Annotated in this window: 51 protein-coding genes (2 of these 51 only partly in view); 21 read left to right on the top strand and 30 right to left on the bottom strand. The window is 45.5% G+C overall.

The genetic code is table 11. The annotated features are described in order from the left end of the window. The 3 genes from AC6I8U_RS22935 to AC6I8U_RS22925 all read left to right on the top strand — a co-directional run. Positions 1 to 1,038 carry the 3' portion of a patatin-like phospholipase family protein gene (locus AC6I8U_RS22935; protein WP_498018663.1) on the top strand. The gene continues 129 nt to the left of window position 1, outside the view, so 1,038 of the gene's 1,167 nt are visible here — the last part of the coding sequence; its start codon lies off the left edge, out of view; its stop codon occupies positions 1,036 to 1,038. A gap of 34 nt (positions 1,039 to 1,072) precedes the next feature. Further along, the gene (locus tag AC6I8U_RS22930) at positions 1,073 to 3,103 is read left to right on the top strand and encodes an oxidoreductase (protein ID WP_498018662.1); all 2,031 of its coding nucleotides are present in this window, start codon (positions 1,073 to 1,075) and stop codon (positions 3,101 to 3,103) included. Positions 3,104 to 3,507: 404 nt separating this feature from the next. Beyond that, a complete protein-coding gene (locus AC6I8U_RS22925; RefSeq protein ID WP_498018661.1) occupies positions 3,508 to 3,798 on the top strand; it encodes a putative quinol monooxygenase in 291 nt (96 codons plus the stop codon). A gap of 42 nt (positions 3,799 to 3,840) precedes the next feature. On the opposite strand, the gene AC6I8U_RS22920 is transcribed toward AC6I8U_RS22925, so the two are convergent. Next, on the bottom strand, positions 3,841 to 4,776 hold the full coding sequence (locus tag AC6I8U_RS22920) for a LysR family transcriptional regulator (RefSeq protein WP_498018660.1): 936 nt from the start codon (positions 4,774 to 4,776) through the stop codon (positions 3,841 to 3,843). A 400-nt stretch (positions 4,777 to 5,176) separates the two neighbouring features. On the opposite strand from AC6I8U_RS22920, the gene AC6I8U_RS22915 reads away from it, so the two are divergent. Next, positions 5,177 to 6,049, top strand: a complete 873-nt coding sequence (locus AC6I8U_RS22915; RefSeq protein ID WP_498018659.1) for a B12-binding domain-containing radical SAM protein — start codon at positions 5,177 to 5,179, stop codon at positions 6,047 to 6,049. Positions 6,050 to 6,102: 53 nt separating this feature from the next. Here the strand turns inward: AC6I8U_RS22915 and AC6I8U_RS22910 are convergent, their stop codons facing one another. Continuing rightward, complete coding sequence (locus AC6I8U_RS22910) at positions 6,103 to 6,273, bottom strand: hypothetical protein (RefSeq protein ID WP_498018658.1); 171 nt, start codon at positions 6,271 to 6,273, stop codon at positions 6,103 to 6,105. Positions 6,274 to 6,660: 387 nt separating this feature from the next. On the opposite strand from AC6I8U_RS22910, the gene AC6I8U_RS22905 reads away from it, so the two are divergent. The 6 genes from AC6I8U_RS22905 (at position 6,661) to AC6I8U_RS22880 (ending at position 15,515) form a co-directional block, all read left to right on the top strand. Continuing rightward, positions 6,661 to 7,179 (top strand): porin family protein, encoded by a 519-nt coding sequence (locus tag AC6I8U_RS22905; protein ID WP_498018657.1) that lies wholly within the window; start codon positions 6,661 to 6,663, stop codon positions 7,177 to 7,179. Positions 7,180 to 7,386: 207 nt separating this feature from the next. Beyond that, positions 7,387 to 8,418 carry an IS630 family transposase gene (locus AC6I8U_RS22900; RefSeq protein WP_498016718.1) on the top strand — a complete coding sequence of 344 codons (1,032 nt, stop codon included), beginning with the start codon at positions 7,387 to 7,389 and terminating at the stop codon, positions 8,416 to 8,418. A 51-nt stretch (positions 8,419 to 8,469) separates the two neighbouring features. Next, positions 8,470 to 9,342: a LysR family transcriptional regulator gene (locus AC6I8U_RS22895; protein ID WP_498018656.1), complete on the top strand. Its 873-nt coding sequence runs from the start codon at positions 8,470 to 8,472 to the stop codon at positions 9,340 to 9,342. Between the two features lie 184 nt (positions 9,343 to 9,526). Further along, a complete protein-coding gene (locus AC6I8U_RS22890) occupies positions 9,527 to 10,621 on the top strand; it encodes an efflux RND transporter periplasmic adaptor subunit (protein WP_498018655.1) in 1,095 nt (364 codons plus the stop codon). A gap of 9 nt (positions 10,622 to 10,630) precedes the next feature. Continuing rightward, positions 10,631 to 13,708: an efflux RND transporter permease subunit gene (locus tag AC6I8U_RS22885; protein ID WP_498018654.1), complete on the top strand. Its 3,078-nt coding sequence runs from the start codon at positions 10,631 to 10,633 to the stop codon at positions 13,706 to 13,708. Positions 13,709 to 14,036: 328 nt separating this feature from the next. Continuing rightward, positions 14,037 to 15,515 carry a peptide MFS transporter gene (locus AC6I8U_RS22880; RefSeq protein WP_498018653.1) on the top strand — a complete coding sequence of 493 codons (1,479 nt, stop codon included), beginning with the start codon at positions 14,037 to 14,039 and terminating at the stop codon, positions 15,513 to 15,515. Between the two features lie 63 nt (positions 15,516 to 15,578). Here the strand turns inward: AC6I8U_RS22880 and AC6I8U_RS22875 are convergent, their stop codons facing one another. The 6 genes from AC6I8U_RS22875 to yjjG all read right to left on the bottom strand — a co-directional run bounded on the left by AC6I8U_RS22875 (position 15,579) and on the right by yjjG (position 23,247). Further along, positions 15,579 to 17,735: a c-type cytochrome gene (locus AC6I8U_RS22875; protein ID WP_498018652.1), complete on the bottom strand. Its 2,157-nt coding sequence runs from the start codon at positions 17,733 to 17,735 to the stop codon at positions 15,579 to 15,581. Next, complete coding sequence (locus AC6I8U_RS22870) at positions 17,735 to 18,343, bottom strand: cbb3-type cytochrome c oxidase subunit II (protein ID WP_042470888.1); 609 nt, start codon at positions 18,341 to 18,343, stop codon at positions 17,735 to 17,737. Before AC6I8U_RS22870 ends, AC6I8U_RS22875 begins: the two co-directional genes overlap by 1 nt. A gap of 1 nt (position 18,344) precedes the next feature. Next, complete coding sequence (gene ccoN / locus AC6I8U_RS22865) at positions 18,345 to 19,754, bottom strand: cytochrome-c oxidase, cbb3-type subunit I (protein WP_498018651.1); 1,410 nt, start codon at positions 19,752 to 19,754, stop codon at positions 18,345 to 18,347. A 10-nt stretch (positions 19,755 to 19,764) separates the two neighbouring features. Then, on the bottom strand, positions 19,765 to 20,109 hold the full coding sequence (locus AC6I8U_RS22860) for a c-type cytochrome (RefSeq protein WP_498018650.1): 345 nt from the start codon (positions 20,107 to 20,109) through the stop codon (positions 19,765 to 19,767). Positions 20,110 to 20,336: 227 nt separating this feature from the next. Continuing rightward, positions 20,337 to 22,379: a putative bifunctional diguanylate cyclase/phosphodiesterase gene (locus AC6I8U_RS22855; RefSeq protein WP_498018649.1), complete on the bottom strand. Its 2,043-nt coding sequence runs from the start codon at positions 22,377 to 22,379 to the stop codon at positions 20,337 to 20,339. Between the two features lie 193 nt (positions 22,380 to 22,572). Continuing rightward, a complete protein-coding gene (gene yjjG / locus AC6I8U_RS22850) occupies positions 22,573 to 23,247 on the bottom strand; it encodes a pyrimidine 5'-nucleotidase (protein ID WP_446568163.1) in 675 nt (224 codons plus the stop codon). Between the two features lie 184 nt (positions 23,248 to 23,431). Here yjjG and AC6I8U_RS22845 point away from each other — a divergent pair, with 184 nt between their 5' ends. Continuing rightward, on the top strand, positions 23,432 to 23,620 hold the full coding sequence (locus AC6I8U_RS22845; RefSeq protein WP_128649017.1) for a hypothetical protein: 189 nt from the start codon (positions 23,432 to 23,434) through the stop codon (positions 23,618 to 23,620). A 12-nt stretch (positions 23,621 to 23,632) separates the two neighbouring features. Further along, positions 23,633 to 24,841, top strand: a complete 1,209-nt coding sequence (locus AC6I8U_RS22840) for an MFS transporter (RefSeq protein WP_498018648.1) — start codon at positions 23,633 to 23,635, stop codon at positions 24,839 to 24,841. Positions 24,842 to 24,946: 105 nt separating this feature from the next. On the opposite strand, the gene norW is transcribed toward AC6I8U_RS22840, so the two are convergent. The 4 genes from norW to AC6I8U_RS22820 form a co-directional block, all read right to left on the bottom strand. Continuing rightward, complete coding sequence (gene norW, locus AC6I8U_RS22835) at positions 24,947 to 26,086, bottom strand: NADH:flavorubredoxin reductase NorW (protein ID WP_498018647.1); 1,140 nt, start codon at positions 26,084 to 26,086, stop codon at positions 24,947 to 24,949. An 8-nt stretch (positions 26,087 to 26,094) separates the two neighbouring features. Continuing rightward, on the bottom strand, positions 26,095 to 27,591 hold the full coding sequence (gene norV / locus AC6I8U_RS22830; protein ID WP_498018646.1) for an anaerobic nitric oxide reductase flavorubredoxin: 1,497 nt from the start codon (positions 27,589 to 27,591) through the stop codon (positions 26,095 to 26,097). Positions 27,592 to 27,881: 290 nt separating this feature from the next. Then, positions 27,882 to 28,217 carry a TehB family protein gene (locus AC6I8U_RS22825; protein WP_498018645.1) on the bottom strand — a complete coding sequence of 112 codons (336 nt, stop codon included), beginning with the start codon at positions 28,215 to 28,217 and terminating at the stop codon, positions 27,882 to 27,884. After that, positions 28,214 to 28,387: a hypothetical protein gene (locus tag AC6I8U_RS22820; RefSeq protein ID WP_498018644.1), complete on the bottom strand. Its 174-nt coding sequence runs from the start codon at positions 28,385 to 28,387 to the stop codon at positions 28,214 to 28,216. Before AC6I8U_RS22820 ends, AC6I8U_RS22825 begins: the two co-directional genes overlap by 4 nt. Positions 28,388 to 28,638: 251 nt before the next feature. Between AC6I8U_RS22820 and norR the strand changes: the two genes are divergently transcribed. Beyond that, positions 28,639 to 30,183, top strand: a complete 1,545-nt coding sequence (gene norR, locus AC6I8U_RS22815; protein ID WP_498018643.1) for a nitric oxide reductase transcriptional regulator NorR — start codon at positions 28,639 to 28,641, stop codon at positions 30,181 to 30,183. A 167-nt stretch (positions 30,184 to 30,350) separates the two neighbouring features. Continuing rightward, positions 30,351 to 30,656, top strand: a complete 306-nt coding sequence (locus tag AC6I8U_RS22810) for a hypothetical protein (protein WP_498018642.1) — start codon at positions 30,351 to 30,353, stop codon at positions 30,654 to 30,656. 196 nt (positions 30,657 to 30,852) lie between these two features. On the opposite strand, the gene pstB is transcribed toward AC6I8U_RS22810, so the two are convergent. The 5 genes from pstB to AC6I8U_RS22785 all read right to left on the bottom strand — a co-directional run bounded on the left by pstB (position 30,853) and on the right by AC6I8U_RS22785 (position 36,046). Further along, on the bottom strand, positions 30,853 to 31,602 hold the full coding sequence (gene pstB, locus AC6I8U_RS22805; protein ID WP_239670817.1) for a phosphate ABC transporter ATP-binding protein PstB: 750 nt from the start codon (positions 31,600 to 31,602) through the stop codon (positions 30,853 to 30,855). 97 nt (positions 31,603 to 31,699) lie between these two features. Next, positions 31,700 to 32,563: a phosphate ABC transporter permease PstA gene (pstA, locus tag AC6I8U_RS22800; protein WP_498018641.1), complete on the bottom strand. Its 864-nt coding sequence runs from the start codon at positions 32,561 to 32,563 to the stop codon at positions 31,700 to 31,702. 5 nt (positions 32,564 to 32,568) lie between these two features. Then, a complete protein-coding gene (gene pstC / locus AC6I8U_RS22795; RefSeq protein ID WP_498018640.1) occupies positions 32,569 to 33,501 on the bottom strand; it encodes a phosphate ABC transporter permease subunit PstC in 933 nt (310 codons plus the stop codon). Positions 33,502 to 33,598: 97 nt separating this feature from the next. Beyond that, positions 33,599 to 34,420 (bottom strand): phosphate ABC transporter substrate-binding protein, encoded by an 822-nt coding sequence (locus AC6I8U_RS22790; RefSeq protein ID WP_498018639.1) that lies wholly within the window; start codon positions 34,418 to 34,420, stop codon positions 33,599 to 33,601. A gap of 297 nt (positions 34,421 to 34,717) precedes the next feature. Beyond that, entirely contained in the window at positions 34,718 to 36,046 is a 1,329-nt protein-coding gene (locus tag AC6I8U_RS22785) for a DEAD/DEAH box helicase (RefSeq protein WP_042470871.1), read from the bottom strand. Between the two features lie 412 nt (positions 36,047 to 36,458). Here AC6I8U_RS22785 and AC6I8U_RS22780 point away from each other — a divergent pair, with 412 nt between their 5' ends. After that, entirely contained in the window at positions 36,459 to 36,707 is a 249-nt protein-coding gene (locus AC6I8U_RS22780) for an Lpp/OprI family alanine-zipper lipoprotein (RefSeq protein ID WP_498018638.1), read from the top strand. A 68-nt stretch (positions 36,708 to 36,775) separates the two neighbouring features. On the opposite strand, the gene AC6I8U_RS22775 is transcribed toward AC6I8U_RS22780, so the two are convergent. From AC6I8U_RS22775 to AC6I8U_RS22760, 4 genes are read right to left on the bottom strand one after another with little or no spacing between them, the layout of a single operon-like run. Further along, positions 36,776 to 37,687 (bottom strand): L,D-transpeptidase family protein, encoded by a 912-nt coding sequence (locus AC6I8U_RS22775; RefSeq protein WP_498018637.1) that lies wholly within the window; start codon positions 37,685 to 37,687, stop codon positions 36,776 to 36,778. Next, on the bottom strand, positions 37,687 to 39,093 hold the full coding sequence (gene phrB / locus AC6I8U_RS22770; protein WP_498018636.1) for a deoxyribodipyrimidine photo-lyase: 1,407 nt from the start codon (positions 39,091 to 39,093) through the stop codon (positions 37,687 to 37,689). Before phrB ends, AC6I8U_RS22775 begins: the two co-directional genes overlap by 1 nt. Continuing rightward, the gene (locus AC6I8U_RS22765; RefSeq protein WP_498018635.1) at positions 39,090 to 39,896 is read right to left on the bottom strand and encodes a MerR family transcriptional regulator; all 807 of its coding nucleotides are present in this window, start codon (positions 39,894 to 39,896) and stop codon (positions 39,090 to 39,092) included. The genes phrB and AC6I8U_RS22765 overlap by 4 nt, the downstream gene beginning before the upstream one ends. Next, entirely contained in the window at positions 39,886 to 40,836 is a 951-nt protein-coding gene (locus tag AC6I8U_RS22760) for a YbgA family protein (protein ID WP_042471785.1), read from the bottom strand. Before AC6I8U_RS22760 ends, AC6I8U_RS22765 begins: the two co-directional genes overlap by 11 nt. 351 nt (positions 40,837 to 41,187) lie before the next feature. On the opposite strand from AC6I8U_RS22760, the gene deoD reads away from it, so the two are divergent. Both deoD and AC6I8U_RS22750 read left to right on the top strand, forming a co-directional pair. Continuing rightward, positions 41,188 to 41,898 (top strand): purine-nucleoside phosphorylase, encoded by a 711-nt coding sequence (gene deoD / locus AC6I8U_RS22755; RefSeq protein WP_128649023.1) that lies wholly within the window; start codon positions 41,188 to 41,190, stop codon positions 41,896 to 41,898. A 124-nt stretch (positions 41,899 to 42,022) separates the two neighbouring features. Continuing rightward, a complete protein-coding gene (locus AC6I8U_RS22750; protein ID WP_498018634.1) occupies positions 42,023 to 43,510 on the top strand; it encodes a transposase in 1,488 nt (495 codons plus the stop codon). 13 nt (positions 43,511 to 43,523) lie between these two features. Here AC6I8U_RS22750 and AC6I8U_RS22745 read toward each other — a convergent pair whose 3' ends face one another. Then, entirely contained in the window at positions 43,524 to 44,414 is an 891-nt protein-coding gene (locus AC6I8U_RS22745; RefSeq protein WP_498018633.1) for a DMT family transporter, read from the bottom strand. 113 nt (positions 44,415 to 44,527) lie between these two features. Here AC6I8U_RS22745 and AC6I8U_RS22740 point away from each other — a divergent pair, with 113 nt between their 5' ends. Beyond that, positions 44,528 to 44,920: a DUF3302 domain-containing protein gene (locus tag AC6I8U_RS22740; protein ID WP_234497255.1), complete on the top strand. Its 393-nt coding sequence runs from the start codon at positions 44,528 to 44,530 to the stop codon at positions 44,918 to 44,920. A 3-nt stretch (positions 44,921 to 44,923) separates the two neighbouring features. After that, the gene (locus AC6I8U_RS22735) at positions 44,924 to 46,054 is read left to right on the top strand and encodes an HlyD family secretion protein (protein ID WP_498018632.1); all 1,131 of its coding nucleotides are present in this window, start codon (positions 44,924 to 44,926) and stop codon (positions 46,052 to 46,054) included. A 74-nt stretch (positions 46,055 to 46,128) separates the two neighbouring features. On the opposite strand, the gene AC6I8U_RS22730 is transcribed toward AC6I8U_RS22735, so the two are convergent. From AC6I8U_RS22730 to AC6I8U_RS22700, 7 genes are all read right to left on the bottom strand, one after another. After that, positions 46,129 to 47,022, bottom strand: a complete 894-nt coding sequence (locus AC6I8U_RS22730; protein ID WP_498018631.1) for a LysR family transcriptional regulator — start codon at positions 47,020 to 47,022, stop codon at positions 46,129 to 46,131. 76 nt (positions 47,023 to 47,098) lie between these two features. Beyond that, a complete protein-coding gene (locus AC6I8U_RS22725; RefSeq protein ID WP_128649026.1) occupies positions 47,099 to 47,647 on the bottom strand; it encodes a glutathione peroxidase in 549 nt (182 codons plus the stop codon). 163 nt (positions 47,648 to 47,810) lie between these two features. Beyond that, a complete protein-coding gene (locus AC6I8U_RS22720; RefSeq protein WP_498018630.1) occupies positions 47,811 to 48,728 on the bottom strand; it encodes a DnaJ C-terminal domain-containing protein in 918 nt (305 codons plus the stop codon). 143 nt (positions 48,729 to 48,871) lie between these two features. Further along, the gene (gene dnaK / locus AC6I8U_RS22715; protein WP_252016507.1) at positions 48,872 to 50,767 is read right to left on the bottom strand and encodes a molecular chaperone DnaK; all 1,896 of its coding nucleotides are present in this window, start codon (positions 50,765 to 50,767) and stop codon (positions 48,872 to 48,874) included. A 209-nt stretch (positions 50,768 to 50,976) separates the two neighbouring features. Then, positions 50,977 to 51,396, bottom strand: a complete 420-nt coding sequence (locus tag AC6I8U_RS22710; protein WP_498018629.1) for an Hsp20 family protein — start codon at positions 51,394 to 51,396, stop codon at positions 50,977 to 50,979. A gap of 286 nt (positions 51,397 to 51,682) precedes the next feature. Further along, positions 51,683 to 53,020 carry a M16 family metallopeptidase gene (locus tag AC6I8U_RS22705; protein ID WP_498018628.1) on the bottom strand — a complete coding sequence of 446 codons (1,338 nt, stop codon included), beginning with the start codon at positions 53,018 to 53,020 and terminating at the stop codon, positions 51,683 to 51,685. A 108-nt stretch (positions 53,021 to 53,128) separates the two neighbouring features. Beyond that, complete coding sequence (locus tag AC6I8U_RS22700; RefSeq protein WP_498018627.1) at positions 53,129 to 54,550, bottom strand: M16 family metallopeptidase; 1,422 nt, start codon at positions 54,548 to 54,550, stop codon at positions 53,129 to 53,131. A 348-nt stretch (positions 54,551 to 54,898) separates the two neighbouring features. On the opposite strand from AC6I8U_RS22700, the gene glgC reads away from it, so the two are divergent. Beyond that, on the top strand, positions 54,899 to 56,203 hold the full coding sequence (glgC, locus tag AC6I8U_RS22695; RefSeq protein ID WP_498018626.1) for a glucose-1-phosphate adenylyltransferase: 1,305 nt from the start codon (positions 54,899 to 54,901) through the stop codon (positions 56,201 to 56,203). A gap of 65 nt (positions 56,204 to 56,268) precedes the next feature. On the opposite strand, the gene AC6I8U_RS22690 is transcribed toward glgC, so the two are convergent. Further along, on the bottom strand, positions 56,269 to 56,730 hold the full coding sequence (locus AC6I8U_RS22690; protein WP_234497263.1) for a winged helix DNA-binding protein: 462 nt from the start codon (positions 56,728 to 56,730) through the stop codon (positions 56,269 to 56,271). A 500-nt stretch (positions 56,731 to 57,230) separates the two neighbouring features. Between AC6I8U_RS22690 and yghU the strand changes: the two genes are divergently transcribed. Next, positions 57,231 to 57,671, top strand: partial view of a glutathione-dependent disulfide-bond oxidoreductase gene (gene yghU / locus AC6I8U_RS22685; protein WP_498018625.1) — the 5' portion only. Its footprint extends 420 nt past the window's final position; only the first 441 of its 861 coding nucleotides appear in the window; the start codon lies at positions 57,231 to 57,233; its stop codon lies off the right edge, out of view.

The raw sequence follows: 57,671 nt of genomic DNA, 5'->3' as shown, positions 1-57,671 counted from the left end.
GCAAGTCAGTTAAGACTGTGGGATGAACATCACGGTATAGCTTACGATATTGAAGGCGAAATTAATGCAATGCTCAGCTATAAAAAGGCTGACGATGAGATCAATCATCTCGCACTATCAGGTGGAGGAGTTAATGGTGCTTATGCGGCAGGACTTCTAAACGCATGGTCACAAAAAGGAGAGCGCCCTGAGTTTGATATAGTTACCGGAGTCTCTACGGGAGCTATTGTGGCTATATTTGCCTACCTTGGAGGCAATTACGACACTGATCTAGCTCAATACTATAATGACTTACCTATAGAGTCCTTATTTAAGAAAAACTCTCTAATCACAGCATTATCATCTGGCGCACTTGTAAACATCGAGGGATTTGAGAAGCAAGTTCAGAAATCCATCAATACAGAGTTGGTGGCTAATCTCGCTAAAGTAAGAGAGACAGGGCGAATTTTACTTATTGGGACGACTAACCTAGACAATGAAAAGCTCGCTATTTGGGACATAGGGAAAATAGCACAGCTAGGTACCCCTGAATCTGTATCACTAATACAAGACATAATAGTAGCAAGCACAGCGATTCCTGGAGCGTTTCCTGCAAAAGAGATAAAAATAAAGACTAAAGAGCACGAATTCTCTGAGCTTCACGTTGATGGTGGCGTATCAAGACAAGTATTCCTTGTTCCTTCTTCTATAAGAAACAACATGACGCAGTCGAAGTTAAAACATAACATTTATATTATACGTAACGGAAAAATGGAACCTGAGTATAAAGTAACGAATAATTCTCTTTCTAGTATATCATCACGCTCACTCTCTATTATTCTACGTCATCAAGGTATAGGTGATATAGAGCATATTTATCATTATGCAAAAGAAAATAATATAAAATTCCATCTGTCATTCATTGATAGTAGCTTTGAATGGAGTGATAGAAACATCTACTCTCAATCATACATGAATACTCTATATGAATTTGGCTACAGAAAATCCATATCGAATCGGGAATGGGTGAAATCCCCTCCCAGTCTAAGTTTAGAATAAATAAAACCAAGTATAAAAATAGAACGAGGCTTATATGTTAAACAACGAACATCGCATATTATTTGAATCCATGAGAATAGGAAATTTGGAATTAAAGAACCGTTACTCTATGGCGCCAATGGGCACGCTGGGGCTCGTCGATGATAACGGGGCTTACAACAAGCGGGGAATCGACTATTACGTTGCCAGAGCAAAGGGAGGCGTAGGTCTGATCATTACTGGGATTCATATGGCAGAGAACGAGCTAGAACCGCTGCCGATGCCATCACTTCCCTGCCCAACTCTAAACCCAACAGCTTACATAAGAAGTGCTAGAGAACTGACCGAACGCGTTCACAGTTATGGAACAAAGATAATTGGTCAGATAACTGCTGGATGGGGTAGATCTATGATTCCAGGCTTCGTTCCAGAAGACAAAGCGGTAGCGCCTTCAGAGGCAGCAAATCGCTTTAATCCTTCTGTCACCCATAGAGAGTTAACAACTGCTGAAGTCAAGTACTACATCAGTCAGTTCATTAAAACTGCTGTCATTATGCAAAAAGCCGGCTTCGATGGTATCGAGGTCCACGCTGTACATGAAGGCTACCTGCTTGACCAATTCGCTCTTGAATACTTCAACAAAAGAACTGATGAATATGGTGGTAGTTTTGAAAATCGATATCGCTTCGCCGTTGAGATCATTCAAGGTATCAGGCAGGCATGTGGTGCAAACTTCGCCATCACCCTTAGATTCTCTGTAAAGAGTAATATGAAAGGGTTCGGGCAAGGCATCTTGCCTGACGAAACAGCGGAAGAAGCGGGACGCGATTTAGAAGAAGGGCTAAGAGCGGCCCAGTACTTAGAGCAGGCTGGATGTGATGCCTTAAACGTCGATGCTGGTACCTACGATTCATGGTATTGGAATCACCCACCTAACTATTTCAAACCTGGGATGTACCAACCATATTGCCAGGCTGTAAGTGAAGTGGTTAGCATACCCGTCATTATGGCGGGCAGAATGGATAACCCAGATCTCGCCTCTCGTGCTGTCACGGCAGGGATTGCTGACAATATCTCCCTAGGCAGGCCACTTCTAGCTGATCCTGACATAGTTAAAAAAATCCAATGCGGTAAGGCTGACCAGGTTCGTCCTTGCTTGTCATGTCATCAAGGCTGTTTGGGCAGAATGGCTGGCGTTGGTAATGTCTCATGTACGGTCAACCCGCAGTGCGGAAGAGAAGAGGAATATAACCTGTTACCAGCGCTCAAGCCTAAAAAGGTTGTAGTCGTCGGTGGTGGTGTTGGAGGAATGGAAGCGGCTAGAATTGCCTCTATACGTGGTCACAATGTCGTTTTGTTTGAACAAAGCAATGAGCTTGGTGGCAATGTGATACCCGGTAGTCAACCTCCTTTTAAGCATGACGACAAGCTTCTTCTCGATTGGTATCGAGGTGAGATGGTAAGGTCATCGGTTGACGTGAGGCTAAATACAAAGGCGACAAAACAGCTTATCGAGAGCCTTCTGCCAGACAGTGTCATATTTGCTACGGGATCAAAACCTTTCATACCTTCTAATATCGAAGGCGCTGACTCCCCTAATACTCTGAGTGCAGAACAGGTTCTCATGAACCCTAATTTAATAACGGAGCAAAGCGTTGCTATTATTGGAGGGGGCTTGGTTGGCTCAGAAGTGGCTCTATGGTTATCTCAATTAGGAAAGACCGTGACACTTATTGAAGCCGAAGGCGATATCGTTGGTGGTCCACATGGCCAATGCTTCGCCAACTACCTGATGCTTAGGGAAATGTTAGAAGCTGAACAAGTTAAGGTTTTAACTTCGACCTACCTAAAAGCCGTGACCAATAACGGGGTGATTGTTGAGGATTCCAGCTCGGGAAATGAGCCACACTATATCGAAGCCGAACATGTTGTTCTTGCCATGGGTTATAAGGCTCAGCCGGATTTGTTCTTTCAACTGAAAGACCAACTGGGCGTGGAAGACATCTACAATATAGGAGATAGTAAGCAGGCTAGGACGATACTAGCGGCGATTTGGGAAGGCTATGAGATCGCAAGAGCTCTTTAGAGCTTGTCTGTTTTTAAAAGCCACTATGAGTCGGAGCAGCTTAGTCTTTAAATATGTCGAGGCTAAGCTGCTGCAGTTCACTACTATAACAAACGAAATATGTGCTTTCCCTATCTCATGTATACTTTTTTTTCTCAACGCTTTTGGTCTCTCAACGCAGGTTGCTCACATTCTCAAATAATTTTTGAGACAGAATCCAAATTCCAGCTAAGCAGTAAACCCCATTCACCTCTATGGTTAGTAAAGGCATACACGAATTGCATCCAACCTAATCAATGACTATCAAATAATTTTTGATAATATTTCAATCAGTATGCTGTTTTTGGTGATAAAAACTTGTCCTAAGATACACACATCGACACAGAACAGGGCGCAATTAAGCGCAATATAGAGAGGAAAACTCCATGGCTAAGCTAACTATCGTTGCAAACATCATCGCTAAACAAGACAAAGTAGAACTAGTAAAACAGGAATTACTCAAGCTGATTGATATCACCAGAGCAGAAGAAGGTTGCGTTAACTACGACCTTCACCAAGACAACGAGAACCCAGCTCACTTTGTGTTTTATGAGAACTGGGAATCACGCGAGTTATGGCAAGCTCACATGGGTAATCAACACCTTGCCGATTATCTCGCAGCGACAGAAGGTGCTGTTGACACCTTTACTGTTAACGAAATGACTCACATTGGCTAACAACACCTAACTATTATTGAAAAGGGGCACATCGCCCCTTTTTTAGTTTAAATTCGCCTTATCAACAAACCCTCGATCAACCAAATTCTCCAAAATAGCACGCGTCTTACTTCTGAATAGATCTCGAAGTAATCTAACGGTCGGAGTGATCGACTGGCGACTTGGGCATATCAACCACAATTCTGTAGGCATAGGCTTATATTGTCGTAACACGCTAACGACATTACCCGCCAACAAATCCTCTGACATATCTAAGCATGACTTGATTGCCAGCCCCTGCCCTGCCACGCACCAACGACGCACAATATCTCCGTCGTTAGAGGCTCGATTCCCTTTTAGTCGCAACTTATGGTCTTCTTGTCCTTCATTGAACACCCAATTATCCTGCAGTACATCATGCAGTTGATAGAAAAGGCCATTGTGTTTCGTGAGGTCCGAGAGTGTTTTAGGGGTACCGTTTTGCTTTAGATATCCTGGGCTAGCGCACATGACTCTGGGTACGTTGCATATCTTAAACCCATACATAGAAGAGTCGGTCGGCGCGCCATAGCGAAGTGCCATGTCTACGGAGTCTCGATAGAAATCGACATTGCTGTCAGATATATTGCTGCGCAGAGTAATATTTGGGTACTCTTCCATAAACTCATCAAGCCAGTTAATGACGATGTTTCGACCAAGATCCGATGAAAGCGCGATCCTCACTTCACCATCAATCACATCTAGGTCATCTTTGATATTCATTTTCGCCTGTGCCAGCATCGCTAACGCTTGCTCACATTGTGGAAGGTAACGTTCGCCCGCCGCTGAGAGGCGCAGATGACGTGTGGTACGCACAAACAACTCAACACCAAGAAAGCTTTCCACTCGTTTAACCGCCGCACTTGCCGTCGCAGTTCGCATGTCGAGGTTGGTTGCTGCTGCAGTAATACTTCGAAACTCTGCTACTTTTAGTATCACTTGCAAATCTTCAAGAAGCATATTATCAATCCAATTTTGATAGTCATGCTTTGATTATAAACCCAGAGAGACAAAACCGACGTTACTTAAACAACAAGGCTTTGATCACCAATACTGCCCAGATTTGCAGGGCCAAGTATTCGATTTTTATCCAAAATTCCATATGTTAGTACCTTATCCTTAGGTACTAACAAAACTATCAAGCTGAGCTGAGAATAAAAGTGAAAGATTCTCACCTGATATCTCGCTAGATTAATGCTAGTCATGATGCTCCATTCACGATTATCAACAAAATCTTAAAACTGATTATTTATTTCTCTCAATTATCAACATTAGAACCTACTGATAGACTACCCACCATTAGGAACCTACACCTGAGTTCCTTTACTACTGGAAAGTCGCAAGACTGGAGAGAAATAGAATGAATTTTGAAGGTAAAGTCTATCGTCCATGGATTGAAGCCAACAGTGTCTTGATTCAAGTCACATTGGGTTGCAGCATGAACCACTGCACCTTCTGTAACATGTTTCGCGATAAACGCTTTAAGGTTCGTGATATTGACGATGTGTTCGCTGATATCGAAGAGACCCGTCGTTACTATCCACATGTTGAATCCGTTTTTCTGTGCGATGGTAACGTAATGGCAGCGCGTACTGATTACTTACTAAAAGTCATCAAGAAGGTTCGCGAAACCTTCCCTGAGTGCAAAAAACTATCACTTTATAGCGCTCTCAATGATTTCAGACGTAAATCTGTTGAAGACCTCAAAGCACTAAAAGCAGCGGGGCTCGATATGGCTTACGTAGGTCTAGAGTCTGGTGATGCTGTTGTGCTTGAGCGCGTCAAAAAGAACATGACGCCTGAGCAAGCGTTAGAGGGTATGGCTATGGCTAAAGAAGCGGGTATCGAAGTTCTGCTGTCGTTTATCTTTGGGCTGGGCGGACGAGAACGCTCTCGTGAGCACATCGAAGAAACTACTCGCTTGCTTAACTTGCTGCAGCCAGAGCAAATCGCACCTATGGCACTAGCTATTCAACCTGGTACGGAGCTAGAGCAAGAAGTGAAGGATGATACTTTCAAAATGCCAACCCAACTTCAATTGCTCGAAGAAGAGAAATACTTACTTGAGAATATGACCTTTGAGACCGTCTACTGGGGTGACCACGGTAATAATATGATCCAGATGCGCGGCATGTTCCCGCAGTCTAAAGAGTTCTTCCTCGGTCATGTCAATGACGCCATTCGCAACAACCCAATGGCGAAAGACAACATTATTCAAACCTACTCTTGGTAACAAAATGAACAACACCCAAGCATTCTCAATGCTTGGGTGTTTTCGTATCTGGATTACTGCTTTTCAAAAGTGCCCGTGCTTTTGATCATGACATCAAGAAAATCCGATGAACTGGTTTTGTCTGAACTTGATGATTTCATTTGAGACTGCGCCCCTTTTAGTCTCGCCATCAACTCCTGGCGCTGCTTTTCAACATCACTGATTGGCTCTTTTTTGTCAGTCATTGTCCCACTCCAACATATCAATTACCTGGCCTAAGTTAGAGCTCTCGCCTTTATCAAGCAAACCCATTTGTATATCAATCTCAGATAGTTACCCACACCTTCTAACAGCATGTCTAATAGAACAATTTATTCTTTAAAAATCAGAAAATTAAATCCCTTAGGGTGATGACCTAACCTATTCACAATTGCGATATGAATCTGCGCTGAGACGGGAACTTTCGCTGTTTGGCTTGATAAGTAATTCTTATGAGCTTGCTAATTAAAGGTGATTAGTCGCAACAAGCCTCGCTCTTTAGAATGCCGCACATCCCGCAAGGAGCTGGGCATAGAACAAAGGACTCCGTCACTCTCCATGAAAAAAGAAAACTCAAAAAAAGAGCAAATCAAATGAAAAAAGTTATTCTAGCCGTCGCTATTTCTTCTCTCTCTTTCGGCGCTATTGCTAACAGCAATTACACTGGGCACCGTGTTGGTGCGGGTCTATCTGGTCTGACACTGAGTGAAAGCGGCTTCGACTTGAAGATGGATACAGGATTCAAACTTGAATACGGTTACGACATCAACAATATCTTCGGTGTAAACACCTCTTATGCCATGAACAGCAAAGGTGCGTATGGCGTAGATTATGATTTTAACACTTTCAAAATTGATACCGACATTGGTTATACCTTTGATCTTGGTGAGTTATGGCTAAAGCCATACGGTGCTATTGGTCTCGCATATGGTAATGAGAAAATTTCTGACCATTCAGGAAGTCTATCTGCAAGCGACTCTAGTCTGTTCTTGGGCATGGGTGTAAGAGCACAAAGCAAAATGGGTGTTTATGCTGACTTACGTTATGACATGAGCAGCTACGATGGTTTCGATGCAGACTCACTCTCGTTCACTGTTGGCTATCGCTTCTAATTCGTCGCATTTTGTTACCAACTATTGTTAGAGCCAGCAATTTCTTGTTGGCTCTTTGACATTCACTCCACTTGGCATGCTAGCATTACTGGGGAAGCAGTTATGAGAGTTAGTACCTTGGCAAAGAATCGATTCACCAACCTTGATTTATACCCGTGATCATTGAAGACGCTTGATTTTTCTGAATAGAGGATCATGCTAGCAACTATGAAAATTACTCTGACCAATGAACAAAAGCAGGAACTAAAAATCCAGCACAGCACAACGCGTGACGGACGAGTTCGTGACCGTATAAAAGCGGTTATTCATGCGAGTAATGGTTGGTGCCCCGAAGAAATTGCAGACGCACTTCTTATTCATGAATCCACTGTTCGACAACATATCAAAGATTACCTAGAGTCGAACAAGCTCAAGCCTGAAAATGGCGGTTCACAAAGCTATCTATCGGCTCGGCAAACCCAAGAGTTGGTTCAGCATCTAACTGAAAATACATACCACCATTCGTCCGAGATTATTGCGTACGTGTTTGAAAGGTTTCAGATTCACTATAGTGTTCCTGGCATGAACAAATGGCTTCATCACAATGGTTTCAGCTACAAGCAGCCGAAAGGCGTTCCACATAAGTTCGATGAGGAAAAACAGCAAGCGTTCATAGAGGCTTATGAAGCACTGAAAGCAAGCTGTGGCGAGGATGAATCGATAGTGTTTATCGATGCCGTTCACCCCACACTGTCAACCAAACTCTCCCATGGTTGGATACGTACAGGTCAAAGTAAAGTTCTGGACACAACAGGTAATCGTAGCCGATTGAACATTGTTGGTGCTCTGAACCTATCAGATATTGGAGCGACCATTGTTAGCGAATACGACAGCATTAACAGTGAAAACATGGTTCGATTTTTCTGCAAACTCAGAGAGAGCTACCCGCTAAATCACAAGCTCCATGTCATCTTAGATGGAGCTGGATATCACCGCAGTGATTTAGTCAGAGATGCGGCATTTGTCCTTAATATTGAACTGCATTATCTCCCACCTTACAGCCCGAATCTTAACCCAATAGAGCGGCTTTGGAAGGTTATGAACGAGAAGTCAAGGAATAACGTTTACTTCAAAAGTAAACGGGATTTCAAGGAAGCCATTACCCAATTCTTTACGGTGACTCTTCCAGAGATTGCAGGCTCGCTGACGTCTCGAATCAATGATAATTTTCAGGTGTTCAAGCCTGCATCTTCAAGTTGATTGGGTATAAACTTATTACGAGTATTTAAGGTGCTATTCGAAGAGCGCAACATGCGTAAAGCAGCAGAGCGCTTATTTGTTTCTCAACCTGCCGTGAGTCAATCACTACAAAAGCTGCGACACAACTTTGATGACCAACTGTTTGTTAAGGTTAAAACAGGATTGGCCCCTACCCCATTTGCGGAGACACTTTGCCAAGAGCTCCTGCCCCTACTTCATCAAATCGAAAGCATTGTTAACGCGAGTAGTGAGTTTAAGCCAGAAGATCTAGAGGGCGAGATCACTATTGCGCTGTCGCCCTTGTTCGTATTCTCGGTGTCTGGCGAAATCTATCGCTACTTCAAAGCTCATGCGCCCAAGCTAAAAGTTCACATTATCTCTTGGAATGAGCATACGATGGAAGATATTGAAAAAGGTAAGGTTCTCATCGGTATCAATGCCCCCATTATCGACAACCCTCCTTTTCTCACTGAAGTCGAGCTTTCGATGCTAGAAGCAAGCGTCATGGTCAGGAGAGATCATCCTTTGGTAGGGCAAGCAATAATTCCTGAAAACTTAGTCAAATATCCTTTAGCACGTTCGCTGGTTAGTGATTACAGTATGCTAAACAGTCCAACCGTTGAGGTGTTTAACAGACTAGGTTTCGAGCTCGAAGTTGGTTTTGCGTCTGAATTCCCAGTGGTATTAATAGATGTACTTCGCCACTCAGATATGTTCATGGGCATTAGTAACTGTTTTCCAATTCAGGACTACCCCGATCTCATCATGTTAAAACCCGATATGAATGTACCGGAAGCTGAATATCCAGCGAATGCCTATTTTCATAGTCGTCATGCCAACAGCGAAATGATGAACTGGTTTACCTCATCGATCTCTGACGTTTTTGAAAACAGCAAGCAACACAACACGATAACAAGCAAATAATCGTTCTCTAGGTACCGTCAGTCATACGCTAACTGAAAAATCAGGCGTTACTATCTGTTGTTTGCGAGCCTCATTTCACGATCAACTTCACACCCCGACCATCAAATCGATGAATAACCTTTCATTAACATGACCGAGCTAGACAGTGTCGTTTTAGATTGATTACCCTATAAATTGCAGTTGGTTGTATAGGATAATAATGATGCGCTCTCAAAGTTTATTAATAAAAGCATCAATTTTTAGTGCCATAACCCTATTAGCAGGTTGTGGTACTGAAGAAGAATCAAGCGTCGCCGAAGTTGAAGCTTTAACCGTTTCAACAACAAATGTTGCTCTTAGCCCTTCTTACCAAGTAAGACGAGAATATGTAGGTACGGTTAGAGCTGGTCAGCAAGCAAATTTAGGCTTTGAGCTTGCAGGAAAAGTTGAGACGATCCAAGTTGATGTCGGTGACACTGTCACTATAAATACGCCACTGATCCAACTTAATACCGACCTTTTACATACAGAGCTTGGGCAGCTTAATGCACAAGATAAAGAAGTACGAGCGCAGCTCAATCTAGTCAATGCTAACCTAAAACGACAGCAATCTCTAAAAGCGAAAGGCTTCAGCGCCGATGCTGAAATCGATGCATTGACCAGTGAAAAAGGCGTATTGCAAGCCAACCTAGTTCGATTAAAAGCCGCCATCAGCGCGACGAAGCTCAGAATCGAAAAATCAACTATCCTCGCACCTTATAACGGTACGATCGCTCAGCGGCATGTCTCTCTGGGCGATGTGGTCAATGTTGGAACACCAACATTGGTGTTACTGGCCACGGAAGGCAAGGAAGCTTTCATAGGGATCCCAGCCGCTCAGTTATCACGAGTATCTGACCTCTCCTCTCCCACTATTCGTGTAGATACTCAAGAATATGACGTAGAACTTCTGAATCCCGGAGCGAGGGTCGATACCCAGTCTCGTAGTGTGGGACTTCGTTATCAGTTACCTGAAGGGGCTGACGTACTTGAAGGTCAGCTTGCTTACCTAGCATTTGATGAGACCGTCCAAGACCAAGGCTATTGGGTGCCATTGACTGCGCTCATTGACGGATTACGCGGAGTCTGGAACGTCTATGTGGTCGGTGAAAATAGTCAGGTAGAACGCAGGACCGTTAACGTACTTTATGCTAACAGCGAGCAGGCCTTTATTTCAGGCGCTGTCGCAGATGGAGAAGCGATCATTGCAAGCGGTCTGCACCGAGTCGTACCCGGTCAGCCAGTTAAGGTAGCGGAGTAAACTGTCACAATGAAGGTTATTCACGCCATAACGAATACTCGGCTTCTGATTCTCATCACTGCACTGCTCATTGTGAGTGGCTTTGCGGCTTTCTCCTCTTTGCCGCGTGCCGAAGACCCCATCATCAGTAACCGATTTGCCAATGTCACCACCAGCTTTCCCGGTGCTAGTGCAGAGCGAGTAGAAACACTCGTTACTGAAGTCGTTGAGAACAAGCTACGTGAACTGAGCGAAGTTAAACTGCTCACCTCTACCTCCAGACCTGGTGTCTCTATTGTCACCATCGAGCTCAAGGATGAAATTACAGAGCCAGAGCCTGTGTGGTCAAAGGCCAGAGACAAGCTCTCCGATGTCGAGCCGTTCCTGCCTTCAGGAACGGCCCCTCCCGATCTTGATAGTGACCACACCTATGCCTTCACCGTTATCACTGCATTAACGTGGGCAGGCCCAGGTGACGTCGATGTTTTAACTTTGGGGCGCTACGCCAAAGAGTTAGCGAAAAGGCTTCGAACCCTCTCAGGTACGGAGTTCGTTGATGAGTACGCGATGCCTGAAGAAGAGATTCAGGTTAACTTAAGGACCGCAGACACCGCTGCATTTGGATCTTCAAGTATCCAAATAGGTGATAGCTTAAGTGGTGCAGATGCGAAAAACTCCGCGGGACAGCTCGTCAGTCACTTTTCTCGATTTGGACTAGAGATAGAGTCTGAACTTGACTCTATAGAGCGTATCAAGCAAGTACCATTGGTTGTCGCTAAAAACGGCCATATCATTCGAGTTGAGGACATTGCAACGGTCACTCGAAGCCAGAAAACACCAGAAAGTGAAGTTGCCATTATCGATGGTGAGCCTGGCGTGATCGTTGCTGCGAGAATGGAGCCAACACTTCGAGTTGATCAATGGACAGCGCGCGCTAAAGCCACCATTGAGAGTTTTGAACGAGATCTTCCAAGCAACGTAAACGTCACCATCTTATTTGACCAGCAAGGCTACACCACGACTCGCCTCGTCGACTTGGGTGAAAGCCTACTTATCGGCTTTACGCTGATCCTCATCGTGCTCTTTATCACTCTTGGTGTCCGAGCCGCAATACTTGTCGCCATCGCTCTCCCCCTCACCAGCATGCTTACGCTGTCATTAATGAAAATGACCGCGATCCCAATCAATCAGATGTCAGTGACAGGGTTGATCGTTGCACTGGGTATTATGGTCGACAACGCCGTGGTTATGGTCGATACCATCCAAAGTTATCGACTCAAGGGACAGGCTAGGCTAGAGGCGACAATGAATGCCATCTCGCATTTATGGGTTCCGCTGTTAGGCTCAACGCTCACCACCATTCTCGCCTTTGCACCAATCTTCCTGATGCCCGGCGCCACAGGTGAGTTTGTTGGCGCCATTGCGATTACGGTGTCATTCTCACTCGTTGGTTCCTATATTTTATCTCACACGGTAATCGCGGGATTTGCGACAATGCTATTACCTAGTCACGCATCCGGTGACCATTGGTATAACACTGGATTGCGTATACCTGCCTTGACTAAGTGGTTTAGTGAGTCCGTTCGACTGGCGATTAAGCACCCTGCGATATCATTATTATTAGTCTTAACGGTTCCTATTACAGGCTATTGGAGCATATCTCAGCTTACCGAACAGTTCTTCCCGCCATCGGATAGAGACATGTTTGAGGTTCAGGTGTATTTGCCACCTCAAGCAAGTTTGTATGCCACGCAGGCTATAACCGAGGACGTAGATGCCATTATTCGCTCTTATGACGGCGTTGAACGTGTCGATTGGTTGGTAGGTGCTAACTTTCCGTCTTTCTACTATAACCTGCAAGCAACGCAAAACAACGCGCCCTATTTCTCGCAGGCGATGGTGAAAATGGATAACTTCCAACTCGCCAATGAACTGATTCCTGAGCTGCAGACAAGACTCAATAGAGAGTTGCCTGCGGCACAAATTCTGGTTCGTAAGCTAGAGCAAGGACCTCCGTTTAGAGCACCTATTGAGCTACGTGTGTATGGTGAAAACCTAGATGTACTTAAATCCATTGGTGAAGATGTTCGCCTCATACTCGCTAATACTCCTCATGTCACTCACACAAGGGAAACACTGCAGCCTGGAACACCTAAGGTTTGGCTAAAAGTTGACGAGGATACCGCCAAACTCAATGGCATTTCACTTAATCAATTCGCCAACATGCTACAAGCCACTCTTGTGGGCAGAGAAACGGGCTCAGTCACTGAGGGCTCTGAGTCGATTCCAATCAGGGTACGAGTCGCAAATGAAGAGCGTGAAAATCTCTCTCACCTTGGTAATCTGCGTTTACCTATCTCTTCAGAGGTATACACGACCGGCGTCAGTGTGTCGACGCTCGCTGACCTTGAGTTAACCACCAGCCGTGGCGCTATCACGAGACGAAATGGCGAACGCGTTAATACAATAGAAGGTTATATTCAGGCAGGTGTGCTTCCACAAACTGTACTTAATGAGTTTCAGAGTCGACTCGAGTCTTATGACCTACCCGCTGGCTATCGCATCGATTTTGGTGGAGAGTCCGCAGAACGTGATCGCTCCGTCGCCTTACTGATCTCAAACATCTCAGTGGTTGTGGTCTTGATGATCTTAGTGGTTGTGATGTCGTTTAACTCATTCAGGCTAAGCTCGATCATCTTTATGGTTGCCGGTTTAGCGGGCGGTTTAGGTCTGCTCTCTGTTTGGCTGTTTGGCTATCCATTTGGCTTCACCGTCATTATTGCCATGCTCGGTATCATGGGTCTCGCGATCAATGCCGCGATTGTCATTTTGGCAGAGCTAAGATTAGATAAAGACGCGTCCAAGGGTGATATTGATGCATCGGTCGATGCGGTTATGTCATGCACTAGGCACATTACCTCAACGACCATTACGACCGTGGGCGGATTTATGCCATTAATCATTGCAGGCGGTGGTTTCTGGCCCCCATTTGCAGTGGCGATCGCAGGTGGTACGGTATTAACCACCTTACTGTCGTTCTACTTTGTCCCTGTCATGTACCGATTGATGGTAAAAAAGCGCAAGCCTCAAATCGTCTCTAGCGCCTAAAACCAATCAACTAACAAACATTTACTTCATGGAAAAACGCCTCAGTCGAGGCGTTTTTTATGCTCCTGAATCATATAGCCACCAGAGGGCGCCTCAGATAAGCAAACAAAAAAGAGAAGAATTATTCACATAGCAAGAGCTCTTCCAACATAAACAAAACATACCGACCAGTATTTCTTCACTATTAGTTCTGCTCACCTTTTCGATTAGAAAATCTCGTGCTCGTAGCCCACATTCTCATACAACGAGAAAACATGTAACAAATCTTGTCTGATAAAATAATAATGGATGTATAAACCACTTAATAGAAATTATTAAGGATAAAATCATGTGGAATAAACTCAATAAATCCATGATGTTCTGTCAGATGATGTTTGGTCTGTCGTTCTATGGCGTTATGGTCATTCTTACTCGCTTCTTTCTAGAAAATCTAGATTACAGCGAAGCCGATACAATGATGGTTGTCGGTGCCTTCTCCTCGATCGGGCCACTGTTTGCTATTGCTGGCGGCTTTATTGCAGATAAATTCTTAGGCGCTTACCGCTCTCTCACTATCGCTTATTTGGGCTTTACCTGCGGCTATGTACTGCTTGTACTCGGTGCTTCGACCGTAAACATTCCAATGAGTCTTGCCGGTATCGCATTAGCCAGCTACGGACGTGGCTTGATGTCCCCTTCTTACCCAAGCCTTTACAAGCGCACGTTTAAAAGCCAAGAAGACTTTGAGAATGGCTATCCAGTAAACTACTCCGTGAACAATGTCGGCGCATTGCTGGGTCAATATCTGTTCCCTATGTTTGTGCTTGTAATCGGGTTCTATGGAAGCTTTGCACTGTCGGGTGTTTTAGCCTTTGCCGCTCTATTTATGCTATTTACCTTTAGAAAGCAGCTGCAAGGCGTCGGCGCCGACATCGACAAAGCGTCTGTATCGACCGCTAACTGGATCAAATTTGGTATGACTTCCGTGGCAATGATTGGCATGGTGTTTTTCATGTTCTCAAACATGGATATTGGTAAGAACATCGTTTACGCCATCGGCCTGGCCGCTATCGGTTACTTTATTTCATTGATGTTCAAAGCTGAGAGAGCAGACGCCTTGCGCATGGGCACCATTATCATCGTGACCGTGCTAACTACAGCCTTCTTTGTCTACTACGGTCAGATGATGACCTCTATGACCATGGTCACCATCAACACAATGCGCGGTGATCTATTCGGTCTTATCCCTATTGCACCAGAAGCCTCGATGTCGATGAACCCACTATGGTGTATTGTCGCTGGTCCAGTGATCGCAGCGACCTTCTCAGGTCTTGAAAAGCGTAATATTCACTTTACTACCGCGACCAAGATCGGCTTCTCATTCATTCTGACGGCAATTGCGTTTGGTATCCTCGCGTTTGCAGTTAAAAACGTCGGTGAAGACGTAATTATTCGTCCAGAAATCTTCCTAGTAATCCACTTCTTCCAAGCATTTGCTGAAGTGATTGTGGGCTCTCTAGTCGTTGCCTTTATCCTGTCTGTTGCGCCTAAGCATATCGAGAACTTCTCTGTTAGTCTGTTCTCGGTGGCGATTGCACTATCAGGTATTGTTGGCGCCGTGTTCTCGACATCGATCGCGGCAGAGAAAGGACAGGAGATCACCCAGGAGTTTGTACAAACCGTCTATGGTGACTACTTCGGAATGCTCACAATGCTCGCTGTTGTGATGGTTCTGGTAGCCTTGGTCTCTTCCATTGCTATTCGTAAGATGCTCGCCGCCGCAGACAAGCATCAGCCGGAAGTGGAGCTTACGGAAGCAGAAGGCTAGATAACAAAAAGGCTCGCTACACATAAGTCGGCGAGCCTTTTTGATTTGAACAAGCAGTCACTATCAATTCACATTGATGCGTGTATCTCTCTGGTCATACATCTCCGGAGTGACGTGCAAGCCTCCCGAATAACCCGCTTTTTCTAGCATTTCTCGGACCTCTCTTACATCGCTCTCAGTGACCGGCTCTTCTCTTGCCCCTAAGTGCAGTCGCACGAAGGTGATGAGATCTGCCAGCTTTTTATCTGAGAGCACATCTTCGAAGCTCGCCATTGGCATGAAGTTACGATCCTTATCGAGATAGGTTGGCTGAAGCCCTCTAATTGTCACCGCTATTGTATTGAACGGATCACTGTGCATGATTATCCCGTTGTTTAGCAATGTCGGAGCAATCGGGTCTCGCCCTTTGCCATCCGCACCGTGGCAAGCACCGCAGGTTTGGTTGTACGTAGCGTAGATTTCCTCTGCATACGCGGCGTCATCAAACCCTTTTGGCTGCAAAACAACAGCCGTGTCGCTAATCATGTTGTTGGTATCGCCAGCCAGCAAATAATACGACATAGACTCAATGTCTTCTCGGGTCATCAAGCTAAGGCTATTTTTAATGACATCCGCCATGCCCGCAAAGGCCGTTCCTTTATCTGAATGTCCGGTATGCAGGAAGTCAGTTAATGACTTGAGATCCCAGCCATCAACATAGAGTTCCTCTGCCGTAATGTCGGGCGCATTCCATCCGTCGATGAGATTACCCTGAAAGATGCGATCATTATCTAGCGCCTGCGCAATGTTGCGCGGCGTGTGACATTCTGAACAATGTCCAAGCCCTGCGACCCAATATTTGCCCCTTTGCCACTTATCAACATCCTCCACCTTGCCTTGCAGTTCTATCGGCAGGTCGTAGTTCATTGGCGTTCTATCAGCAAACACAATATCCCAAGCGAGCAAGCCCAGACGTATGTTGGCGGGGAACATCATTTCATTGGCATCGTTACGGCGAGCAACTGCTGCGATAGATTGCATGTACTCCCACATATCCCTCATATCTTGTTCCGTTACGTATTGATATGAGGTAAACGGCATTGCTGGATATAGGTATCCATGTTTGCCCTTCCCATCAACCAACGCTGCGCGAAAATCCTCATAATCGTAACTGCCTATCCCTTCAGTCACATGCGGGGTAATGTTGGTCGAGTAGATGGTGCCAAATGGCGTGACAAAAGGTAGCCCTCCTGCAAATGGCTCTCCTCCCTCTGCGCTGTGACAGGCTACGCAGTCACCGGCGTGGGCGAGATACTCCCCTCTCGTGACCGCTTCTGCATCTAGAGAGGCAAGTCGTTGGTCACTTTGAAGCCGCGCGTAGGTGATGTAAGCGCCGAGCGCTAAGATTTCGTTTTGTGAAAGCTGCCCACCAAAGGCCGGCATCACGTTATTGAGCCCTGCTCTGATCGTATGTTGTATCTCCTCAATACTGCCTCCGTGTAGCCAGATGTTGTCAGAGAGGTCAGGTACGCCCGTTTCGGTATTAACCAACCTTCCGTCACCGTGACAAGATGAGCAGGTTTTTATGAACAGCTCTTTACCCAACTCGACTTTCACCTCAGGGACATCAGTATGGCGTTGATTCAAAGATGCTAAGTAATAAGAGATCTTTGATATTTCATCAGGTCGAAGTACATCTATCCAGCCGGGCATCGCACCGTTTCGGCCTAACTCAATGGAGTGAATAATCGCCTCATCTGATCCACCGTACATCCATTCATTATCAATAAGGTTTGGGAAATGCTTAGCACCCTGGGCATTGTCTCTATGGCAAGCGGCACAGTGAGTTTGAAACAACATACGTCCAGACGACACAATCTCGTTGTTGCTAGCAAGCGATACTAGCGAGGTGTCTTGTACACTTTCAAATTGCTCATCAAGAGAAGTCGATGGACGACTGAGTTTATCTTCCGACTGGTCATAATTCATCAGACCAGACCAACTACCAATCCCCGGATAAAGAATGAGATAACCAAACGATATCGCAAACGCAGCAAAATAAGAGACAAACAAAATCTTAGGTGGTGGTGCGTCGTTCTCATCGATACCATCAAAGGTATCTAACACCTTGTCTTTGTCTGCCAAATGATTACTGCGCCAATACTTAACAATGACGCCGACCATCAGAATAAAGAAAATAATGGTGCAGATAGCTGCCCACCAGCTCCAGAAGCTACTCATTACAGTCCCTCCTCTGCAGTATCAACACCAAGACTTTGAAGATAGCGGATCAACGCCTCGCCTTTGGTCTTGCCTCTTACTTGCAGTCGGGCATTCGCGATTTCATCTTCGGTGTAAGGCACACCTAATGCACGGAGCGTTTCCATTTTGCCAGTAATGTCATCGCCTGAAAGCACTTGCTGAAACAGCCACGGGTACGCTGGCATTATCGAGGTTGGGATAACTCTACGTGGGTCGATAAGGTGAATTTCGTGCCATTGGTCGGAATATTTGCGACCTAAGTTCGTGAGATCAGGACCAGTTCGTTTTGAGCCCCACAGATTTGGAAATTCATAGATGTCGTCAGACTCCTGGTTTGCTCTGCCGTTGCGCTTGGTCTCCGGCTCCAAAGGGCGCACCATCTGAGTGTGGCACACATGGCACCCTTCACTGATGTAAATATCTCGCCCTGCCACTTCGATTGCGGTCAGTGGTTTAGCTTGGCTCTCAGCGACTAACTCAGGCGTTCTCAGCAAGTTGGGTAACACCCAAACCAAAATAGAGAAAGAGGCAACGACCGCTGTCGATACAATCAATATGACGAGTGATTTTGTAAAATCCGCATTCATATCACGCCTCCTTAGTTACAAGAGCGGCAGGTGCTCGCACTGTTTTGTAGAGATTTAGCGCCATCAAGAACAAGCCAAGCACGAATAACGCCCCGCCAAAGAAGCGCAGGAATAGCCAAGGTGCTTTAAAGTTCATCGCTTCAACGAAGCTATATTGCAACTCACCATTTTCACCTTGCGCTAGCCACATAACGCCTTCACCAATACCCGCGACCCAGAGCGCAATCGCGTACAAGGCAACGCCTGCGTGAGCTAACCAAAAATGCCACTTAATGAGTCGCGGTGACCATAGCTCTGTCTTGCCCCACAAACGTGGTATGAAGTAGTAAAAAACCGCTATCCCCGACATGCCTACCCAACCCAAGGCGCCGGAATGAACATGCCCAATCACCCACTCACTGTTATGAGCAATCATGTTGAACCAGCGGATGGCAAGAAGTGGCCCTTCAAAGGTCGCTAAGCAGTAATAGAGAATCGCAGAGAAGAAAAACAGCATGATGTAATCCGTTTTGAGCTTCTGCTTATTTTGTAGCAAGGTCATCGCACTGTTGAACGCCCCTGCCCATGAGGGAAGCCAGAGGATCAGCGACATCACGATACCTATGTTTTGGACCCAGACCGGTACCGAAGAATAGATGAGATGATGCGTGCCCGCCCAAGTGTAGAAGCCGACCAAACCCCAGAAGTGAATGATGGACAGTCTATATGAGTAGATGGGTCTGTCTGCGACCTTTGGAATGAAGTAGTAATTCATCCCTATGACACCTGCGGTGAGGAGAAAGCCTACTGCATTGTGACCCCACCACCATTGAACAATGGCGTCTTGCGCCCCCGCAAACACAGAATAGGACTTCATCAATGACGCTGGCATCGCAAGGTTGTTCACGATAAAGATCATCGCGATGACGATTATGAACGCTGCGAAGAACCAGTTAGCGACGAAGATGTGCTGAACTTTGCGTTTGGCGATCGTACCGAAAAACAAAACACCGTACAGCACCCAAACCAGCACGATCAAGAGATCAATCGGCCATTCTAGTTCGGCATACTCTTTAGACGTAGTATAGCCGAGAGGCAAGGATATCAGTGCAAGAAGCAGAACGAGTTGCCAACCCCAAAACACCATCCAAGATAAGCTTTTATTGAACAGGACGCACTGACAGGTTCGCTGAACGATATAGAGCGATGTCCCCATCAAAATGTTGACGACAAAACCGTAAATGACGCCGGAGGTGTGCAAGGGCCTAAGCCGCCCAAACTGGAAATACTGAGAGTCGAAGTTTAAAACTGGCCAATACAACTGCGCCGCAAGAATGACGCCAATAACCATACCGGCAATAGCCCAGACGAACGAGGCCAGAATGAAATAACGAACTACTTTCGTGTCGTATTGAGTCGCCGTGATGTCCATAGTGGCTCCTTCACTGCTTATCGGCTTCTGTGCCAAGTTTTGAGTAGTAATAAGCAATATCGCTGATGTCTTGATCACTGAGCGCGTCAGCTTGTTGCTGCATTAACACTGCCAAGCCTCCGCTTCGTTCTCTGGTTTGATAAGCCTTTAACGATGTAATGAGGTAAGCCATCTTTTGCCCGCGAAGATTCGGGTAAGACTCTATGCTGGAAATACCATTGTCGCCATGGCAAGTCATGCAGGTTTTGGATTTCTGTTCACCTATCTTAAACCGCTCATCTGCAGCGACCAATGGTGATAACACCAGCGAACCCAACGCTAGTGGAAGAGACAGGAATGTGGCGGGTTTGATCATAATACGCGTCCTTGTTTGGTCAGGATTATGACTGCATAGTTGTCAAAGCATAGGTAGTGGAGACCCGATCAGTCAAAGCGCGCGCGTTCGTTGGTTTAACACTTGATAGCTTGTTAGCTCTGTGTTCAGTACTTCACGAGGCGCACAGAGTGCTTACGCACCTGTACGTCAAACAGTGCAAATATTGAGCTATTTACTTGAGAAGAGAGAAGAAATAAGAACTATTTCTAATTACAAATGAGCCCTACAAACTCTATCGGATCGAGTGGCTTCGAAAATACATATCCTTGTCCAAACTGACAGCCATGTTCCATTAAAAATTCGACCTGCTGGTGATCTTCAACCCCTTCCGCAACCACAACCAAATCTAACGCCTTCGCCATCGCAATAATCGCTTGAACTATCGCATTGCTGTCGGCCTGGCTAGGGACATCGTTGATAAAAGAGCGATCAATTTTGAGTTTGTTGATCGGAAGTCCTTTCAAGTAAGAGAGTGATGAATACCCGGTCCCAAAATCATCGAGCGAGATATCTATCCCCAGTTCCCGCAATTGACCTAGGGTTGCGAATGCGTGTTGCTGGTTTCTAAGTAAGAAGCTTTCGGTAATTTCTATTTCTAGTTGCGATGTCGGAAAACCAGTTTGTTGTGTAATCTCCACCAGTTGACTCACGAAGTCGGAGCGCTGCAACTGTAATGCCGAAGCATTAACGGCGATTTTTCCAAAACTAACGCCAGAATCAAGCCATCGCTTGCCTTGCTCACAAGCCGCACGGAGCACCCAGGCACCGATACTTTGAATCAGGCCCGTTTTCTCAGCAATGGGAATAAACACACTTGGCGGTATCCAGCCGAGATCGGGGTGCTCCCAACGCAGTAATGCCTCGCCCCCAATTAGAGAACGGTCTGAAAAACGGTACTGAGGTTGATACGCTAGGGATAACTGTTGGCGGTCTACCGCTTCGTGTAAAGCGGACTGAATACGCACATGTTGTACCGACCTATCCGTCAGATCCGGGGAATAGAATGCATAGCCATTGCGTCCATTCTTCTTGGCAAGGTACATTGCCGTGTCGGCGTTTTTCAGTAAGGTTTCGCTGTCACTTCCGTCATCAGGATATAGCGCAATACCAATGCTTCCAGACACGCAAATGTGGTCGTCTTGCTCTATTTCAAATGGCGCATTAAAAACACTTAAGGTCTGATCGACAATATTGAGAAGCTCCGCCTCAGAGCGGTACCCCGTCAAAATCATCACAAACTCATCACCACCAATTCGACCCACAGCTCCGTTACCATTTTGGTGCGAAGAGAGGCGCTTCGCGACACTGGCGAGCAGCTTATCGCCATAATGGTGCCCTTTGCTATCATTGATGTGCTTGAAATGATCGAGGTCGAGAAACAGGGTTGCGAAGGGTTGACGCTCTTGTTTACCCACCTCGATGTGCTGCTCCAATAGTCGGGTTAGGTGAGCTCGATTCGGGAGATTGGTCAGTGGATCAAAAAAAGCCATGCGGCGCAGCTTTTCTTCATTGGTTTTACGTAGAGAGATATCTTCAAACACGCAGATATAATGAAGCAAGTCGCCGTGATCACCTGTAATAGCGCTTATCGTCGCCATTTGCGGATACACCGTCCCATCCTTCTTACGGTTAATGAACTCTCCTTTCCATTGACCGTTTTCTTTTAGTTGATCCCACATGCTGGTATAGAATGTCCGGCTATGATGGCCTGACTGCAAGAAACGCGGGTTCTCACCAATGACTTCCGATTCTTGATATCCAGTCAGTACCGTGAAAGCGCGATTCACATCCATGATTCTGGCATTGTGATCTGTGATCATCATGCCTTCTTGGAAGTTATTAAAAATCTCGCTGGTGATCGATAGCCTGGCCTCTACTTGCTTGCGACGAGTCGCATTTCGGGTCATGCCTATAATGCCCACGAACTCCCCACTCTCATTATGAATAGGCGATTTAACCGTTTCTAGCCAAACTTCATTTCCGCGCTTATCAAGCGCGGCACACTCCTCAACGGTATGCTGAGAACCATGAGAAATGATTTGATCATCAACTTGTTTGAAGTGCCTTGCCCTCTCAGCATCAAACAGATCGTCATCGGTTTTGCCGTAAATATCGTTTCGATGGCGCTGCCAAGCTATTTCGCTGGCTTCATTGACCGCAATATATTCACCGTCAGCATCCTTGACCCAGATATGGTCATCAAGTGCATCGATAAATTGCTGTAAGGTAGGGAGGTTCTTGCTGGACATGGTACTGAAACTCGGGACTGTCGTTTACTACTCGGCCAGGCCGAAGTTTCAGTATATCGTACTAAATGAAAGTACAAATTTATACAGAACAACTGTTTGAATCTGCAATTTATAAGTACCTAATATGGGGGAAAGTGCACATCAGAGTTTACAAAATCAAACAAACTGTTACTGACGTTAGGGCATTTATACTTTAAGCGATCAATACATTTTTCAACTGTGTCAGAGAGTTAACTTCATAATTAGGCGTAATCCCCTCAGGGGCCGCAGCACCTTGTGTGTTAAGCCAACAAGTTTCAACGCCAAAGTTAATCCCACCCAAAACATCAGAGTGCGGGTTGTCCCCCACCATCAGCACTTTCGATTTACAAGGCAACCCCATAAGTTGGTGCGCATGATCGAAAATTCCCAAGTCTGGCTTTGCTATGCCGACCTGCTCTGAAATAACCACATGCTCGAAATAATCTGTTAAGCCAGTACGCTCGAGACGAATAGCCTGTAGCTCGGTAAAACCATTAGTGATAATGCCCAGCTTAGCTCTACCTGAGATCGCATCAAGCAGCTCTTTGGCACCCGGAAGCAAAGTGCAGATATCAGCCATAGCTTCCAAAAACGCAGAGTTCATCTCTAACGGGGTGATGCCAAGCTTAGCCGCCCAACCTTCAAAGCGAATCTGCTTTAGTTGATCCGCAGTGATTTTGCCATCTTGGTAATCGACCCAAAGTGGCTTGTTGACCAACTGATAGGCGTCGTAGTCTTCACGTGTAAAGTCAACGCCAAAACGCTCGAACATAAGTCTCATTCCACCGAATGAATCGAAGTGGAATAACGTCTCGTCGGCATCAAATAAGATCCAGTCATACTTCATTATTGTTATACCTTTATTAACTATCGGGGCGATTATATACGCTCTAAAAAGCAAACTGTACCCACATAATTTAGCGCTATCCAAAACATGCATAAAATGCATAGATGGATTCACTAAATGTCATTTGAGTCATACCCCGTTGATCATTACACTGCGCGCTCTTTTTATTTCACTTTTGGGCGTTATGTTTTCACAATCCATTTTTGCTCAGCTAATGAGGATGTCGCTTTTACTGGCAGTGACTCTGTTGGCGGTACATCACTCACCAAAATTATTAGACTTGCTGGCACAGCAAGCGATTAACAGTGGGTGTCACCAACAGAACCCATCTGATCCCATGGATCATTCTCATCATCAACACCACCATCATTAGAGCGTCATTACAATGAGTATTTTCCGCTTTCCAGCCCTTGTATGGCTGGGCATTGGTATCCTGATCGTTAGTCTGGGTATTCGTCAGTCTTTTGGTATTTTCATGATGCCAATCTCTGATCACTTTCAAACGGGACGTGAGTTCTTCAGTTTTGCGATTGCGCTGCAAAACTTACTGTTCGGTTTATTCCAGCCGTTCGTGGGCATGGCTGCAGACAAATGGGGCTCAAAACGCATTATTCTGCTCGGCGCCATCGCCTATGCAGTAGGACTCTATCTGACGTCGATTACAACGGAAGCCTCAGTTCTTTACTTCTCACTGGGCGCATTGGTTGGCTTAGGTCTCAGTGCAACTAGCTACGTTATTGTGCTTGGCGCCGTCGCCAAAGTAGTACCAGCAGAGCACGCAGCGAAAGCATTCGGCTTAACCACCGCAGCTGGGTCTTTTGGTATGTTCGCAATGATTCCTGGCGCGCAGCTAATGCTAGAAGACATGGGTTGGCAGGGTGCCCTACAGGGCTTTGCTGTGCTTTGTACCTTAATGATCGCATTTTCGTTATTCATGAAGTCGTCACGCCAAGGAAAAACAGCTTCTACTCAAGTAGAAGCAAACGAGTTAACACTGAAAGAAGCGTTAAAAGAAGCGTTTAATCACAAAGGCTACTGGCTGATCCATGCCGGCTTTTTCGTGTGTGGTTTCCATGTCATGTTTATCGCTACGCACTTACCGAGTTATCTAGCGGATAAGAACCTTCCAGCAAGCAGCGCTGCACTAGCACTGGCTTATGTGGGTATCTTTAATATCTTTGGCTCTTATTTCTGGGGTTTGATGGGTGACAAATTCAGCAAGCGCCATGTGATGTCGATGTTGTATCTGTTTAGAACGGTGGTGATCGCAGCATTTGTGACTATGCCGGTTACCGAGCATACCGCCGCTCTTTTTGGTGGAGCCATTGGCTTCTGCTGGTTGGGTACGGTGCCATTAACTTCGGGCCTTGTTCGTCAGATCTTTGGTGCGCGCTATCTATCGACTCTGTATGGCTTGGTCTTCTTTACCCATCAAGTCGGCAGCTTCTTGGGCGCTTGGGCTGGCGGTCGTATTTATGACTACTACGGCTCTTACGAACCAATTTGGTGGTCAACGGTGGTTCTCGCATTTGTGGCAGCCTTGATCCATTTACCAATTAATGACAAACCATTGAGAGTACCAGCAGCAGCTTAATTTTCCTGAAAATACAGTAAAAAAGAGGTCAACGAATCTGATTCGTTGACCTCTGTTTTGATTATATGCTTTGAACGCTTCCCAAGTAATCCAAAGCTCTACATATCAAAGTTCTCTGAGCAGCGGGAATGACTCTTGGATCCTTTGCTCCGTCGTAACAAACCCAATCAGCTTGTCATCAGCATTATAGGATTTCGCTACAATGCCCGATCGAGTTACGTCGTAAGACCAGCGTGTCACATCCTCGCCCGTTAATACGCCAGATAACTGTATTGGGTAAGCTGGCGTTTTTACTTTGGTCAGCATGTTAGGGAGTAGTACTTTGGTGGGCGAAGACGTTAGCGTTTTCGCAAGTGCCGTAGCGCTAACAACAATGGGCTGTAAGTAGGCTCGAACCATTCCATATATCTCCGCACAATCTCCCAATGCATAAATGTCTGGCTGAGAGGTTGCTAAGTACTCATCAACAATGATGCCTCTGTTCACAGACAGTTGAGCTTTCGTTGCCAATTGAACATTTGGACGTAGACCTGCGCATACGGTCACTTCATCGACTTTTAACGTTTCGCCATTACTGAGCTTGACCAGCTTCTCTGTTGATCGGTGTGACACTTCATCCATACACAAACCTGTGTAGATGTTGATTGACTTAGCCTCCATTGCATTGCGTAGTTTTGCCTCCACAAACTCGGGCAATTGTGCAGTCATTAAGCGATTTGCAGGTTCAACTAGAGTTACCTCTTTTCCCGAATCAGCTAAATCCATTGCTAACTCTACCCCTATTAACCCACCGCCAAGAACCAACACACTTTGTGCATCATTCCAGCGAGTTTGTTTCTGCTGGTATTCATTCAGAGAATTATGGGTAATGACATCTGTTTCGGCATTCCCTGTGAAAGGAGGAATAAACGGTGAGGCACCGGTCGCCAATACCAACTTATGGTACTGAATCTTCTCCACAGCCGTTTTAACAACACGGTCATAGACATCGATATCTTCCACTTTACTTTGCGCAAACAGAGTAACGTTGAATTCCGAAGCAAACTCGCCTGCTGTTTTCACCACCAGATCTGATGCCGTTTGCTGCTTTGAAAAAACATGACTCAGGTCCGGTTTATTGTATTCATGCCCTTCGTCTTGGGTAATCACAGCGATGGTTTGGTCTTGGTCCAGACGACGCACCGATTTTATTAGCTGGTATGCGGCAAAGCCACTGCCAATAATGACAATATCAAATAGTTTCATACTGCAGCCTACAGGTTGTGAGGAACGAAAACGTCTTTTCCAAGGTTACATTCCGGACACAAGAAGTAATCCGGCACATCTGCCCACGCTGTACCTGGCTCTACGCCTTGGTTGGGTTCGCCAAGTTCCGGATCGTAAACCCAATTGCAAACACTACAAATCATGCATTGGCAATTTGCACCATGCTCAGAAGCGTTCACAGGTTCAGGTAACACTTCTGAGCCTATTGGTCCTTGCTCATTGGCCTGAGTGCTCACCGGCTCTTGATATTGAAGTGGCGCCTGTTCCAGTGGACGCAAGTTTGTTTGTCCAACAGACCACGCTTTAGCTATCTCTTGTCCATACGTTTTGCATTCGCGCATCGCTTTGCCGTCTGGTCGCCATTTTACCTTCATGCTTGCGGTCGTCTCGAAACCCGCGTCAGTCAACCTAGTGTGGATTCGATCTACGGCTCCACCATTCCAACCGTAGCTACCGAATGCAGCCGCTCGCTTATCCTTAAATCTCAGCCCAGTGATCTCTTCCAGCATGCCTGCAATTTTAGGCATCATCACATTATTCATGGTTGATGAACCGACAAGTACTCCCTTAGATCGGAATACATTGGCAAGGATTTCGTTTTTATCCTGACGGGAAACGTTAAACACCTTCACGGCCACACTCGGATCGACGTCATGAATACCTTGCGCAATCGCATCGGCCATCATTCGAGTGTTGTTAGACATAGTGTCGTAAAAGATCGTAATGCGATTCTCTTTATAGTTATCTGCCCACTCGAGATATTTCTCGATGATCTGAACTGGATTCTCACGCCACACAATACCGTGAGAGGTTGCGATCATATCGACTGGCAAGTTAAAGCTCAGGACTTCTTTAATTTTCGCGATGACTAAATTACTGAACGGCGTCAATATATTTGAGTAGTATCGCAAGCATTGTTCATACAATTCAGCTTGATCGACTTCATCGTTGAATAGTCTTTCATCGCAATAGTGCTGACCAAATGCGTCGTTACTGAATAGGACGGCATCCCCCGTCAAGTAGGTCATCATACTATCGGGCCAGTGAAGCATTGGCGCTTCTACAAAAACAAGTTGCTTCCCATTACCAATATCAAGGGAATCACCCGTTTTCACAGTTTTAAAGTTCCATTCTGGATGGTGATGGTGACCAACGATTGAATCGATCGCAGCCTCTGTACAGTAGATTGGTGTTCCGGGAATACGCTCCATCAGCGCAGCGAGCGCGCCAGAGTGATCCTCTTCTGCGTGATTCACGATAATATAATCGATAGAGCTAAGGTCGATCTCTAGCTCTAGGTTCTGTAGAAACTGCTGGCTGAACCTGTGATCGACGGTATCAATCAAGACAGTCTTTTCTTCACGAATGAGGTAGCTGTTGTAGCTTGTACCTTTTGTCATTTTGTATTCTGTTCCGTGAAAATCTTGCACTTCCCAGTCACGTTGACCTACCCAATGAATGTTGTTTTTTACGTGAATAGTCATACTACTACCTATGTCTGTGTTTTGTATTCTAGTGAGTTGTCCTTCCTTTTGCATTGTGCATGCCAACTTTGAAAATATTTTTAACCTATTGTTTTTAATATATAAAACTCAATACACACTGTTAACTTTGTCTTATGAACAACATACTTCAATTGTTCATAAGACAATGAATTGTCATTATGACAAACAACAAAGCAAAAAAAGGCTCCAACTTGTGGAGCCTAACTGCGAATGCGGGTCGTAATAGTGATTCTCAAAAACCAGTCAACATCCACAAAGCACGATGGCTTCTAGCGACTATGAAACATAGCTTGATCTGATTTGTCTTTATCAGACCAGAAGTTGATATTGAATTGCGCATCGTCCGACATTTCGATTCGATGCCAGTATTGTGGAGGGCTTGTAGCAAATTGCCCCGCCTCGATCACGACTTTAACTTCAGGCACTTCTGACTGCGAATCTGCAAATCCGAAATAGGTAACCGTCCCTTCCATTACGCACAGCTGCCCAAATACGCCCTCTGCAGTGTTGTGATGAGATAACAGTGCCTGAGGGACATTTTCTTTAGTAAAGAAAGGGGTAGAGCGCTGGATTGTCCAGTTTGCAGGAATACGTTGATGACTCATAGCAATGACCTCTTTAATACTTTATGAAAGAAACTCGTCACTAAACGGCGCACGATATTCACAATGAACTGATGCGGCGCAGAGCTTTCGTGTACCTCGCCTTTACTGACGATCGCAAATAGCTCAGCATTCGCCTCATTGAGTACATTCTCTAAATGAAGTTGATTCATATCATGGTTTCCTCTTTTACAGTGACATACAAATGATATTCATTACTATTTTTTGCATCTACTGTGCCAATTTATGCTCAACATGACGGTTCCCGCTAAAGTTAACTTAACCATCTGAATTTAAGACAGTTATCTATATTTCAATCGTATATCATGCACACATTGATTGCAGTTCTTATCAAAATGACAAAAGCGTCGTATTATCATTGAGATAAAACAATTGTATTTATGACAATAATTAGAGGTTTTCTATGGGACAGTTTAGGTCTGCCTGGCTACAAATAGCGCTTGATATTACGTCCGGTATTTCACAACAAGATAGGTTTGACCGCTTGCTAGAAACCATTCGCAGCGTGTTGAAAAGTGATGCTGCAGCTTTGCTTAAGTTTGACGGTAAATCATTTGTACCATTAGCCATTGATGGCCTGAGTGCTGATGTTCTAGGACGACGCTTTGCAATTGATAAGCACCCACGTTTTGAGGCCATCGCACGCGCTGGTGATATTGTTCGGTTTCCTTCAGATAGTGACTTGGTGGACCCATACGACGGTCTTATCCCTAATCACGAAGGAAACCTAGAGGTGCACTCATGCGTGGGGTTGCCACTTTTGCTCCAAGACAACCTTATAGGTGCTATCACAATTGACGCATTCAACCCTGAGCAGTTTGATGCAACATCAGACAAAGATTTGCGAATACTAAGTGCTTTGGCGGCTAACAGTCTTCATACCGCACTTCTGGTTGATAAACTGGAACGCTCCGGTGGAATCAGCTCTAGTAGCCCTTCGGTAAGCCCGATAAAAGAGCCCAACGACATCATCGGCAACTCTGCCCCAATGCTCTCCCTTAAAAGCCAAATTGAAGCCGTTGCTGCCACCGACTTATCTGTACTGATTGTTGGAGAAACGGGTACAGGTAAAGAGCTAGTGGCGCACTCTATTTTCTCTCAGTCCGAACGAGCAGATAAACCCTTTGTCTACCTAAACTGTGCTGCGCTTCCTGAATCTGTCGCGGAAAGTGAACTCTTTGGACATATAAAAGGTTCGTTTACAGGTGCAATCAGCAATCGTAAAGGTAAGTTCGAACTCGCCAATGGTGGTACCCTTTTCTTAGATGAAATTGGTGAACTTTCTATGGCTCTTCAAGCAAAACTGCTTCGGGCGCTACAATATGGTGATATTCAGCGTGTCGGTGATGATCGCAATATCAAGGTTGATGTTCGGATCGTGGCTGCCACCAATAGAGTCATGCACGAAGAAGTCAAAGCAGGGCGTTTTCGAGCAGATTTGTATCACCGCCTGAGTGTCTTCCCTATCTTCGTACCTACGGTGAAAGAGCGCGGTAATGACGTTGTATTACTTGCTGGTTTTTTCGCAGAGCGCTGTCAGTACAAACTCAAAGTTTCAAGTATCAGCTTAGAGCCCAACGCACTCTCTGTGCTCAAAGGTTACTCATGGCCGGGTAATGTTCGAGAACTTGAACACGCTATTAATCGTGCGGCGGTTATTGCTAGAGCTCAAAGCCGGTCATCGCATGTTGCAATTGGCAGTCGCCACCTTACCCTAGATCACGAGACTTCCACGTCACCAGCAGAACCAAACATTGAAGGTGAAACAACACTTCAAGCACATACAATCAAAGCAAAGAGTTTGAAAGAAGCGATCGATCACTTTCAAATCGAGTATATACAGTCAGCGTATTTGGATAATGACAGGAACCTCAGCGCGACAGCTCGCCAGCTTGACGTGAACCCTGGTAACCTTCACCGATTGATGAAACGCTTAAGCCTAAAATAGGTGTTGTAGAAAAAGTATTACCCCATAGTTTGAGGACTTTCTTTGTAATTGCCGGGACATCAATGTGACTTCAATCGCTAAGTTCGATAGATGCGACTTTTCTCCTATAGCAAGTATGACAAAAGTTTCCTAGCATTAGAGCATTCACTCATTTTCGGATTAACGCTGTGGAAATTGAATATCAGAGTACCGTAGAAGACTCGCAACTTATCAAATGGCTAACGACTAAACTCAGTCACCTTTCTGAGGAAGCACTCGCGAAAAGTGAAGACGCCGATACGTTAGATCGTAGCGATGTTTTTCAGCTCAGTACCTTAATCTCAGACTACTTCTCGCAAGAAAATATTGCTCATAATGAGAAAAACTACTCCATCGTTTATGGCTTAATTACCGGCCATAAAGCCGACCAATCACTATCCAGAGAAGACATGCTGGAGTACTTGGAGAGCTGCGTTTTTCTATTTCAGAACTAATCTAACCGCTGATTAACCCTACCAATAGTTTCCGCTCCCGCAGACAAAAAAAGCCCCTCACTAGGAGGGGCAATAGTACCATCGCTTATAATTATAGTGATATGCCAGTAAATTCTGTCACTCGCTAACTCTCTGATTCAAAATGAATCGTGCGATAATTGGAATTGTGTTCAAACGCTTGCTATCAAAACCGACATTAACCGAAGTCACCGTTTACATAACCTTGGGTACGGTCATCGCTTGGGTTTGAGAAGATAACCTGAGTGTCGTTATGCTCTACTAGCTCTCCCATTAGGAAGAATGCAGTGCGGTCTGAAATACGACGAGCTTGCTGCATTGAGTGCGTTACAATAACGATGGTGTAGTCTTTTTTAAGCTCTTCCATCAGCTCTTCGATTTTGTGTGTCGCAATTGGGTCAAGTGCAGACGTTGGTTCATCCATCAGGATAACGTCAGGCTGCATTGCAATCGTACGAGCGATACATAGACGCTGCTGCTGACCACCAGACAAACCAAATGCGTGTGACTTCAAACGATCTTTAACTTCGTCCCAAAGTGCTGCACCGCGAAGCGAGCTCTCTACTACTTCGTCAATGTGCTTCTTGTCTTTGATGCCTTGTGCACGAAGACCGTAAGCCACGTTCTCGTAGATGCTCATTGGGAATGGGTTTGGCTTCTGGAATACCATACCTACTTTGATACGTAGGTCTGCAACGTCGATGTTGCCGTAGATATCCGTACCATCCATTTCTAGCAAACCGGTAATTTTAACGCCTTCGATAAGATCGTTCATGCGGTTCAAACAGCGAAGAAGTGTTGACTTACCACAACCTGATGGACCGATTAGCGCGGTTACTTGACGCGTTGGAATCGGTAGGTTTATTGATTTAAGTGCTTGGTTGTCGCCGTAAAATAGGTCTAGATTTTCGATGTTAAACTTGTTCATTTTCTTAATCTCTAAATTCTTTGTCGTGTCATCTTGTCGTTGTTCTTGATCTCAGCTCTTTATGCTCTGGCCGAGTCTGGGACAAGATTGTTCTCAATTAGTACGTTGCTGTGTTGAAGCGGCTAGCGATAAGCTTAGTTACCATGTTGATCAGTAGTACTACTACAATCAATACCGTCGCTGTGCCGTAAGCTTGGTTCCACTCTTCAATCGTGAACAGTTCCGTTGTGAGTTTATATAGGTGAACCGTTAGCGTACGACCTGAATCCATTAGCGAGTCTGGAATACGAGCTACCATACCTGCGGTTAGGAATACCGGCGCCGACTCACCGATTACACGACCAATACTAAGAATGACCGAAGTTAAGATACCTGGCATTGCGCTCGGCAAGATAAGACGCCAGATTGTGTAGATTTTAGATGCGCCCAGACCGTAAGAACCTTCACGGTAAGTTTGCGGTACTGCCATCAATGCTTCTTCTGTCGTACGGATAATTACCGGTAGGATCAGAATACTTAGCGTTAGTGCACCTGACAGAATCGAGAAGCCAAAACCAAGGATGACCACGAAGAACGTCATACCAAACAAACCGAAGATAATCGACGGAATACCCGCCAAAGATTCAGTACAGAATCGGATGATTTTAACCAGCTTACTGCCTACTTTCGCGTACTCAGTAAGATAGATGGCCGTCATGATACCCAGTGGCGCTGCCACTGCGATAGAGGCAATAACCATATAGATTGTCGAAACAATCATTGGGAAGATACCTTGCGAATCACCGGTACGAGTATAGTTACCAGTGATAAAGCTCCAGTTTACATGCTGTAGACCGTTAGAAAGAATGTACCAGATAATCCAGAACAGGAAGCCTACCGTCAGCGCTGCCGCTGCCCAAACAAATGCATTTAATACTGCGTCTTTGTTTTGACGAGCTTGTTTTAGTTTTACTTTATCCATAATAATTACTTCGCTTTCTCACGGTTCAAGTAGAGTAGTACTGCATTTAGCATCATGATAAACACTAGAAGTACCACACCTGTCGCATACAGTGCGTTAGCGTGAACACCACTCGCATAAGACATTTCAATCGCGATGTTAGCCGTTAGTGTACGTGCTGAGTCTAGGATACTTCCTGGCATCGCCGGGGCGTTACCCATCACCATGATGATTGCCATGGTTTCACCCAGTGCACGGCCGATACCTAGAATCACACCTGTCATGATGCCCGAACGAGCAGCGGGAACGAGTAGCTTAAAGATGGTGTAGATTTTAGATGCGCCTAGTGCAAGAGAGCCTTCTTTATAAGTACGTGGTACCGCACGAATCGAAGTCTCAGATACCGTGATAACGGTTGGTAGAATCATCACACCCAGAACAATAATACCGGCAAGAATCGTGTTACCCGCTGGTACATTGAAAACCTGCTGGATCAGCGGAACGATAATAACCAGACCAAAGAAGCCGTAAACTACTGATGGAATACCTGCAAGTAGCTCAACTGCTGGACGAATAATGTCAGCAAGACGTTTAGGTGCGATTTCTGCGATAAAGATAGCGGTCATAACGCCGATTGGAACACCAACCACTACCGCGCCAAGTGTCGATACGACAGAGGCAACAATCATGGTGGCAACACCGTACAATGCCGGTGGGATCCAGTTAGTACCCAGAACGATACCAGTAACACCAGCTTCTCTAAATGCCGGGATACTTTCTTTAAAGATAAAGTAAGCAATTACTGCAAGCGAAACGATGCCGATAATTGCACTTGTTAAGAAAAGTCCATGGAAAATACGTTCTTTCCAATCAACTCGTTTTTGCGTTTTAAGGCTGCGAGTTACAGACTGAGTCGCTTCGTTACTCATAAGCTTCTCACTATTTGTTGCGATGGTCATAATAAGTTTCTACACGTCGAATAATCGAGTTAGACATACAAAAGGCTCAGCCCGAAAGGGTGGGCTGAGCAACAAATTCAATATTTACTGGTTGAGATTAGTTAATCGAGATGTAACCTTTGCTCTCAACGATTGCTTGAGCCTCGTCAGTAAGCATCCAGTCTAGGAACTTCTGACCTTCAGCAGATGGCTTACCTTCTGTGTAAAGCACTAGGAAAGGACGAGCTACTTTGTAAGAGTCGTTCTTAACATTGTCTACTGTTGCTGGAGTACCATCGATTTCTAGAGCGTGTACAGATTCATCTACTGTACCTAGAGAGATGTAACCAATAGCGTATGGGTTGCTAGCAACCATAGTTTTTAGTGCACCGTTACCGTTAGCAACTTGAGCGCGCTGAGAGATAGCTGTAACGCTTTTACCAGAGATTTTTTGCTTAAGACTCATGATGTCTTCGAATGCGCCACGAGTACCAGATGCAGTATCACGAGTGATAGCTACGATAGGCTTGTCAGCACCACCAACTTCTTTCCAGTTGTTGACTTCACCTTTGTAGATAGCTGTAACTTGTTCAGAAGTTAAGCCTTTAAGTTCGTTTGCTGGGTTAACAACAACCGCGATACCGTCGCGAGCAACAACTTCTTCAACTAGAGTTGCTTCTTTTTCTTCTGGCTTAAGAGCACGAGAAGACATACCCATGTCTGCGCTGCCGTCTTTCGCTGCACGAACACCCGCTGAAGAACCTGGTCCCTGTACTTCAATGAATACGTTTGAGTTCGATTTCATGTATGTTTCAGAGAAAACTTCCATCAGTGGAGTTACACTGCTAGAACCTACCGCAGAGATAGTTTCTTTAGCTGAAGCTGGAGTCACTGCTAGTGCGCCTAGTAGAGCGATTGCACCGATAACTGTCTTTTTCATCACAATTTCCTTTAATGGCTTGATTGCCTTGTTTCGTTTGAACGCTGACAAGATTAGTAGGGAAATATGACAGTTGTGTTTCAGTTACTTGAAAGGTCTATGACAAATGAGAATTTTAAAAATGAGGGGTAATGGGAGAAGATCACTATAATTCAGAGGTTTACTAGGCTTATTTGAGTCTAAACTCAAATAAGACAGTGAAAAATCGTACGATTATGACTGTCATAAACGAGCTCGTTTGATGAGTTTTTCGCCTCTTTAAAGATGCAAAAAGGGCCTCGATGAGGCCCTTTTTAGTTATTCACTGTCTGTTGGCTTAGGTTTTTTCTTCGGAATGAATACCGAATCCCCCACGGCAACATTGTTGAAAAACGTTTTGTCGCGCTTGGCTGGCTTCTTAGGCGTCGCTTTCTTCTGCTGAGCTTTGCCTTTAGCTGCTTGCGCTTTCTTCTTGAAAGCCGGCTTCTTAGGACGGAATCCTTTGAACTTGCCTTTCAGGCCTTCTAGTTCAGAGAAACTAATATCTTGTTGAAGGAACGCCTCAACGCGTTTAAAGCTATCCCAGTCTTTAGGGCCAACTAATGAAATCGCATCACCTTTGTTGCCAGCACGTCCTGTACGACCAACACGGTGAACGTATTCTTCAGTATGTTTTGGCATATCAAAGTTAATCACGTGCGTGACAGTCGCGATATCCAGACCACGAGAGGCAACATCGGTCGTCACTAGGATCTTAAACACATGACGCTCGAACTGACTCATGATGGTGTTTCGTTGAGTCTGGTTTAGATTACCGCTTAACGCGATAGCCTTAAGCTGCTTTTCATTGAGCCATTTAGTCAAACGATCAGTATCAACACGAGTAGCGGTAAAGATGATTACCTGCTTGTACTCAGCTTCTTCTAGAATACGCTCTAGTAAAGCTTCTTTATGATCTAGATGATCACATAGGTAGAACTTCTGCGTGATGTCTTTGTGTTCTTCATTTGATACGCCAATCGAGATACGCTTTGGCGCATCCAGCATCTCTGCTGCGATATCATTCACTTCAGCGTGATCAAGCGTCGCTGAAAACATCAGCGTTTGACGGCGGCGGTGTTTCGCTGCGTTGTGGATACGGCGAAGCTCTGGAGCAAAACCCAAATCCAACATACGGTCAGCTTCATCAAGAACCAATGTTTCCAAACCGTCTAAAAACAGTGAACGGTGCTCTAAGTGGTCAGCTAGGCGTCCCGGCGTCGCAACAATGAACTTTGGAAAACGGCGCAGTGCTTTAACTTGATCGTTGAAGTTCTCACCACCTAAGATAAGTGTTGCCTCGTAAGACAAGCCACCCAACATGGATTTAAGCTCACCATATACCTGCTTCGCTAGTTCACGCGTTGGTGCCAAAATCACACCACGTGGATCCTTTGCGGAAAATGCTTTGTTCTTAAGAGATTTATGCAGCATCGGCAATACAAATGCCAAAGTCTTGCCTGAACCCGTTTTTGAAGACGCCAGCAAATCCTTACCAGCGATGGCTACTGGAATAGCCTGCTTCTGGATATCGGTCGCTTTTTTAAAGTCATAGTGACTTAAGTTCTTCAATAGTCGGTTATCTAGGCCAAGTTCTTTAAATTGCAATGCAAGTTCTCCTCAGACGGTTGCAGGCTAAAAATGAGCGCGCATGATACCCGATAATTCCTCATGCCACCAGCCGATAAATATAGTATCTAACTAACGTATATACCGCCTATGTAGGATAACTCTGAACACAATTCGGTTGTTTTTTCATCAAAATGAAATAAAATCAGCCTATACAGAGACTTATCACGGCAACATGAATTCAATGTGATTCAGATCACATTAATCTCGCCAGTGTTAATCTCATAATTAAGACAAAGGAAGTTTAACCTCAAAATCGCGTAATTTTTTGGTTTTTCTGACTTTTAAATAATTTGCGTTCTTAAAATTAGGCACTAAACTCAAAAATAGCCTTATTGCTAACAATCAAGTTGCAGGGCTGTTTTAAATACTAATCCTGAAGGAGCATATAATGAAGAAAGTTTTAATTGCAGCTGCAGCATCGTCAGTTCTACTACTAGCAGGTTGTGCATCTGGTCCAGATGAGGCGACTACGGCAAAAATGGATGACCTAAGCAACCAAGTAAGCCAACTAAGTGCAGACGTTCAAGCACTTAAGAGTGAAGTACAAATGAGCAACAAAAACGCGATGGCTGCTCAAGAAGAAGCTGCGCGTGCTAACGAGCGTATCGACAACATCGCTCAGTCTTACACTAAGTAAGCATTAATTAGACACTACGAAAAACGCCCACGATAACGTGGGCGTTTTTTTATATCTGTTAAAACGCTCTATTCAAGGTCATCCATCGCTGGAACTACTTCTACTGGCACCCCATTTTGAGCGAGCACAGCGGCACGTGCGATTTGATCACGGATGCCATACTCTTCCAACCACCAGGTCAGCTCTTGAGGGATCGTCATGTCTTTCTTACTGCCATCGCTGCGCGTAAGCGGTTCGTGTGCCTCGATAAATACACTTCGATCAGGTTCTAGAGCTACTTTAATCGGTTCATCAATAATGCGCACTTGCATTCCGACGTTTGCTTGATGGAACAGCCAGTCAATATCTTTAGGGTCCATTCGAATACAACCCGCACTCACCCTCAGACCGATACCAAAGTCTTTGTTCGTTCCATGGATAAGATAAGAGCCCGTACCATAAGCCAATCGCATGGCGTAGTCGCCTAGAGGGTTATCAGGCCCAGCAGGGACAACATCGGGCAGTTCAACCCCTTTTGCTAAGTAATCCTTGCGAATAGACGCTGGCGGCGTCCAAGTCGGATTTTCCCTTAACTGACTTATTTTGGTAGTCATCTCTGGCGTATCTTGTCCAATACGACCGATGCCCACTGGGAAAATGTGTACTAGGTTTTTCTCTGGCTCAAAGTAATACAAACGAAGCTCTGCAAGGTTAATAACGATTCCCTTGTACTCAACCTCTGGCAGAATTGCTTGGCTCGGGATGGTCAAGACATACCCTTCTTTTGGTAAGAATGGGTCAACACCTTTGTTGGCTGCCATCAGCGACAAAAAACCAACATCATATTGCTTGGCAATGTCTGACATTGTTTCGCCTGCTTCAACACTATGGTACTGGAGTGTGCCTACCATATTACTTCCATCAGTAGGAAGCTCAAATGTCGCGGCACTCACCCATTGAGAGAGTCCTAAGCATGCTGCTAACAAGGTCTTACGTAACATCAAAATTGGTCCTTCGCTTCTTTGTATAGTGCTAAGGTTATCTCTCTTTGCGTCTTATGATCAACTATTGGCTCTGGATAGGCTAAAGAAGCAAACTCTGGCCAAGTCCATGGCTTGTGGATAAATTTGTTAGGAACATCACGTAACTCGGGGAGCCATGTGCGAATGAACTCGCCTTGGGAGTCAAACCGCTCACCCTGAGTAATCGGGTTGAAGATTCGAAAATAAGGCTGACCATCGCACCCTGTTGATGCGCACCACTGCCACCCGCCGTTGTTAGCCGCAAAGTCGCCATCGACAAGCTTGCTCATAAAATATCTTTCTCCGCGACGCCAGTCGATGTTGAGGTCTTTGGTCAAAAAACTCGCCACAATCATTCTTAACCTATTGTGCATCCAACCAGTTTGGTTCAGTTGCTGCATGGCGGCATCAACGATAGGGTATCCCGTCTTTCCTTCGCACCAACGCTCAAACCACGAATCCTCCCCCGGCCACCTCAATGCCCTTTCCCAATCCAAGTATCCATGATGTTTGCTTAACTTAGGTTCAAAATGGGTTAGGTGTTGGTAAAACTCACGCCAAATGAGTTCGCTCAACCACACTTGAGCACCTTCGGATAGCGGTTCGTTGCCCGCATCATAATAGAGCCGCGCGATACACTGTCTGACAGATAACGCCCCGATAGCTAAATAGGGACTGAGTTGACTTGTACCGTCTATCGAGGGAATGTCACGCTCGGTATTGTAGTATCGAGCCGATTCATCAGAAAACTGCCTTAATCGTGCCAATATGTCCTTAGTCGATACCAACCATTGGCTGCTGTCTTGGCGCGGGTAATCAAACACGTCATCTAATGAGGCACCCCCTTCTTGAGGCAATGACACCTCGGCGGATACCTTCGGTTTTCTTACCTCGGCGTGAGAGAATTGGTTCTGCCAAGCTTTTCGAAAAGGCGTAAAGACTTTGAAGTAGCCACCCTGCTTATTCAGTACTGTTCCAGGCGCCAGCATACATTTGTCTGAAAAGGTGTGGACTGAAATATTATGAGTCGATGCTGCCTGGGATAAAGAGGTTGCACGCTGAACTTCATTAAACTCGTAATCGCTGTTCAAATATATATCGGTAATGCCTAGTTTGAGACAGTAGCTTATCAACCAATCATTCCCAGAGCTGAAGTTATCACTGCGCCCGTAAATAAGTGGGATATTGATATCGCTGAGCTCGGATTCTAATTCACCGAGTCTTCGGTAGATGAGATCTGCTTGCATTGGAGACTGATCATGTAGCTCCCATTGTTTGGGGGTAACAATATAACAGCCAATAACAGGCGTGGTTCCATCTATCGCTTCAATGAGGGCAGTGTTATCAATCGCCCTTAGGTCACGGTTAAACAACACCAATCTCATGTTTCAATACTCTCTTTATCTTCTAATAGATGCTCTATTACAGGAGACAGTTTCCATAGTACTTCTCCCTTTTCTCTTTGAATGCGTATCGACTCAAGCTGTTTTTCAGATAAGGATTTTTCTGCGAACAACTGAACCGAAACAAAGCTAGAGGGCTCGGTCTGAAGTACCGATAGATCTTCAACGCCATCTAGAAACGTTACACTGACACCCTGTTCTGCAAGCTTGGCGTAATTGAGCCATGCAAAAGGGTTCCCTGCTACGTCCATACTGACAAACAGGACGGACTCGCTCTTCTTGCGTGTAGAATCTAGAGCCGACATCACTGCGAGCTTCTGAACAAGAGAAGTTCTGAACAAAGACAACTGTATCGCTTTAGGACCTACTTTCAAAAACTCTGCAGCGTTAAGTACTGGAACCACGAATTTGCTTTCTACTATTTCGAGAGGGTACTCTTTCAGTACGACAGTCAAAATCTTGTCTACCTTGCTTCCATTCAAGTGGCTGAGCGCATCTAGCATCTCAGACACTTCTTCTAGCTGCTCAGTCTCAATATTCGCTTGAAAGATTGTGTCAGAGTCGAGTAACGACTTGACCTTGCCTATAGAAACACCCTTGCTGAGCCAACCTTGTATAGTATTGATACGCTCAACATCCCCTGGAGTGTAGAGCCTATGTCCCTTGTCAGTGCGCTGGGGCTGAATCAAGTTGTATCGGCGCTGCCACGCTCGCAAGGTGACGGGCTTTACGCCCGTTAAATCGGCGACTTCACGGATCGCATATAAAGTTTCATTACAAGCCATACCTTAGACGCATCTCCTCTGGGTGTGGTTGCAAAAACTGCTGCTGCGCCAAGTATTCATCTGGATACGCATTGAGATAGTGTTTCAAGAGCGTGAGTGGCGCAAGAACAGGAAGTATGCCCGTGCGATAGTCGTCTATTACCGTCGCAAGCTCTGCTTTTTCAGCTTTGGTGAGCGAGCGTTTGAAGTACCCTTGAATGTGCATAAGGACGTTGGTAACGTTTTTGCGGCTTGCACGATTCTTCAGCCCCTCCATCAGTCCGAGGCGGTAAGCTTGATAAAATTCTTCAGGGCTATAATCGGCTTGATTGGCCACCAATCTACCTAACTCCTTGTACGAGGCAGGGTCATGCGCCATAAGTGTCAGCTTGTATCGTGAGTGAAACGCGACGATTTTACCCGCAGTTGGCTCCCCCTCCATTGATTTGTAGAAGTCATTCAGGCCGTATACGCGCGATATAAAGTTTTCTTTCAATATAGGGTCATTGAGCCTGCCGTCTTCTTCAACTGGCAGCCAAGGCATAGTCTCCATCAAGTGTTTTGTATACAAGCCCACGCCATCGGTTGATGCGTGACCATTTGAATAGACCTTCACACGCTCCATACCGCAGCTTGGCGATTTCGCGCACACGATGTAGCCGCACATCTCGGTGTCTTTGAGTTCATCGACCTTACCTCGGGTGAATTGCATCATGCCATCGGTGTAGTCTTTCGAAGCGTCTTTTGTTTCAACTAGAATAATGCGCTCTTCGTCACTCATTAATCGAATCGTAGGACGTGGAACAGACAGTCCCATTCCCACCTCCGGGCACACGGATACGAAGTCAAAATAGTCACGAAGTTCTTTGTTTACGTACGTGCTTTGCTTATGACCTGAATCAAATCGAACCTTTTCACCTAGAAGACAGGAACTGATACCCACTTTAATTTTGTCACCCATTGCCATCTCCCTATTCTTATCGCTCTTGCTAACGTTGTACAAAAAATATCTATGTATAAGTATTAGACTACTTTGGAATGTGATACAAAAAATTGTTTTGTACAATTATATGGAGAGGGGGAGCGATTGGTTCACATCGAGATAAGAAATAACTCGACATCGCTGTTAGTTGCAGAAAAATCGATTGCTCTACCGCTTTCAACACATTTAGTTATCATCATGTCATTATCTTCTCCTTACAGATAAAACTGTGACTAAACTCTCATAGAACCCTTACACCAAGCGCTAGAATCACCCACAACAACGAACGACACGTTCAACAATATTAGTTAAAACTTTAGGAGTGACTCCATGGCAACCCCACATATCAATGCAAAACCAGGTGATTTCGCAGAAACTGTCCTAATGCCAGGCGACCCACTTCGTGCTCAATACATCGCTGAAACCTTCCTAGAAGACGTTGAGAAAGTGTGCGATGTTCGTAACATGTTCGGTTACACCGGTACTTATAAAGGTCAACGCGTGTCCGTTATGGGTCACGGTATGGGTATCCCGTCATGCTGCATTTACGTTCATGAGTTGATTAAAGACTACGGTGTAAAAAACGTTATTCGCGTGGGTAGTTGTGGCGCTGTGCGTGACGATGTAAACCTAATGGACGTTGTAATCGGTATGGGTGCATCTACTGATTCTAAAGTGAACCGCATTCGCTTCAACGATCACGATTTCGCAGCCATCGCAGACTTTGGCTTACTAGAAGAAGCGGTTAAGCAAGCTCGCCTTCAAGAAGTACCAGTAAAAGTGGGCAACATTTTCTCTGCAGACCTGTTCTACACTCCAGAAGCTGATATCTTCGACAAAATGAAGCATCTAGGTATTCTTGGTGTTGATATGGAAGCCGCAGGCATCTACGGCGTTGCTGCTGACCTAGGTGCAAAAGCACTGACCGTACTTACTGTTTCTGACCACATCATTCGTGGTGAAAAACTAAGCTCTGAAGATCGTCAAAAATCATTCAACGATATGATGGTCGTCGCGCTAGAAACAGCGATTAACCTGTAATCACAAAAAGCCAGCTCTTAGCCTGAAATGAGCTGGCTTTTTTCTAACTGGATAACGATTAAGCGTACTGCGAGATAATCACTGCGTTGAATCCGCGGTACGAAACAAACCATAGGGGGTGAACGTGTCAGAAGGCAGACTGCCGATGGCCGCAGAAGGGTTACAGCTCAATTTTTGTAAAACATTGGCGTGTGACAATTTTGGACTAAGTGATGCAAACCTCTATATCCTGCAGCACAGTAACCCTAAACGGCCAGCGATGGTATGCCGCGAGTGTGGCGCGTTTCCCCCCCTACTTAACAACCGAGAAGTTCTCAATGAGCTTAAGCGGTTGAAACTTCATCATCATGAAGGACTCCCTTCATGCAAAGATCCTCAATGCGAACATTTTGGGCTCTCTGTTCATACCCACAAAGATCGTTACCACTCGTTTGGTTTTAGTGGTGATCGTCAACGCTACCGCTGCAAAGCTTGTCAGGGTACCTTTGTTGATAAATGGTCTGGAAGTAACAAGAAACTGAGCTTTCAAGAGTCGCTTTTAGGGCTGCTTTTCACCGGATATTCCGTTCGTGAGATTTGTCGTAAGTTAGGTATTAATCCGAAGACTTTCTACGATCATATCGATCAAATCGCGAGTCGTTGCCGACGTAAACTCGCGGATATTGATGGTCGCTGGATAAAACATGCCGATACTTTTGAACTCGCATCGCATTACCGTGCACTGCAACCACAAAGTAACAATGGTGTTTTTTGGTTTGCTACCTGTGATGCTAAATCGGGGTATGTGCTTTGCCAGCACACGAACTATTCTGCAAGTGATGCCACAGACGCGTTAGAAGATCATGACGCATACGCTGTAAATGCTCAGATTGTTCCGAAAAGCTATAGCGCAGAAACCAACCATGAGATTTCAGCATCAGCGTCCGATTTAAAGGCGCGCATTGACCTCACCTATCAAAACATTCTGGCAAGAAGCAATGTTGAGGACCCTTTGGGGAATTACGCACGTTTTTCCTACCCTGCAGTGGGGTCGCTCATTCGCGCACCTTATACTTCCTATGCACACTATTTGCTGATTCTCGAATCTCTGTTCGAGGAAAACTCAGACGGCAATAAACGTATTACTCTCTACATGCCCCAAGATCCTGTACTTCGTTCTGCCGCACTTAGCGTTTTCTTAAAACAGATTCAAAGTAACCATGTCGAACTCATGTATGTAGAACAAGACGACCAATGGCAAGATGGTGAAACTTCCGAGCTTGTGGATGTAGTGTTAATGGGGTGGTGGAGAGATCGCTGGGCAGTCACTCATCAGAGCACAGGAGCAAGCAAAGGCGTTTGCTACCTTGCTGGCAACAACCCCAATGTCTCATACTGGTTACAAACCGCGAACACCAAGCAAGTCAGTTTCTATCAAGATAGATTCCAACTATTATTTGAGAGCTTCGTTAATGAGCCCAGAAGAAAGCTAAGACCCGCCGGAATACATCCCCTTCTGGATATCTTCCGAGCTTGGCACAACTTATGTTATCAAGATAAGCAAGGATTGACGGCCGCTCAGAGACTTGGCGTCACCGACGCTCCGATGACGCTTCGCTGTCTACTTGATTAGCTAGTTTGTCGCTTTACAAAAAGAACAAAGAAATTCCCAGTAGCGCACACAAAGTACCGACAACACTACGACGAGAAATTTGCTCTCCTCGCACTGCGTAGATAATCAAAATGAACAATGGACTGGTTGCAATAAGGGTCTGCGCTACTGCCGGATTCGCATGCTTAAGCGCAATTTGTTGCAGCCACAACGCAAGGAAAGTTCCAACAAAGATAGCGGCGATTAGCCAATACCAACTCACCGCTTTCATAGTGCGCCCTTGCTGAACCATAGAGCGGTAGGGCTTTTTCTCGAGCAGTGGAACAAGACAAGCAACAACGGCCACACCAATAGTCAGACGTATAAAGGCCCCAAGAAGCGGTGGCAAGTCCCCTTGGACTAGCGCAAAGTGAGAGATAACCACCCCCGTCGCTTGGCAAACGCTCGCCACCAACCCAAACCCGATCCCAGAAAGACTGGTCTTTTCGTTTCCATTACCATTTGGCTGGAACACAACCGCGGTCACCGCGACGGTTGTTATAACGACACCTAACCAACTTTGAAAACCTAGAGCTGTTCCTAAAAACATCAATGCCAGGACACCAGACAGTGGCGGTGCAAGGGATTCCAGTAGCAATGTTTTCCCTGCGCCGATGCGTTTTAGAGACGCAAAGTAGGCACTGTCCCCGATGGCAATCCCGATCACGCCAGATATACCGAGAATCAAAACGTAACTTGATTTCAACTCTACTGTTGGCATCGGTATAAAGGGCATCACTAACAGCATCATGGTCGACGCTAATACACCTTTGATGATATTGAGCTGGATTGCAGAAAACTGATGGCTGAACTGACTGTAGATCCATGTCGCGACGGCCCATACGACCGCTGCACCTATCGCGGCGAACTCCCCAAGAAATGTCACTAAAACCTCGAATATTTATCAGATTGCTATTGCACAATACATAATTATAACAAATACTTAACCAGCGTCGATTCGTTGCGCTTTTTGTAAATGTTGTTGAGCAAGGATGCATTATGTTTCTGGACTATTTTGCTTTAGGGCTACTCGTGTTTGTTGCCCTGGTACTGTTTTATGGAATTATCGTTATCCACGATATTCCCTATGAGATCGCTAAAGAGCGCGACCACCCTCATCAGGATGCCATACATGTCGCAGGTTGGGTAAGCTTATTTACGCTCCATGCCATCTGGCCGTTTCTGTGGATTTGGGCCACGTTATGGCGCAATGAAAGAGGTTGGGGCTTTCATAAGCTCGAAGAAGAACAACACGACCTTCACCACCGCCTAGAAAAACTGATTGATCAAGTTAGCTCACTCGAGCAAGAGGTGGGCTACCTCAAAGGCAAGCAAGCACAAGAAAAAGCCGCCGCACAAACTCAATCACAGCCTCAGGCCGAGGAGAAGTAAGCCATGGATTTATTACTTGTTTTAACCTACGCCGCGCTTTGTATAGCCATTTTTAAGATCTTTAAGATCCCTCTGAATAAATGGACCGTTCCAACTGCTGTACTTGGTGGCGTGGTACTTGTCGGCACGCTAATCCTGCTGATGAATTACAATCATCCATTTAGCCAAATAGGCGGGCAGTTCTACACTACCACCCCTATCGTATCGAGCGTTCGAGGCAAAGTAGTTTCGGTTGATGTAGAGGCAAACCAACAGCTGCGCAAAGGTGATGTCCTATTCAAAATTGATCCTATTCCGTTTGAAGCAGAAGTCATTCGTGCAAAAGCTGCACTCGCTGATGCAGAGCAGGATGTTCTAGAATTAGAAAGTGCTTATAAAGCAGCTCAGTCTCAAACCATCAAGGCGCAAGCTGAGCGTGATAAGGCGGAACGTGAGTATAATCGTTACCAACAAGGCTTTAAAAAAGGCGCTTTTACCGAGCAACAAGTCGACACTCGCTTACAAACCTTTAAGGCAAATCAAGCCGCTTTAGAGGCAGCACAAGCGCAAGAAGAGAGTTCTCGACTCGCTTTCGAGTCAGAGATATTTGGCGAGAATACGATGGTCGCTCAGCTAAAAGCACAGCTGATTCAGGCCGAGTTTAATCTAAGAGAAACGGTTGTAGTTGCACCAACAGATGGCTACGTTACCCAGCTTGCGTTAAGACCCGGTATGATGGCAGTGCCTCTTCCACTCGCACCACTGATGACCTTTGTCCACACCGAGCAAGACTTTTATGTCGGTGCATTTAGACAAAACTCACTACAGCGCCTCAAGTCAGGTTTCGAAGCGGAATTCTTGTTCCGAGCACTGCCTGGTAAAGTATTCAAAGGAAAAGTCGTTGAAGTGTTGCCGACGATTCCAGAAGGGCAAATCAGTGCTAGCGGCACACTGCGTACTACGCAAACCTTCAATACCTCTGGTAGAGCTATGGTGAAGCTGGTTATTGAGGATGACATGAGTGAATACGTACTGCCTACGGGTTCCAATGCCGAAATTGCCGTCTACTCAGATAGCTTCACGCACGTATCAATCATGCGCAAAGTTTTGATTAGAATGAAGAGTTGGCAAAACTACTTATATCTAGATCACTAATATTTGGCACAGTTATTAACGAGAAAGGCAACTCAAACGAGTTGCCTTTGCTTTTTTACCATTCCCAAATCGTTCTACCATTCCCAATACGGCGGGCTGCCGTAAAACTCAGTGAAGTAATCGATAAATGCTCTTACCTTAGGTGCAAGTAATCGTGAGCTTGGATAAACCACCCAAATCGCTACATCTGAGTCCAAGGGGTAATCCTCTAGTACCTGGACTAATGTGCCCTCTTTAAGCTGTTTATACACACTCCATGTCGAGTTGATAGCAAGACCTAATCCATCGATACAAGCATCTCTCATGGCGTCACCATTGTCTGTTCGCAACACACCTTTGGTTTTAATTGTCTCTTTCCCCTGAGAAGTCACAAAGGTCCAGCTCTCTAAACCCACTAATTGCACACATTGGTGATTTGATAGCTCGCAGGGAGTCTCTGGCACTCCAAACTTTGATAAATACTCAGGTGAAGCGCATACGATGCGCCTATCTGTCGCCAGTTTTCGAGCGATCAAGGTTGAATCTTTGAGCTCGGCATCGCGTATCGCCACATCGAAGCCTCCCTCAACCAAATCGACAATATTGTCGCTAAAGCGAAAATCGATAGTTAGCTCGGGATATTGTGTCAAGAAGCCCTTCAAAGCAGGAACAATATGCAAACGCCCAAAGGACGCTGGCGCCGTCACTCTCAAGGTACCAGAAGGCGTTGTACTGCCCACGCCGACTGAGGCCCTTGCGGTTTCCACCGTCGAAAGCACTTCTTCAGCATGAGGAAGGAAAGCTACGCCCTCTTCGGTCAACGACACCTTTCTCGTCGTTCGATGTACTAAACGCACGCCGAGCGCCTGCTCAAGCTTACTAATATGAGCACTCGACACAGCAGGAGAAAGCCCCAACTCCTGCCCTGCAAGACTGATGTTGTTGGTGGCAGCAAGCCGGACAAACAGTTTAAGGTGTTCGATATTCATGGCTGGAAGTTAAAATATGAAGTGATAGCAATACTTTAGCTAACGCCAGAACTGGGGTCAATCGAGTCGCCTTGGCTTATAACTGACCTTTGATCATTGACGTAATCTTAGCGTCTGTTGGCGAGGTTCCTGTCGAGAAAACACCGACGACGTTACCGTCACGGCCGACAAGATACTTATAAAAATTCCACTTCGGCGTCACGCCACTCTGCTTTGCCATCTCAGCAAAAACTGGGTTAGCATTGTCTCCCTTGATTGAGCTACGCGCCATCATAGGAAAGGTGACGCCGTAATCTAGGTAACACACTTTTGCCGTGTTTTCTTCGCTTCCCCTGTCTTGATTAAAATCGTTTGAAGGAAAGCCAACCACACTGAAGCCTTGGTCTTTAAACTCGTTGTGAAGCGCTTCAAGCTCCTTAAACTGACCAGTGAATCCACATTGGCTAGCAGTATTGACGACAAGTAACACTTTTCCCTGATAGGCGTCGCACAGACTTACGGAATCGTTAGAGTTGAGTTTGCGTTGGGTAGAATCCAACAAGGAGGGACAATTGCTTGCGAGGGCTTCTTTGGCGAATAAACCAAACAATAAACCGAGTATCAATGCTTTGAAAACCATGCTCATTTCTGCCTCCTTTTAGTGAGATTGTTCTTACGGGTAAAAGTAAGAATAGTTCATCAGCAAAAATGTACACATTACCTAACTTCACTAGTGCACCAGCGATACTTGATTAAAACGACAAGCAGCCACACTAGGTGGCTGCTGATAGTATGTAATGCTGGCGTGTCTAGCCAATCGTCAATTTGAACTGCTCAAGCAAGTCTCTTTGTCTGTCAGTCAGGTTAGTCGGAGTTTCCACTTGAATCTTAACAAGCAAATCACCCGTTTGCCCCTTACGGTCTGTCACACCCTTCCCAGTCATTTTAAATTTTCGACCAGATTGTGTGCCCGCTGGAATCTTTAGCTTAAAGCGGCTATCGAGCACATTCACTTCAGCCTCGCCGCCCAGCGCAGCTGTCACCATATCTACTTTGGTGTTGCAGATTAGATCGTTACCATCACGCTCTAAAAAAGCATGACTGCGCGTCGCAATAGACAGGAGAAGGTCGCCCGCTGGACCACCATTAATGCCCGCACCGCCTTTGCCCGAGAAGCGAATTTTCTCGCCATCTTTAATCCCTGCAGGGATCTTCACATTGATCTTTTTGCTCTCGCCGTTAATCGGCAGTTCAACCACTTTTTCAGCGCCTTGAATCGCATCAACAAAGTCGACCGTTAGAGTAAACTCTTGATCTCTGCCTTTCTGAGCTCTTGCTCGGCCATGACCACCACGCGCTTGGGAGAAGATATCCTCAAAACCTCCAAAACCACCACCGAAGCCGCCGCCACCAAAGCCACCACCACGCTGGCGGAATGCGTCGCCAAAGATATCCTCGAATCCACCGCCACCATGGCCGCCGTGGCCGCCAAAACCGCCACCTTCAAATGCAGCATGGCCAAACTGATCATACTGACGTCTTTTTTCAGTATCAGTGAGTACCTCGTAGGCCTCTTTAACTTCCTTAAAGTTTGCTTCTGCTGCGGTGTCACCTGGGTTTTTGTCTGGGTGATATTTCATCGCCAACTTTTTGTAGGCTTTCTTAATATCCTTTTCTGAGGCTCCCTTGGAGACACCTAGCACGCTGTAATAATCTCTTTTTGACATGCTAAAACCTCACTCAATCTCTTACTCAAACGGAAAAAAGGGCGTATGAGTTTCCCTCTTACGCCCTGAATACCGATAAGTTTATGTATTTATGAACATAACTCAACTGTTTATTACACCGTTTTCACGGCTTACCAGAGGCGTTATTTCACTTCTTCAAAATCTGCTTCGACGACATCGTCATCAGCGCCTGATTTAGATTGAGCGTTGTTGCTTTGGGCTTGCGCTTTTTGCTGAGCAATCTCCATTAGCTTCTGCGCTGCGGTTACCAGAGCCTGAATCTTGTCATCAATCGCAACCTTATCCTCGCCCTTGCGTGCATCTTCTAGCTCAGATATGGCCGTTTCGATCTCATTTTTCACGTCTGCTGGGAGCTCATCACCTGCTTCCTCCACCTGCTTGCGCGTGGAGTGAATCATCTGATCCGCTTGATTCCTAGCTGTCGCTAACTCTTCAAACTTTTTATCCGCTTCCTTGTTTGCTTCTGCTTCTTGAACCATTTTTTCGATGTCAGCATCACTCAAACCGCCTGATGCTTGGATCGTGATCTTTTGCTCTTTACCAGTAGACTTATCTTTCGCAGATACGTTGAGGATACCGTTCGCATCAATATCGAATGTCACTTCAATCTGTGGCATTCCGCGTGGTGCTGGTTGAATACCTTCAAGGTTGAACTGACCGAGTGACTTGTTGTACATCGCTTGCTTACGCTCACCTTGTACAACATGAATCGTTACTGCGCTCTGGTTGTCCTCTGCAGTAGAGAATACCTGATTCGCTTTAGTTGGAATCGTGGTGTTCTTCTCGACAAGCTTAGTCATCACGCCACCCATGGTTTCAATACCCAGTGATAGCGGGGTTACATCAAGCAGAAGGACATCTTTCACGTCACCCGCGAGAACGCCCCCTTGAACCGCAGCCCCCATAGCGACAGCTTCATCTGGGTTGACATCACGGCGTGCTTCTTTACCAAAGAACTCTGCTACTTTCGCTTGGACCATTGGCATACGCGTTTGACCACCGACAAGAATGACGTCTGTGATATCACTTGCTGACAGTTCAGCATCGTTAAGCGCGGTCTTAAGCGGTTCAATCGAACGAAGTACAAGATCTTCAACCAAGGATTCGAGTTTAGCTCTGGTCACTTTCACGTTTAGGTGCTTAGGTCCCGTTGCATCGGCTGTCACGTACGGCAAGTTAACATCGGTTTGAGAAGTAGAAGAGAGTTCAATCTTCGCTTTCTCTGCCGCCTCTTTAACACGCTGCATCGCTAGAGCATCCTTCTTAAGGTCGATGCCTTGCTCTTTTTTGAACTCTTCCACTAAGTAATTAATCAAGCGGTTATCGAAGTCTTCACCACCTAGGTGTGTATCACCATTGGTTGCTAATACCTCAAAGGTCTGTTCGCCTTCGACTTCATCTATCTCGATAATAGAGATATCGAAAGTACCACCACCTAAGTCGTAAACAGCAATGGTGCGGTCGCCGCCTTTTTTGTCTAAACCGTAAGCAAGGGCCGCAGCCGTTGGTTCGTTAATGATTCGCTTAACTTCTAAACCCGCGATGCGACCTGCGTCTTTTGTGGCTTGTCGCTGTGCGTCGTTGAAGTAAGCTGGCACCGTAATGACTGCACCGGTAACTTCTTCACCAAGGAAATCTTCCGCTGTTTTCTTCATTTTCTTCAGTACTTCAGCCGAAACCTGTGGCGCGGCCATTTTTTGGCCTTTGGCCTCTACCCAAGCGTCACCGTTGTCTGCCTTGACGATGTTGTAAGGCATGATTTCGATATCACGTTGAACTTCTTCGTCTTCAAAGCGACGGCCGATCAAACGCTTGATAGCGAACAGTGTATTCTCTGGATTAGTCACTGCCTGGCGTTTCGCCGGTTGACCGACCAAAGTCTCACCATCGGTGTAAGCAATAACGGATGCCGTGGTACGTTCACCTTCTGCGTTCTCAATCACACGCGGTTTGTCGCCATCTAGAACCGCGACGCATGAGTTTGTTGTACCTAAGTCAATACCAATAATTTTTCCCATAATATTACCTCTCCGCTTCGCATTATTTATTCTAATGCAAAGTCTTAATTCTATAGTTTACTTCTGCGCACCAAAGGAGCAGCTTAGGCGCGCAGTTTACGTTGATTGCACATTCAATCAGGCACTGTTATCTCGTTGAGGATTATCACTAGCAAATTAAATGGTTTGCCAGTTTTCGACTCTAACGACTGTGCCTCTCAACAGACTTATTATTTGCTGATCGAAATCTTACGTGGCTGCATTGCTTCTGGCACTTCACGGACTAAATCGACGTGTAGTAAACCATTTTCCATACTTGCTGCTTTCACTGTGACATAATCTGCAAGCTGGAATTTGCGCTCGAAATTGCGCTCGGCGATGCCTTGATAGACGTAGTTTGGCTTATGTTCCGAAGGTTTAACCTCACCAGACACAATCAGCATGTTCTCGTTTTGAGTCAGGGTTAATGCATCTTCAGCGAAGCCAGCAACAGCCATCGTGATGCGATAATTGTGCTCGTCTTTCTGCTCGATGTTGTATGGAGGGTATCCATTAGATGACGGCTTCTTCGCACTGTTTTCCGCTAGGTTAAACAGACGATCGAAACCAATGGCATGACGGTATAGGGGTGAAAAGTCTACATTACGCATAATACTATCCTCATAATAAGCAATAGTTCTCAACGTGATCACAAGCATGCGATAACATCGAGACTGGACACATACTCTCCGCGCGCTCAGGTGCCGCATTTAGACATATGTTCCAAGTGTTAACAGGGTTGAAGCTCATTTAGTCTCGCCAAACGGCTTCAAATAACGAGCGGTTATTGCTTCCCTAGTAAGGCAAAGCTAATCGCTCAATAACTCCAATAGGCAGTTCATGTAAATAATATATGCTTCCGAAAATTACCTGTCAACACTTGCATTAGATTTTTTATTACTTTGTTGTTGGAAGTACTCTCACTTCAATCATTGCTGAGACATCAATCCGATTCGCTAGTTTTTGAATATCTTCCACGCTCACATGACGAGCATAGGCTTCAAAATTTGCTTCATTGGCTAGGTTCTCTGGATAGCTTGATGCTTGTGCCATAAGACCAAACCAAAAGCCATTGCTCTCATAACTTTGCTCTACGCGGTCAGTCATGGGTGTGACCGCACGGACCAGCTCATCCTGAGTCACTCCCTTCTCTTGAAGATCTTTAACCAGCTGTTTGTAGATATTGAGCACAACATCTACATTTTCAATCGTGGTATTACTGTTTAAGTTGAGATAACCATAGTCTTTGTAGAGAAGTGACTGAGAAGAATCCACCCAAGGAGAGTAAGCTTTACCCGTCGACTCTCTAATCGCATCGTTGACTCGAATTTGCAGGATTGATCTTAAGATCGCAAAACCAACGACATCTCTATAATTGGAACCGTCAGGTAAAGTAAAATAGCCCGATGCCAGAGCGGTATTCGGCTCTCCGCGATGGTAAAAAGTGTACGCCTTATTCGGTTGCAACTTAATCTCCGTCACAGGCCTGTCTATAAAGGCTTGTGCCTTTATATCTAATGCTCCAAAAGTTTGAGCTACGTAATCGACAGCCTGCTGCTCACTGATGTTCCCCATCAGCGAAACTTCCACAGGCCCCTTGTTAATTGAACGCTCGACAAAAGGTTTCAACACCGTCAAGGGAAGTGCTTCAACTGACTCAATACTTGGATAAACCCAACGGGGGTCACCCTGATACATTAGCTCACCGCTATTGAAGCCTAGAACTCTCTCTGGTGTCGTTGGGTACGAATCATAAATTGACTTTAGGTGCTCAATCGCAAAAGCATGACCACTTGCTCTAAAGCCGGGGTGGGTGAGAAACGCTGCCGTCACTCTCAACTGGTCAAGCACATCTTGAGGTGGCACACGATATTGACTCTCTATCGCATCGTCTGTCAAATAAATGTTGGCGTTAATCTGTCGACCCGAAAATATCGATCTCAGGTCATTGATATCGTGAGCCTCTAATCCACCAGCCACAAATCCAGCATCGAAAAGCGTCGCGAATGCGCCCTCCTGCGGGGTGAGGCCGAGCTTGCCTTTACCGGCACGAACACTGATGTAAACCGCATTTGACTCATAGTCGGTTGGTTTTACGTTAAGGTAGACGCCGTTTTCAAACCTATAACGAGTCACGCCGCCAAAATTCGTTGTTTCCAGCTTTTCAGCCGTCCCTTCTTTGCCAAAGCTCTGATATGCAAACTCAGCTTGTTTCTGAGGAATGTAAGGAGACACTTGTTTAGCGCTCGCTATTTGATAAGTTTCGAGGACATCCTGACTCGTTGCAGATTTCGCCTGTCCAGCAGAAGGTCGTTCGGTTACGTAAATTCGCGGTGCTTTTCCTTACCAGTGCTGCTGAAAAGCACGATTAAATACCTCAATATCTTGTGACATCACATCTTGCTCGAACAGAGACAAATCAAATGCCCGACTGGTCGTGACCATACTATTGTTGACGTCGCTAACAAGCTTAGACGCATAATCCGCACTGTAAGTATCGTCTTCCGCTTCAGCGTCTAATTTGAGCAGATTATGGTATTTGTCGAGCTGTCGCTTTATCTCTTGCTCGGTAAACCCATACTGAACCGCTTGACGAAGACCTTGGTCTAACACCTGAAGTCCTTCTCGCCACAAACCCTGAGGGGTTGTCATGCTCAATTGATTAATGGCAATCACGTCAAACTGATTGTAAGAGCCGACATAAGGTGACAGTAACTTGCCTTCACTGGAGTAGGACTGGGTTTCAAGTCGATACTGAAGTGCTTGATTAGCAACATACAAAGTGAGTTCTTGGGAGCGTTTTGACTTTGAGTCTGGTTCGCGATTTATTGGCTCGAGAAAGTTCAATTCCACCGTGGTTATTGCGTTAGGATCCAAGAATACCCGCGCCTCAGGATGATTTGGTAAGGTAACTTGTTTGCTGTACGCCTGTGGTTGTTTGCCTTTTGCATGCCAATCTCCAAACTGCTTTTCAACCATAGCAAAGGTTTGTTGAACGTTGACATCACCTGAGATGATTAGCGTCGTGTTATTTGGCGTATAGAAATGGCGATAAAAGTCTGTCAATCGCTCCTTATCCACCATTTTCATCCCATCAAGTGTTCCTAGAGGGATCCGCTCTATGATATTACCGTCTCGTAGAACAAAGCTAGACCAGTCGTAGAGCATGTTAAGATCGAGTGTCGTCCTCTCACGAACCTCCGAAGAGATAACTGGCAGTTCTCGCTCAATAGCCCCTTCATCAAGCGTCAGTTCCGACGCGGTTTCTCTCATGATAAATAGCGATGTTTTTAACGTTTCAACATCATTTTTCGGTAGATCTAGCATGTACACTGTTTGCTTGAAGTTGGTTTCGGCATTGGTGTCTTTACCAAAAGACAAGCCATGTCTTTCAAGGATTTGAACCATTTCCCCCTCGGGCACATTCGTCGAACCGTTGAATGCCATATGCTCGAGAAAGTGCGCTAAACCCGGCTCTTCTTGCCCCGCTTCTTGCAAGGAACCCGCCGCAATACGCATACGAATCGACACGGCCTTTTTAGGCTTATCGTTAGCAATAACAATCACCCTCATACCATTGCCCAAAGCTTTGACATGCAGTTTCTCATCAAGCGGCAGATCTGACTTTTCAAACCAAAGTGTTGCCTGATTATCTGGTGTCTCTACGTGTGCCCGTGCACTAAACGAAGCAACTTGAATCAAGGCCAGTGTGGCGAGTAAAAACAGCTTCACGGTTGGAGTGTGAAGGCGATGAGAAAAAATCATATCGAATATCCCTGAGGTTTCATTTGTCACCATCATGTAACAAAACACATATAGCGTGCTTATATTAGTAAAAATCAATCAATATGACCGTAAGGCTCTGTACATATTTCTCCATCGTTTCATACGTTGCGAAGCTAACTGTGATAAGAGGTTGAAATTATGTATTTTTGATAAAACTTTACCTTTTATGGTATGGATTGCATACGAAAGTTCTGCTCTTATAGAGGGGCATTTTTTATCGACGTCATCGAGTGTTCTAGTTACAAATTAAGCTACCCCAAAGAAGGGTAGCGTTACTCACACTCCCCCGAAAACGTCTTTTGTGCTTGTTATATAAGGAGTTATACAATGCCGAAGGAAAACCAGTATTCCCATATTTCTAGTAACGCTCGTCTACGAAACACAACCGCTATGATTCTAGCGGGAGGGAAAGGCACTAGGCTTAAAGAGCTTACCTCGACGATCGCAAAACCTGCGGTATCGTTTGGTGGCAAGTTTAAAATCATCGATTTCGCACTCTCTAACTGCATCAACTCAGGTATCCGCAAAGTCGGTGTCCTGACCCAATACATGGCTCAAGACCTGATCAGCCACATTCAATCAGGCTGGCAGTCTCCCTATTCTGCATTGGGAGAAGGCGTACACATCATTCCTGCTCAACAGCGTATCGGTGAAAACTGGTATCGCGGTACAGCAGATGCCATCTACCAAAACCTTGATTTGATCAAGCGCCAAACCGCCACTGAGCGTATTTTGATTTTGGGCGGGGACCACATCTACAAGATGGATTACTCGCGAATGATCAACTTCCACGTTGAGAGCGGTGCTGACGTGACAGTTGCCTGCATCCAAAAACCCATTGAGCAAGCCTCCGAGTTTGGTGTGATGGGTCTAAACGAACAGGGCGATATCATCAATTTCGTTGAGAAACCAAAGAACCCTACTCCAATGCCTAACGATGACAGCAAGGCGTTAATCTCGATGGGTATCTACATTTTCAATGTCGATGTTTTGGATGCTGAGCTTCGTCAGGCGTTAGAAAACCCAGACTACAAACACGATTTTGGTCATAACATCATTCCAAGTCTAATTGGCCGTAGCAATCTAAAAGGCTATGTGTTTACCGAGCGAGGTCACCCAGGTGGCAATGGTTACTGGCGCGATGTTGGTCATGTTGACGAGTATTACGCCGCGACTATGGATCTGTTGGCTCCGACGCCAGAGTTGGACCTGTATGACACTAGCTGGCCAATTATGACCAATCAGGTTCAAAGACCTGGAGTGAAGTTCTTATTCAACGATCCAAACCGCAGAGGGTTTGCAGTAGACTCAGTGCTGTGTGCAGGTGCGATTATTTCCGGCGGCCAGGTCAACCACAGTCTCGTCTCTTCCGATGTACGAGTAGAAGACTTCGCTGAAGTACAAGACAGTATCCTTTTACCGCGCTCAATTGTTGGTAGAAGCTGCAAGCTTAAGAAAGTCATCGTTGGTGAAGAGTGCATCATACCTGATGGTACAGTCATTGGTTACGATCTTGAGGAAGACAAGAAACGTTACACGGTAACTGACGATGGTGTAGTACTCGTTTCCGCAGAGATGTTTGAGGCTAAACAAGAAGTCGACGCCAACAGCGATATTGAGGCGCTTGCTTAAACTTAGCGACTTGTTTAAACCTAACGAAAGAGGGGCGCTAGCGCCCCTCTGGTTTTTTGTTTATTTTACTTGTCGCTTTTGTACAGCTTCAAGGCATCATAAAACGCCGCCATCGTCTTAGCATGGGCATCAAATAGCTCGTCCACACTAACTTTATCTCTAACTTCCGCCACATATCGTGTCGCGATGTCATCAGTTTTCGTTCTATGCAATCGAATCAAGGATCGACCTTGCTCTGTGACACTGAGCATCTTTTTAACTCGACCATTTTCTTTGGTCTTTGCCGCAATGATCAAACCACTCGATTCTAGCTCACGAACCGCTTTGTTGACTTTGGAGGTATCAGCCAGTAGAGCTTGGCTGATTTGATACTGCGTGCACTCACATTGTTCAGAGCACCTCTCTACGTACTGCAGTACAAAGAAGTTGAACAATGAAAGCTTCGTCGTTGAGGCTTCTGAGACTAATTTTTTTAGGTGTTCCGTCACCAAATAGCAAATGTATCCATCACTGGGTAGCGGATTCATAACTGTCGGCTCCACAGAGGATTTATGTATTTATTGGGTAAATATAACAGCCCCATAGTAAAGATTTAAACCATAATATTTTGTTACACGGTTCCTGTGATCTGGTTGGTATTCTGTGGCTTTGAGGGACTTTAGCACTGCAAATGACTGCATTTTTCAGTTATAGCGAAAAACCGTCAAGGTCTGCATAATGACATACAAGCATCGGTACCTATGCTTGAGTATGATGGTCACAGTCTACTTAGGTTGAACTACCCCTAGATGCTATTAACCCTTGAAGAGGAGATGCCTCTTCGGATTGTAATACGGAATTTGACCTTACGTTTAATGACGTTTAGCGGGCTTTATGCCCGCTTTTTTTTGTATTAGCAAAAGATTAAGAAAGCATAAGATATAGATTAAGCTTCCCTAACGGTTATTGCGGACTTACCTTAATCACGCTAGGATTTTCTCTCGATACAAACGAATGTTTCCTATAACAATTATGGAGAGAAAGAAGCATGAGTACTGAATATATCCCACCAAAAGTATGGACTCACGATAGCGAAAGTGGTGGTCAATGGGCCAGCATCAATCGCCCTGATTCTGGCGCAAGACACGAACAAACCCTACCCGCTGGCGAACATGCTCTTCAACTCTATTCGTTAGCTACGCCAAATGGTCAAAAGGTTACCATCATGCTTGAAGAGCTTCTTGCTCTTGGTAAAGCTGATGCTGAATATGACGCCTACACCATTAAGATCGGTGATGGAGACCAGTTTGGCTCTGGTTTCGTTGCGGTAAACCCAAACTCAAAGATTCCTGCATTGCTTGACCGCTCAGGTAGTGAACCTGTTCGCGTCTTTGAATCGGGAAACATTCTTCTTTATCTCGCTGAAAAGTTTGATGCTCTGTTACCTAAGAAAGCAGAAACTCGTGTAGAAGCAATGAACTGGCTATTC

Source organism: Vibrio sp. KUL80, assembly GCF_059725495.1.
This window is presented reverse-complemented; position numbering and strand designations above follow the sequence as displayed.

Excerpts from the sequence above, each read along its gene's own strand:
- dnaK (WP_252016507.1), bottom strand. The coding sequence starts at position 50,767 with ATGGGAAAAATTATTGGTATTGACTTAGGTACAACAAACTCATGCGTC.
- AC6I8U_RS22760 (WP_042471785.1), bottom strand. The coding sequence starts at position 40,836 with ATGGGTGACAAAATTAAAGTGGGTATCAGTTCCTGTCTTCTAGGTGAA.
- AC6I8U_RS22875 (WP_498018652.1), bottom strand. The coding sequence starts at position 17,735 with ATGAGTAGCTTCTGGAGCTGGTGGGCAGCTATCTGCACCATTATTTTC.
- AC6I8U_RS22910 (WP_498018658.1), bottom strand. The coding sequence starts at position 6,273 with ATGACTGACAAAAAAGAGCCAATCAGTGATGTTGAAAAGCAGCGCCAG.
- pstC (WP_498018640.1), bottom strand. The coding sequence starts at position 33,501 with ATGACCATCGCAACAAATAGTGAGAAGCTTATGAGTAACGAAGCGACT.
- AC6I8U_RS22870 (WP_042470888.1), bottom strand. The coding sequence starts at position 18,343 with ATGAATGCGGATTTTACAAAATCACTCGTCATATTGATTGTATCGACA.
- AC6I8U_RS22900 (WP_498016718.1), top strand. The coding sequence starts at position 7,387 with ATGAAAATTACTCTGACCAATGAACAAAAGCAGGAACTAAAAATCCAG.
- AC6I8U_RS22925 (WP_498018661.1), top strand. The coding sequence starts at position 3,508 with ATGGCTAAGCTAACTATCGTTGCAAACATCATCGCTAAACAAGACAAA.
- AC6I8U_RS22895 (WP_498018656.1), top strand. The coding sequence starts at position 8,470 with ATGCGTAAAGCAGCAGAGCGCTTATTTGTTTCTCAACCTGCCGTGAGT.
- AC6I8U_RS22825 (WP_498018645.1), bottom strand. The coding sequence starts at position 28,217 with ATGAGTCATCAACGTATTCCTGCAAACTGGACAATCCAGCGCTCTACC.
- norR (WP_498018643.1), top strand. The coding sequence starts at position 28,639 with ATGGGACAGTTTAGGTCTGCCTGGCTACAAATAGCGCTTGATATTACG.
- pstA (WP_498018641.1), bottom strand. The coding sequence starts at position 32,563 with ATGGATAAAGTAAAACTAAAACAAGCTCGTCAAAACAAAGACGCAGTA.
- ccoN (WP_498018651.1), bottom strand. The coding sequence starts at position 19,754 with ATGGACATCACGGCGACTCAATACGACACGAAAGTAGTTCGTTATTTC.
- pstB (WP_239670817.1), bottom strand. The coding sequence starts at position 31,602 with ATGAACAAGTTTAACATCGAAAATCTAGACCTATTTTACGGCGACAAC.
- AC6I8U_RS22790 (WP_498018639.1), bottom strand. The coding sequence starts at position 34,420 with ATGAAAAAGACAGTTATCGGTGCAATCGCTCTACTAGGCGCACTAGCA.
- AC6I8U_RS22720 (WP_498018630.1), bottom strand. The coding sequence starts at position 48,728 with ATGTCAAAAAGAGATTATTACAGCGTGCTAGGTGTCTCCAAGGGAGCC.
- AC6I8U_RS22855 (WP_498018649.1), bottom strand. The coding sequence starts at position 22,379 with ATGTCCAGCAAGAACCTCCCTACCTTACAGCAATTTATCGATGCACTT.
- AC6I8U_RS22690 (WP_234497263.1), bottom strand. The coding sequence starts at position 56,730 with ATGAATCCGCTACCCAGTGATGGATACATTTGCTATTTGGTGACGGAA.
- norV (WP_498018646.1), bottom strand. The coding sequence starts at position 27,591 with ATGACTATTCACGTAAAAAACAACATTCATTGGGTAGGTCAACGTGAC.
- AC6I8U_RS22845 (WP_128649017.1), top strand. The coding sequence starts at position 23,432 with ATGTTTTCACAATCCATTTTTGCTCAGCTAATGAGGATGTCGCTTTTA.
- AC6I8U_RS22730 (WP_498018631.1), bottom strand. The coding sequence starts at position 47,022 with ATGAATATCGAACACCTTAAACTGTTTGTCCGGCTTGCTGCCACCAAC.
- AC6I8U_RS22775 (WP_498018637.1), bottom strand. The coding sequence starts at position 37,687 with ATGTTACGTAAGACCTTGTTAGCAGCATGCTTAGGACTCTCTCAATGG.
- AC6I8U_RS22930 (WP_498018662.1), top strand. The coding sequence starts at position 1,073 with ATGTTAAACAACGAACATCGCATATTATTTGAATCCATGAGAATAGGA.
- AC6I8U_RS22725 (WP_128649026.1), bottom strand. The coding sequence starts at position 47,647 with ATGAGCATGGTTTTCAAAGCATTGATACTCGGTTTATTGTTTGGTTTA.
- norW (WP_498018647.1), bottom strand. The coding sequence starts at position 26,086 with ATGAAACTATTTGATATTGTCATTATTGGCAGTGGCTTTGCCGCATAC.
- AC6I8U_RS22740 (WP_234497255.1), top strand. The coding sequence starts at position 44,528 with ATGTTTCTGGACTATTTTGCTTTAGGGCTACTCGTGTTTGTTGCCCTG.
- AC6I8U_RS22905 (WP_498018657.1), top strand. The coding sequence starts at position 6,661 with ATGAAAAAAGTTATTCTAGCCGTCGCTATTTCTTCTCTCTCTTTCGGC.
- AC6I8U_RS22885 (WP_498018654.1), top strand. The coding sequence starts at position 10,631 with ATGAAGGTTATTCACGCCATAACGAATACTCGGCTTCTGATTCTCATC.
- AC6I8U_RS22780 (WP_498018638.1), top strand. The coding sequence starts at position 36,459 with ATGAAGAAAGTTTTAATTGCAGCTGCAGCATCGTCAGTTCTACTACTA.
- AC6I8U_RS22735 (WP_498018632.1), top strand. The coding sequence starts at position 44,924 with ATGGATTTATTACTTGTTTTAACCTACGCCGCGCTTTGTATAGCCATT.
- AC6I8U_RS22710 (WP_498018629.1), bottom strand. The coding sequence starts at position 51,396 with ATGCGTAATGTAGACTTTTCACCCCTATACCGTCATGCCATTGGTTTC.
- AC6I8U_RS22840 (WP_498018648.1), top strand. The coding sequence starts at position 23,633 with ATGAGTATTTTCCGCTTTCCAGCCCTTGTATGGCTGGGCATTGGTATC.
- AC6I8U_RS22915 (WP_498018659.1), top strand. The coding sequence starts at position 5,177 with ATGAATTTTGAAGGTAAAGTCTATCGTCCATGGATTGAAGCCAACAGT.
- yjjG (WP_446568163.1), bottom strand. The coding sequence starts at position 23,247 with ATGAAGTATGACTGGATCTTATTTGATGCCGACGAGACGTTATTCCAC.
- AC6I8U_RS22765 (WP_498018635.1), bottom strand. The coding sequence starts at position 39,896 with ATGGCTTGTAATGAAACTTTATATGCGATCCGTGAAGTCGCCGATTTA.
- AC6I8U_RS22860 (WP_498018650.1), bottom strand. The coding sequence starts at position 20,109 with ATGATCAAACCCGCCACATTCCTGTCTCTTCCACTAGCGTTGGGTTCG.
- AC6I8U_RS22820 (WP_498018644.1), bottom strand. The coding sequence starts at position 28,387 with ATGAATCAACTTCATTTAGAGAATGTACTCAATGAGGCGAATGCTGAG.
- AC6I8U_RS22880 (WP_498018653.1), top strand. The coding sequence starts at position 14,037 with ATGTGGAATAAACTCAATAAATCCATGATGTTCTGTCAGATGATGTTT.
- deoD (WP_128649023.1), top strand. The coding sequence starts at position 41,188 with ATGGCAACCCCACATATCAATGCAAAACCAGGTGATTTCGCAGAAACT.
- AC6I8U_RS22700 (WP_498018627.1), bottom strand. The coding sequence starts at position 54,550 with ATGATTTTTTCTCATCGCCTTCACACTCCAACCGTGAAGCTGTTTTTA.
- AC6I8U_RS22920 (WP_498018660.1), bottom strand. The coding sequence starts at position 4,776 with ATGCTTCTTGAAGATTTGCAAGTGATACTAAAAGTAGCAGAGTTTCGA.
- phrB (WP_498018636.1), bottom strand. The coding sequence starts at position 39,093 with ATGAGATTGGTGTTGTTTAACCGTGACCTAAGGGCGATTGATAACACT.
- glgC (WP_498018626.1), top strand. The coding sequence starts at position 54,899 with ATGCCGAAGGAAAACCAGTATTCCCATATTTCTAGTAACGCTCGTCTA.